At 68.6% G+C, this 57010-nt stretch carries 54 protein-coding genes (2 of these 54 only partly in view); 21 read left to right on the forward strand and 33 right to left on the reverse strand.

The window, feature by feature from the left end:
* Together ALI144C_RS40855 and ALI144C_RS40860 are read left to right on the forward strand one after the other, a co-directional pair.
* A protein-coding gene (locus ALI144C_RS40855) for a GlxA family transcriptional regulator (protein ID WP_076992562.1) crosses the window boundary here: on the forward strand, positions 1 to 914 show its 3' portion. The gene continues 61 nt to the left of window position 1, outside the view; the window shows 914 of its 975 coding nt (coding positions 62-975); its start codon lies beyond the left edge, outside the window; its stop codon occupies positions 912 to 914.
* 52 nt (positions 915 to 966) lie between these two features.
* A complete protein-coding gene (locus ALI144C_RS40860) occupies positions 967 to 1710 on the forward strand; it encodes an MBL fold metallo-hydrolase (protein WP_076992563.1) in 744 nt (247 codons plus the stop codon).
* 66 nt (positions 1711 to 1776) lie between these two features.
* Here ALI144C_RS40860 and ALI144C_RS40865 read toward each other — a convergent pair whose 3' ends face one another.
* Positions 1777 to 2358, reverse strand: a complete 582-nt coding sequence (locus ALI144C_RS40865) for a helix-turn-helix domain-containing protein (protein WP_076992564.1) — start codon at positions 2356 to 2358, stop codon at positions 1777 to 1779.
* Between the two features lie 84 nt (positions 2359 to 2442).
* Between ALI144C_RS40865 and ALI144C_RS40870 the strand changes: the two genes are divergently transcribed.
* Genes ALI144C_RS40870 through ALI144C_RS40880 form a run of 3 tightly spaced genes read left to right on the forward strand, consistent with a single transcriptional unit; the run spans position 2443 to position 4576 of the window.
* Positions 2443 to 3066 (forward strand): SAM-dependent methyltransferase, encoded by a 624-nt coding sequence (locus ALI144C_RS40870; RefSeq protein WP_076992565.1) that lies wholly within the window; start codon positions 2443 to 2445, stop codon positions 3064 to 3066.
* Positions 3067 to 3080: 14 nt separating this feature from the next.
* Positions 3081 to 3563, forward strand: a complete 483-nt coding sequence (locus ALI144C_RS40875) for a DinB family protein (protein WP_076992835.1) — start codon at positions 3081 to 3083, stop codon at positions 3561 to 3563.
* A 23-nt stretch (positions 3564 to 3586) separates the two neighbouring features.
* Positions 3587 to 4576 (forward strand): alpha/beta fold hydrolase, encoded by a 990-nt coding sequence (locus ALI144C_RS40880; protein ID WP_076992566.1) that lies wholly within the window; start codon positions 3587 to 3589, stop codon positions 4574 to 4576.
* Positions 4577 to 4587: 11 nt separating this feature from the next.
* Here ALI144C_RS40880 and ALI144C_RS40885 read toward each other — a convergent pair whose 3' ends face one another.
* Both ALI144C_RS40885 and ALI144C_RS40890 read right to left on the reverse strand, forming a co-directional pair.
* Positions 4588 to 5247 carry a response regulator transcription factor gene (locus tag ALI144C_RS40885; RefSeq protein WP_076992567.1) on the reverse strand — a complete coding sequence of 220 codons (660 nt, stop codon included), beginning with the start codon at positions 5245 to 5247 and terminating at the stop codon, positions 4588 to 4590.
* Positions 5244 to 6368: a sensor histidine kinase gene (locus ALI144C_RS40890; protein ID WP_076992568.1), complete on the reverse strand. Its 1125-nt coding sequence runs from the start codon at positions 6366 to 6368 to the stop codon at positions 5244 to 5246. The genes ALI144C_RS40885 and ALI144C_RS40890 overlap by 4 nt, the downstream gene beginning before the upstream one ends.
* 323 nt (positions 6369 to 6691) lie before the next feature.
* Between ALI144C_RS40890 and ALI144C_RS40895 the strand changes: the two genes are divergently transcribed.
* The 3 genes from ALI144C_RS40895 to ALI144C_RS40905 are packed head-to-tail and all read left to right on the forward strand — an operon-like array spanning position 6692 to position 8746.
* Complete coding sequence (locus ALI144C_RS40895; RefSeq protein ID WP_143231159.1) at positions 6692 to 7114, forward strand: hypothetical protein; 423 nt, start codon at positions 6692 to 6694, stop codon at positions 7112 to 7114.
* Positions 7111 to 7923, forward strand: a complete 813-nt coding sequence (locus tag ALI144C_RS40900) for a heavy metal-binding domain-containing protein (protein ID WP_076992570.1) — start codon at positions 7111 to 7113, stop codon at positions 7921 to 7923. The genes ALI144C_RS40895 and ALI144C_RS40900 overlap by 4 nt, the downstream gene beginning before the upstream one ends.
* A 13-nt stretch (positions 7924 to 7936) precedes the next feature.
* A complete protein-coding gene (locus tag ALI144C_RS40905; RefSeq protein ID WP_237774552.1) occupies positions 7937 to 8746 on the forward strand; it encodes a heavy metal-binding domain-containing protein in 810 nt (269 codons plus the stop codon).
* A gap of 22 nt (positions 8747 to 8768) precedes the next feature.
* On the opposite strand, the gene ALI144C_RS40910 is transcribed toward ALI144C_RS40905, so the two are convergent.
* Positions 8769 to 9068 (reverse strand): DUF1905 domain-containing protein, encoded by a 300-nt coding sequence (locus tag ALI144C_RS40910; protein ID WP_076992837.1) that lies wholly within the window; start codon positions 9066 to 9068, stop codon positions 8769 to 8771.
* 32 nt (positions 9069 to 9100) lie between these two features.
* The gene (locus ALI144C_RS40915) at positions 9101 to 10012 is read right to left on the reverse strand and encodes a GlxA family transcriptional regulator (RefSeq protein WP_076992571.1); all 912 of its coding nucleotides are present in this window, start codon (positions 10010 to 10012) and stop codon (positions 9101 to 9103) included.
* A gap of 82 nt (positions 10013 to 10094) precedes the next feature.
* Between ALI144C_RS40915 and ALI144C_RS40920 the strand changes: the two genes are divergently transcribed.
* On the forward strand, positions 10095 to 10517 hold the full coding sequence (locus tag ALI144C_RS40920) for a RidA family protein (RefSeq protein WP_076992572.1): 423 nt from the start codon (positions 10095 to 10097) through the stop codon (positions 10515 to 10517).
* 46 nt (positions 10518 to 10563) lie between these two features.
* Here ALI144C_RS40920 and ALI144C_RS40925 read toward each other — a convergent pair whose 3' ends face one another.
* Positions 10564 to 12756, reverse strand: a complete 2193-nt coding sequence (locus tag ALI144C_RS40925; RefSeq protein ID WP_202819171.1) for an esterase-like activity of phytase family protein — start codon at positions 12754 to 12756, stop codon at positions 10564 to 10566.
* A 282-nt stretch (positions 12757 to 13038) separates the two neighbouring features.
* Here ALI144C_RS40925 and ALI144C_RS40930 point away from each other — a divergent pair, with 282 nt between their 5' ends.
* Positions 13039 to 14634 carry an NAD(P)/FAD-dependent oxidoreductase gene (locus ALI144C_RS40930; protein ID WP_076992574.1) on the forward strand — a complete coding sequence of 532 codons (1596 nt, stop codon included), beginning with the start codon at positions 13039 to 13041 and terminating at the stop codon, positions 14632 to 14634.
* On the opposite strand, the gene ALI144C_RS40935 is transcribed toward ALI144C_RS40930, so the two are convergent.
* Positions 14595 to 15668, reverse strand: a complete 1074-nt coding sequence (locus ALI144C_RS40935; protein ID WP_076992575.1) for a hypothetical protein — start codon at positions 15666 to 15668, stop codon at positions 14595 to 14597. The two genes, ALI144C_RS40930 and ALI144C_RS40935, sit on opposite strands and share 40 nt — an antisense overlap.
* A 202-nt stretch (positions 15669 to 15870) precedes the next feature.
* Here ALI144C_RS40935 and ALI144C_RS40940 point away from each other — a divergent pair, with 202 nt between their 5' ends.
* Positions 15871 to 17136: an aminotransferase class I/II-fold pyridoxal phosphate-dependent enzyme gene (locus tag ALI144C_RS40940; RefSeq protein WP_076992576.1), complete on the forward strand. Its 1266-nt coding sequence runs from the start codon at positions 15871 to 15873 to the stop codon at positions 17134 to 17136.
* A 9-nt stretch (positions 17137 to 17145) separates the two neighbouring features.
* Here ALI144C_RS40940 and dnaE read toward each other — a convergent pair whose 3' ends face one another.
* The gene (gene dnaE, locus ALI144C_RS40945) at positions 17146 to 20670 is read right to left on the reverse strand and encodes a DNA polymerase III subunit alpha (RefSeq protein WP_076992577.1); all 3525 of its coding nucleotides are present in this window, start codon (positions 20668 to 20670) and stop codon (positions 17146 to 17148) included.
* A gap of 101 nt (positions 20671 to 20771) precedes the next feature.
* On the opposite strand from dnaE, the gene ALI144C_RS40950 reads away from it, so the two are divergent.
* From ALI144C_RS40950 to ALI144C_RS40960, 3 genes are read left to right on the forward strand one after another with little or no spacing between them, the layout of a single operon-like run.
* On the forward strand, positions 20772 to 21707 hold the full coding sequence (locus tag ALI144C_RS40950) for a LysR family transcriptional regulator (protein WP_076992578.1): 936 nt from the start codon (positions 20772 to 20774) through the stop codon (positions 21705 to 21707).
* Between the two features lie 29 nt (positions 21708 to 21736).
* On the forward strand, positions 21737 to 22339 hold the full coding sequence (locus ALI144C_RS40955; protein WP_076992579.1) for an RNA polymerase sigma factor: 603 nt from the start codon (positions 21737 to 21739) through the stop codon (positions 22337 to 22339).
* Complete coding sequence (locus ALI144C_RS40960; RefSeq protein WP_076992580.1) at positions 22336 to 23373, forward strand: CU044_5270 family protein; 1038 nt, start codon at positions 22336 to 22338, stop codon at positions 23371 to 23373. Before ALI144C_RS40955 ends, ALI144C_RS40960 begins: the two co-directional genes overlap by 4 nt.
* Here the strand turns inward: ALI144C_RS40960 and asnB are convergent.
* From asnB to ALI144C_RS40975, 3 genes are all read right to left on the reverse strand, one after another.
* Complete coding sequence (gene asnB, locus ALI144C_RS40965) at positions 23368 to 25257, reverse strand: asparagine synthase (glutamine-hydrolyzing) (RefSeq protein WP_076992581.1); 1890 nt, start codon at positions 25255 to 25257, stop codon at positions 23368 to 23370. The two genes, ALI144C_RS40960 and asnB, sit on opposite strands and share 6 nt — an antisense overlap.
* A gap of 19 nt (positions 25258 to 25276) precedes the next feature.
* Complete coding sequence (locus ALI144C_RS40970) at positions 25277 to 26107, reverse strand: phytanoyl-CoA dioxygenase family protein (protein WP_202819172.1); 831 nt, start codon at positions 26105 to 26107, stop codon at positions 25277 to 25279.
* Between the two features lie 168 nt (positions 26108 to 26275).
* Positions 26276 to 27529: an FAD-binding oxidoreductase gene (locus tag ALI144C_RS40975; RefSeq protein WP_076992583.1), complete on the reverse strand. Its 1254-nt coding sequence runs from the start codon at positions 27527 to 27529 to the stop codon at positions 26276 to 26278.
* A gap of 217 nt (positions 27530 to 27746) precedes the next feature.
* On the opposite strand from ALI144C_RS40975, the gene ALI144C_RS40980 reads away from it, so the two are divergent.
* Positions 27747 to 28868 (forward strand): GAF domain-containing sensor histidine kinase, encoded by a 1122-nt coding sequence (locus ALI144C_RS40980; protein WP_076992584.1) that lies wholly within the window; start codon positions 27747 to 27749, stop codon positions 28866 to 28868.
* Between the two features lie 268 nt (positions 28869 to 29136).
* On the opposite strand, the gene ALI144C_RS40985 is transcribed toward ALI144C_RS40980, so the two are convergent.
* Genes ALI144C_RS40985 through ALI144C_RS40995 form a run of 3 tightly spaced genes read right to left on the reverse strand, consistent with a single transcriptional unit; the run spans position 29137 to position 32122 of the window.
* On the reverse strand, positions 29137 to 30348 hold the full coding sequence (locus ALI144C_RS40985; protein WP_076992585.1) for a serpin family protein: 1212 nt from the start codon (positions 30346 to 30348) through the stop codon (positions 29137 to 29139).
* Positions 30349 to 30399: 51 nt separating this feature from the next.
* A complete protein-coding gene (locus ALI144C_RS58085) occupies positions 30400 to 31233 on the reverse strand; it encodes a peptidylprolyl isomerase (RefSeq protein WP_076992586.1) in 834 nt (277 codons plus the stop codon).
* A 55-nt stretch (positions 31234 to 31288) separates the two neighbouring features.
* A complete protein-coding gene (locus tag ALI144C_RS40995) occupies positions 31289 to 32122 on the reverse strand; it encodes an alpha/beta fold hydrolase (protein WP_076992587.1) in 834 nt (277 codons plus the stop codon).
* Between the two features lie 63 nt (positions 32123 to 32185).
* On the opposite strand from ALI144C_RS40995, the gene ALI144C_RS41000 reads away from it, so the two are divergent.
* Entirely contained in the window at positions 32186 to 32728 is a 543-nt protein-coding gene (locus tag ALI144C_RS41000; RefSeq protein WP_076992588.1) for a CGNR zinc finger domain-containing protein, read from the forward strand.
* Between the two features lie 16 nt (positions 32729 to 32744).
* Here the strand turns inward: ALI144C_RS41000 and ALI144C_RS41005 are convergent, their stop codons facing one another.
* Both ALI144C_RS41005 and ALI144C_RS41010 read right to left on the reverse strand, forming a co-directional pair.
* The gene (locus ALI144C_RS41005) at positions 32745 to 33605 is read right to left on the reverse strand and encodes a S1 family peptidase (protein ID WP_237774554.1); all 861 of its coding nucleotides are present in this window, start codon (positions 33603 to 33605) and stop codon (positions 32745 to 32747) included.
* A gap of 349 nt (positions 33606 to 33954) precedes the next feature.
* Entirely contained in the window at positions 33955 to 34560 is a 606-nt protein-coding gene (locus tag ALI144C_RS41010) for a MarR family transcriptional regulator (RefSeq protein WP_076992589.1), read from the reverse strand.
* A 36-nt stretch (positions 34561 to 34596) separates the two neighbouring features.
* On the opposite strand from ALI144C_RS41010, the gene ALI144C_RS41015 reads away from it, so the two are divergent.
* Positions 34597 to 35988 carry a hypothetical protein gene (locus ALI144C_RS41015; protein ID WP_076992590.1) on the forward strand — a complete coding sequence of 464 codons (1392 nt, stop codon included), beginning with the start codon at positions 34597 to 34599 and terminating at the stop codon, positions 35986 to 35988.
* Between the two features lie 7 nt (positions 35989 to 35995).
* Here ALI144C_RS41015 and ALI144C_RS41020 read toward each other — a convergent pair whose 3' ends face one another.
* Positions 35996 to 37843: a bifunctional metallophosphatase/5'-nucleotidase gene (locus ALI144C_RS41020; RefSeq protein ID WP_237774555.1), complete on the reverse strand. Its 1848-nt coding sequence runs from the start codon at positions 37841 to 37843 to the stop codon at positions 35996 to 35998.
* A 264-nt stretch (positions 37844 to 38107) separates the two neighbouring features.
* On the opposite strand from ALI144C_RS41020, the gene ALI144C_RS41025 reads away from it, so the two are divergent.
* Positions 38108 to 40825, forward strand: coding sequence for a discoidin domain-containing protein (locus tag ALI144C_RS41025; RefSeq protein WP_076992591.1), 2718 nt, complete (start codon positions 38108 to 38110; stop codon positions 40823 to 40825).
* Positions 40826 to 40900: 75 nt separating this feature from the next.
* Here ALI144C_RS41025 and ALI144C_RS41030 read toward each other — a convergent pair whose 3' ends face one another.
* The 12 genes from ALI144C_RS41030 to ALI144C_RS41080 form a co-directional block, all read right to left on the reverse strand.
* On the reverse strand, positions 40901 to 42022 hold the full coding sequence (locus ALI144C_RS41030; RefSeq protein WP_076992592.1) for a serine hydrolase domain-containing protein: 1122 nt from the start codon (positions 42020 to 42022) through the stop codon (positions 40901 to 40903).
* Positions 42019 to 43095 carry an alpha/beta hydrolase gene (locus ALI144C_RS41035; protein WP_076992593.1) on the reverse strand — a complete coding sequence of 359 codons (1077 nt, stop codon included), beginning with the start codon at positions 43093 to 43095 and terminating at the stop codon, positions 42019 to 42021. The genes ALI144C_RS41030 and ALI144C_RS41035 overlap by 4 nt, the downstream gene beginning before the upstream one ends.
* Positions 43092 to 44486, reverse strand: a complete 1395-nt coding sequence (locus ALI144C_RS41040) for a hypothetical protein (protein WP_076992594.1) — start codon at positions 44484 to 44486, stop codon at positions 43092 to 43094. The genes ALI144C_RS41035 and ALI144C_RS41040 overlap by 4 nt, the downstream gene beginning before the upstream one ends.
* Positions 44483 to 44797 carry a type VII secretion target gene (locus ALI144C_RS41045; protein WP_076992595.1) on the reverse strand — a complete coding sequence of 105 codons (315 nt, stop codon included), beginning with the start codon at positions 44795 to 44797 and terminating at the stop codon, positions 44483 to 44485. Before ALI144C_RS41045 ends, ALI144C_RS41040 begins: the two co-directional genes overlap by 4 nt.
* Positions 44794 to 45195, reverse strand: a complete 402-nt coding sequence (locus tag ALI144C_RS41050) for a YbaB/EbfC family nucleoid-associated protein (RefSeq protein ID WP_076992596.1) — start codon at positions 45193 to 45195, stop codon at positions 44794 to 44796. The genes ALI144C_RS41045 and ALI144C_RS41050 overlap by 4 nt, the downstream gene beginning before the upstream one ends.
* On the reverse strand, positions 45155 to 46000 hold the full coding sequence (locus ALI144C_RS41055; protein ID WP_076992597.1) for an ESX secretion-associated protein EspG: 846 nt from the start codon (positions 45998 to 46000) through the stop codon (positions 45155 to 45157). The genes ALI144C_RS41050 and ALI144C_RS41055 overlap by 41 nt, the downstream gene beginning before the upstream one ends.
* Entirely contained in the window at positions 45987 to 46337 is a 351-nt protein-coding gene (locus ALI144C_RS41060; protein ID WP_237774556.1) for a hypothetical protein, read from the reverse strand. The genes ALI144C_RS41055 and ALI144C_RS41060 overlap by 14 nt, the downstream gene beginning before the upstream one ends.
* Positions 46334 to 46543 (reverse strand): hypothetical protein, encoded by a 210-nt coding sequence (locus ALI144C_RS53800; RefSeq protein WP_083753823.1) that lies wholly within the window; start codon positions 46541 to 46543, stop codon positions 46334 to 46336. The genes ALI144C_RS41060 and ALI144C_RS53800 overlap by 4 nt, the downstream gene beginning before the upstream one ends.
* Before the next feature lie 107 nt (positions 46544 to 46650).
* The gene (locus ALI144C_RS41065; protein WP_237774557.1) at positions 46651 to 47898 is read right to left on the reverse strand and encodes a WXG100 family type VII secretion target; all 1248 of its coding nucleotides are present in this window, start codon (positions 47896 to 47898) and stop codon (positions 46651 to 46653) included.
* A 73-nt stretch (positions 47899 to 47971) separates the two neighbouring features.
* Positions 47972 to 50230, reverse strand: coding sequence for a helix-turn-helix domain-containing protein (locus tag ALI144C_RS41070; protein ID WP_076992599.1), 2259 nt, complete (start codon positions 50228 to 50230; stop codon positions 47972 to 47974).
* 86 nt (positions 50231 to 50316) lie between these two features.
* Positions 50317 to 50901, reverse strand: coding sequence for a lipoprotein (locus ALI144C_RS41075; RefSeq protein WP_076992600.1), 585 nt, complete (start codon positions 50899 to 50901; stop codon positions 50317 to 50319).
* Between the two features lie 120 nt (positions 50902 to 51021).
* Positions 51022 to 51438 carry a tetratricopeptide repeat protein gene (locus ALI144C_RS41080; RefSeq protein WP_076992601.1) on the reverse strand — a complete coding sequence of 139 codons (417 nt, stop codon included), beginning with the start codon at positions 51436 to 51438 and terminating at the stop codon, positions 51022 to 51024.
* 136 nt (positions 51439 to 51574) lie between these two features.
* Here ALI144C_RS41080 and ALI144C_RS41085 point away from each other — a divergent pair, with 136 nt between their 5' ends.
* Both ALI144C_RS41085 and ALI144C_RS41090 read left to right on the forward strand, forming a co-directional pair.
* Positions 51575 to 52351, forward strand: a complete 777-nt coding sequence (locus ALI144C_RS41085) for a class I SAM-dependent methyltransferase (RefSeq protein ID WP_076992602.1) — start codon at positions 51575 to 51577, stop codon at positions 52349 to 52351.
* A gap of 192 nt (positions 52352 to 52543) precedes the next feature.
* A complete protein-coding gene (locus tag ALI144C_RS41090) occupies positions 52544 to 53521 on the forward strand; it encodes a helix-turn-helix domain-containing protein (RefSeq protein WP_076992603.1) in 978 nt (325 codons plus the stop codon).
* A 4-nt stretch (positions 53522 to 53525) separates the two neighbouring features.
* On the opposite strand, the gene ALI144C_RS55990 is transcribed toward ALI144C_RS41090, so the two are convergent.
* The 4 genes from ALI144C_RS55990 to ALI144C_RS41100 all read right to left on the reverse strand — a co-directional run bounded on the left by ALI144C_RS55990 (position 53526) and on the right by ALI144C_RS41100 (position 54732).
* Positions 53526 to 53693 carry a hypothetical protein gene (locus ALI144C_RS55990; RefSeq protein ID WP_168211481.1) on the reverse strand — a complete coding sequence of 56 codons (168 nt, stop codon included), beginning with the start codon at positions 53691 to 53693 and terminating at the stop codon, positions 53526 to 53528.
* A 92-nt stretch (positions 53694 to 53785) separates the two neighbouring features.
* Positions 53786 to 54145 (reverse strand): hypothetical protein, encoded by a 360-nt coding sequence (locus ALI144C_RS41095; protein WP_076992604.1) that lies wholly within the window; start codon positions 54143 to 54145, stop codon positions 53786 to 53788.
* Between the two features lie 43 nt (positions 54146 to 54188).
* Positions 54189 to 54326 (reverse strand): hypothetical protein, encoded by a 138-nt coding sequence (locus ALI144C_RS55995; RefSeq protein ID WP_168211454.1) that lies wholly within the window; start codon positions 54324 to 54326, stop codon positions 54189 to 54191.
* Positions 54327 to 54333: 7 nt separating this feature from the next.
* The gene (locus tag ALI144C_RS41100; RefSeq protein ID WP_143231161.1) at positions 54334 to 54732 is read right to left on the reverse strand and encodes a hypothetical protein; all 399 of its coding nucleotides are present in this window, start codon (positions 54730 to 54732) and stop codon (positions 54334 to 54336) included.
* Positions 54733 to 55041: 309 nt separating this feature from the next.
* On the opposite strand from ALI144C_RS41100, the gene ALI144C_RS41105 reads away from it, so the two are divergent.
* Positions 55042 to 57010: the 5' portion of a nitrate reductase subunit alpha gene (locus ALI144C_RS41105; protein ID WP_076992606.1), read on the forward strand. Its footprint extends 1733 nt past the window's final position; only the first 1969 of its 3702 coding nucleotides appear in the window; its start codon is at positions 55042 to 55044; its stop codon lies beyond the right edge, outside the window.

Here is a 57010-nt window from a genome sequence, read left to right on the forward strand (position 1 = left end):
CGTCGGTGCCGATCAGCGTGTACGGCGTGAACCGGTGCACGCCGGACGCGCCCCGGTTCACGCTGCTCGCGGTGGCCGCAGAACCGGGGCCGGTGAACACCACCGGCGGCATCCAGCTGTACGCGCCGCACTCGCTCGACGCGATCAAGGACGCGGGCATCGTGGTCGTGCCGTCCTGGCGTGATCCGCGTGAGCGGCCAGCGGAGCCCGTCCTCGACGCGCTGCGGGAGGCCCACGCGGGCGGCGCGTTGATCGTCGGCCTGTGCCTGGGCGCGTTCGTGCTGGCGGCAGCCGGGTTGCTCGACGGTCGGCGAGCGAGTACCCATTGGGCCTTCGCGCCCGCGCTCGCGGCGGCGTATCCGCAGGTCCAGGTGGACGCGTCCGTGCTCTACGTCGACGACGGCGACGTCGTCACCAGCGCCGGGACCACTGCGGGGATCGACGCGTGCCTGCACGTCGTGCGGCGGTTGTGGGGCCCGGCAGCCGCGACGTCGATCGCACGCACGATGGTCACGCCGCCCCAGCGCAGTGGCGGTCAGGCGCAGTACATCGACCAGCCGATCCCCGAGCGTGCCGAGGACGACGAGTTGTCCAGGGCGATGGCGTACGCCGTCGAGCACCTCGACGAGGTGATCGAAGTCGAGTCGCTCGCCGGGCACGTGCACCTCAGCCGTCGCACGTTCGACCGGAAGTTCCGCGCCACCACCGGTGTCTCGCCGCTGCAATGGCTGCTGCACCAACGGATCCTGCGGGCACAGCAGCTGCTGGAGCACACCGACCTCCCGGTCGACGCGATCGCGCGGCAGGTCGGGCTGTCTTCGGCGGTCTCACTGCGGCCGCCGTTCCGGCGCGTGGTCGGAGTCAGCCCGCAGGAGTACCGGGCGACGTTCCGGATGGCCGGAATCGATCGCTGAACGTCCTCCCGGCCACTCACGGCCCGCCGCGCCCCTGGCCCAGGATTTCGCCATGGCTGCAACCAGGATCCAGGTCATCGGTGGCCCGACCGCGCTCATCGAGTACGGCGGGCTGCGTCTGCTCACCGACCCCACTTTCGACCCGCCCGGCAACTCCGAACACGGCCTGGTCAAGACCGACCCACCCGCGGTGCCCGTCGGCGAGATCGGCCACATCGACGTCGTCCTGCTGTCGCACGACGAGCACCCGGACAACCTCGACACCTCCGGCCGCAAGCTGCTCGCCGGTGTCCCGCTCGTGCTGACCACCCCGACCGGCGCGGAACGCCTTGGCGGGACAGCGAAAGCGCTGCCGAACTGGCAGAGCACCAGGGTGGGCGACGTGACGATCATCGGTGTCCCCGCGCTGCACGGCCCGAAGGGCGCCGACGCGGTGGTCGGTGAGGTGATCGGGTTCGTGCTGACCGGTGCCGGGCTGCCGACCGTGTACGTCAGCGGCGACAACGCCTCCCTGGACGTCGTCGAGGAGGTCGCGTTCCACACTGGACCGATCGACATCGCGGTTTTGTTCGCGGGCGGGGCGCGCGTTCCCGTGATGAACGCCTACTTGACGCTCACCAGCGGTCACGCCGCACGCGCCGCCGAGATCCTTGACGCGAAAGCCGTTGTCCCCGTTCATGTCGAGGGCTGGGAGCACTTCACGCAGGGACCCGGCACGGTTCGGGACGCCTTCGCCACGCGTGGCCTCAGTGACCGGCTCGTGCTCCTCGAAGCTGGGGAGTCCGCCGAGTTCTGACCACCACCTCGTGAGTGTTTCACGGGTTCTGACCCGGCTGAACACTCACGAGGGTTTTCTGTGTCGTCAGTGCTGGTCGGCTCGTACGTGGGCGCGCATCCCTTGTGGACCGAACAGGATGAGCAGTTCGACCGGGCCGCCGTCGGCGCTGCCCAGCCAGTGTGGCAGTGATGTGTCGAACTCGGCTGCTTCTCCGGTCGGCATCACCAGGTCGCGGTCGCCGACCACCAGCCGCAGGCGGCCGTTGAGCACGTACAGCCATTCGTAGCCGTCGTGGGTTTTCAGTGCCGGTTCGAGGGGGTGCGGGGTGCTGGGGATGATCATCTTGAAGGCCTGGATCCCGCCGGGCCGCCGGGACAGCGGGATGAACGTCATCCCGAACTTGTGCATCGGTTTGAGGTGGATTCGGGGGTCTCCCGTACGGGGCGCGCCGACCAGGTCGTCCAGGGGGACGTCGTAGGTCCGCGACAGCGGCAGCAGCAGCTCCAGCGTCGCCCGGCGTTGTCCGCTCTCCAGCCGGGACAGCGTGCTCTCCGACACGCCGGTCGCTGCCGCGAGGTCGGCGAGTGTGATGCCGCGATCGCGGCGCAGCGCCCGCAGCCGGGGCCCCACTGTGTCCAGTACTTCGTCGTCGCTCTTGCTGTCCACGGGGCCAGCTTGCCATAACGGCAAGTTTCCGTGCCAGATCGATCCGTGCCTGGTCAGACTGGGTGCGTACCGACTGGAGGAGACATGATGAGCACCGACGCGGTGACGTTCTGGGACGGCGTCCACGCCGCCCGACCCGCAGCCACCGACCCACGACCGAACATGCGCCTCACCGAGACAGTCACCGGCCTGCCGCCCGGCGACGCGCTGGACCTCGGGTGCGGCAGTGGCGGCGACGCGCTGTGGCTGGTGCGCCAGGGGTGGCGTGTCACGGCAGTCGATGTCTCGGCCGTCGCGGTCGAGCGCCTGACCTCCCTCGCCCGCTCAAAGGGCCTGGATGATCTCGTCGCAGTGCGGCACGACTTGCACGAAGGAGTCCCGCAGGGCGAATTCGACCTGGTCAGCGCCCACTACCTGCACACGCCGCTGGACATGGACCGGGCGGCCGTGCTGCGCTCGGCCGCGCGAGCGCTGCGGCCAGGCGGGCGGCTGGTGGTCGTCGACCACGGGTCCACCGCGCCGTGGTCGTGGGACCAGGACCCCGATGCCCACTTCCCGAGCCCACGGGAGGTCGCCGACGGCCTCGATCTGGACGCTTCGAAGTGGACTGTCGAACGAGCCGACGCGCCACACCGGATCGCGACCGGGCCTGGCGGGCGCACCGCCGAGGTGGTCGACCACGTCCTGATCATCCGCCGCACCGCGTAACAGTGGAGAAACCCATGCCCAGCACCAAGAAGCGTCGCGGTGACACCCCACCGCCCCGGACCGGCACGAGCGAGACCGAGGTCCTGCGCGGCTTCCTCGACTACCTCAGGGACTCCATCGCCGCGAAGGTCGACGGCGCACCGCACCCACAGGCGCGGGCGGCCATGGTGCCGTCCGGCACGAACCTGCTCGGCGTGCTCAACCACCTGACCTTCGTCGAACGCGCGACCTTCCTCGGCGACAAGGTCACCAACTGGCAGGCGACCTTCCACGCCGCACCGGACGACAGCGTCGCCGATGTCGTCGCCCGCTACCGGGAAGCGGTCGAGCGCGCCAACGACGTGCTCGACGCGTGCATCGATCTGGCCGGGCCGGTCCCCGGCCGCCGGGGTACCAGTGTCCGCTGGGCGCTGACCCACATGATCGAGGAAACCGGCCGCCACGCCGGACACGCGGACATCCTCCGTGAACTGATCGACGGCTCCACCGGGCGCTGACCCCTTCACAGAAACAGGAACACATGAAGACCCGACCAAGGCGCACGGCCGCCATCGCGCTCGCCCTCGTACTCACGTTCGGAACCGCCTGCGCCACCCCGACAGACGCCGCACCGCCGTACGCCGCCGCCACCCAGAGCGACCCCGAGTTCGCCAAGGCGTTCCGGCACGAGTTCGCCGACGTCGACGGCGTCCGCATGCACTACGTGAAAGGCGGCACCGGGTCACCGGTCGTGCTGATCCACGGCTGGCCGCAGACCTGGTACGGCTGGTGGCCGGTCATGCCCGAGCTGGCCAAGAACCACACCGTCTACGCCGTCGACCTCCCCGGTCTCGGCGACAGCACCGGCACGCCGACCGGATACGACAAGGCCACGCTGGCGCGGTACGTGCACACCCTGATCACCGACCGGCTCAAGGTAGGCGACGCCGCCGTCATCGGACACGATTTCGGCGCGGCGGTCGCGTTCCAGTACGCCAGCCAGTTCCCCGCCGACACCGCCCGGCTCGGCTACCTCGACCTGCCGCTGCCGGGCCCCGCGATCGACGCGGCCATGTACCGCACGCTGAGCTGGCACATCGCCTTCCACACCCAGCGGCGCGTCCCGGAGGCGGTCGTCGGCGACGACGTGCGCGACTACCTGGCCCTGTTCTACCCCCAGGTCTCGTTCGGTGGCACGGCTTTCGGCGGCACATCCGACCGGTCACCGTTCACCGACAGCGAGATCGACGAGTTCGCCCGGACGTACAGCAGGCCTGAGGCGCTGTCCGGTGGTTTCGAGCTCTACCGCGCCCTGGACAAGGACGTCCGCGACACAGTGTCGGCGGCACCGACGAGCGTCCCGACGCTGTTGATGACCGCCCAGGGTCAACTCGACGCCATCCGGGGCACTGTGGCCCCGCGCATCACGAACATCGTGCGCGGGGCGGACGTACCGCACGCCGGGCACTGGCTCGTCGAGGAGAACCCCCAGTTCGTCGCTGCCGAGCTAGGGCGCTTCCTCGCCGGGTGACCGTTGCCGGGTCACTGATCGATGGTCAACCCGGCCCGAACAGCGAAAACAACGAGCTGAGCCCGCGAACGAGCATGCAGCTTGACCATAGCCCGGCTGATGTGCGTCCGCACAGTGGCCGGGCTCAACACCAACTCCTTGGCAATCTCCTCATTGGAGTAGCCAGTGGTGGCCCAGGCAACCATCTGACGTTCCCGGTCAGTGAGCTCGTCCACCCCGCCGACAGGAGCGGACCTAGGAGCAACCTGCCGGTTGAACAGCGAAACAACCCGGCGCGTAACCGAAGGCGACAGCAACGCCTCCCCCTGGGCGACCACCCGGATCGCCCTGACCAACTCGTCGGGAGCCGTGTCCTTCAGGACAAAACCCGCAGCCCCAGCCTGAAGCGCCTCAAAAACGTACTGGTCCACCTCGAACGTGGTGACGATGACAACCCGAGTCCGGGAAATCTCCGGATCGGCGGCGATCCTCCGAAGAGTCTCCAATCCGTCCATTCCCGGCATCCGAACATCCAGCAACAGGATGTCCGGCGGGTCCCGGCGAAGCAGGTCCAGCGCGGCCTGCCCGCTGGAAACCTCCCCGGAAACAGTCATGTCCTCTTCGCGCTCGATCAACACGCGCAAGCCCATCCGAACCAGCTCGTGGTCGTCGGCGAGGACAACCTTGATCACCGCTCGCCCCCCAACGGCAGATGAGCCACCACTTGGAACCCACCACCTGAGCGCGGCCCCGCCGCCAGCCTGCCACCGACGTCCTCGACCCGGCTGCGCATTCCCGTCAACCCCCGGCCCAGCCGCGGGGTCTGCCCCGGTGTGGCGTGCCCCCGGTCGGCCACCTGCACCACCAATTCGTCCTCCTGCCGTGCGATCCGCACGTCCGCTGTCGTCTCCCCGGCGTGCCGCAGCACGTTCGTCAACGACTCCTGCACAACCCGGTAGGCGACCACATCGACATCCTCGGCCAACCGAGCACCCACCGGCTCCACGGCCAGGTCGACCGGCAAGCCACCGGCGCGCACCTGTTCCACCAACTCGGGTAACCCGGCAAGACCCGTGACGTCGTGGTCTTCTCCGTTGTCCGGTTCTTTGGAGTGCACCGTTTCCAGCATGCCGCGCAGCGCGGTCAGCGACTTCGCACTGGTCGCCTGGATGGCTTCCAGGGACTTGCGGGCCTGTTCCGGCTGCTCGTCGAACACCAGCAGCGCCACGCCCGCCTGCATCGCCACCAGGGCGAAGCCGTGCCCGGCCACGTCATGCACGTCGGCGGCTATCTTCATCCGCTCCTCCAAAGCCACCCGGGTGACGAGTTCCTGACGAGCCCGTTGCTGAGACACTGTCACGGCTTGCACCAGCGCACCGAGCGACCACGGCAACACGACCCACGCCAACCAGGCCAACGACAGCAACAGCGGTGTTTCCACCTCGCGGGCGAATCTGGCGGCAACGGTCGAGTACGCGACGATCCCGGCCACGCCGCACGCCACCAGCGACATCCGCAGCGGAATCCGCCTGGCCACCCCGAACATGGCGATGATCATGCAGAGTTGGATCGGCCCGTACGGGTAGCCGGCGAGCAGATAGCCGCCTGTGGCCGTCATCGCCACCGCGAGCGCCACGACGGGCGCTGCGTGACGCAACGCGACAGTCGCCGTGCTCGCGATGACGACGAGCAGGATGGCCCAGACGTCCACTGGTTTGGCGCGGCCGGCCTGCAGTGCGGCGGCACCGATCGTGCCGAGGACCAGCACGACGGCCACCATTCCCGCGTACCCGAGTTCACGCGGCGACGGCATCCTCAGACCCCAGTTTGTCGCGCGAAAACCGCCCACGCCCACGAGCATACGGCCCGCGACGGTCGATCACGGGGACTGCATGTCATGCCCCGATTCTTCGCGTGCGGCAACGCGACTACAAGCCACTTGGGGCGTATCCCGTCCAGCGCTTTTGCGGCGCCGTATACGCAAGGCTGCGTACTCCGGGTGCCGCTTCCTGCCGGTCGCCACGCGCTGAACCACCGGGTCCACCGTCCACCCAGGACGAGATTTCCGCGCTGTACAGCGTGTTCACCTCCGTGGCACGCCATACAGCCGTGTTCGGGACGCATACAATCAGCGCCATGACCGCTGGGGGAATGTCCGGATGGGATCTGGCGGCACTGGCTGCCCGGCTGCGGCGCGACAGCGACGACCTTTCGTCGTACGCGGGTCTCCTGATCACCATGCTGGCCGACAGCCTGCCGCTGGAAGTGGTGCGAGTGGACCGCAAAACGCGGTTGTTCGGTGGCGCCAGGAGCGACGCGCCCGTGCTCGGCATCGCGGTCCAGCTGGGTGACCGCCGGTTCACGTTGCGCCGGAAAGCCGTCGGGCAACCTGTGACGGCGCAGGTGCGGCTGGAGTCCGGCGGTGTGGTGCTGCGAACCGAAACCGTGGGCATGGACGTGTGGTCCCATGACCTCGCGGAAGCACTCGTACGGCACGCACAGGCCCACGCTGCCACCGTGGAGTTGTTGCAACGCCTGACGTTGCCGGACCAGCCGTGACAGAGGGCGCGTACACCTCCAACATCACCGTCGCTGAACACCACGCCCTCCGCGCGGTCGGATTCGCCCCGGTCGGTCTGGTAATGGGGAACTACGTGTTCAACCTGCGGGACACGACGACGTCGGGCACCTGCGGGTACACCCAACCGGACGCCGGTGATCGGCTGTTCAGACCGGCATCTGTGGTCGCCCCGGTCGTACGTGCCGCGCCCGAGATGCGGGTGGCGGCACACGACGCCCATGAACGCGCTGTCAACCACATGCGGCAGGAATGCCGTGCGCTCGGTGGCGACGGCGTCGTCGCAGTCGAGTTGACAACCAGGCCGTTCCCCTTCGGCGGGACTGAGTTCCTCGCTGTCGGCACGGCCGTGCGCGCGACGGGCGCCGTGCGGTCACCGGAGCCTTTCCTGTCCGATCTGAGCGGGCAGGACTTCGCCAAGCTGATCGAGGCGGGCTGGGTGCCGTGCGGCCTCGTCATCGGGTTGGCAGTCGTGCTGCGGCACGACGACAGCAACCCGTTGATACCACGAAGGTGGCGGGACAACGCCGAGATTCGTGGCTACACCGAGCTGGCACAGGCCGCGCGGACAGCCGCAAGGGACCAGATCCGCCACGAAGTCGTTCGCCTCGGCGGCGCGGGCGTCGTCGCGCGTGCCGTGTCGTTGAAGCTGAGTCTGCAGCTGTGCCGAATGCCGCAGCGGGCAGGACATGACCGCTTGGCCGAGGCGATCGTGGTCGGTACGGCGATCACGCCGTTCCGACACGGTGGTCCGGGCACGCCGCCGCTGCCGGTGATGCGGCTTCGTTGAAGGAGGGGGACGGATGGACTCGAGCGGTGCGGAGCTGTCGGCCGAGGCGATGGCCAGGCTCAACGAGCTGAAGCCGGGCAAGCCGGGGGCGATCTTCACGTCGGACATGTCGGTGAACGAGTTCCTGCTGGTCCGCCACGCGGGTTTCCGGCCACTGGGGATGGTGCTGGGGACCTCGGTGTACCAGGTCGGGCTCCAACTCGGCCGATGGAGCCGCAACCAGGAGCTGGACAAGCTCTCCCAGGCGATGTACCACGCCAGGGAGCTGGCGATGGCGAGGATGCAGACCGAGGCGGACGTGCTCGGCGCCGACGGCATCGTGGCGGTCCGCCTGAAGGTCGAGCGCAAGGAGTGGGCATCGGACATCGCGGAGTTCGTCGCGATCGGCACCGCGGTCAAGGCGGAATCAGGAGGTCAGTGGCGCAACCACCGCAACCAGCCGTTCACGTCCGACCTGTCCGGCCAGGACTTCTGGACGTTGCTGCAGACCGGGTACACACCAGTGGGCATGGTGATGGGCACCTGCGTCTACCACGTGGCGCACCGGACGGTCGGCAACGTGGTGTCCTCCATCGGGCGCAACACTGAACTGACGCAATACACCCAGGCGCTCTACAACGCCAGGGAGCTCGCCATGCAGCGCATGCGGAAGGAAGCCGAGGACCTGCGCGCGGAGGGGATCGTGGGCGTGCAGCTGTCCCAGCTCAACCACACGTGGGGCAGTCACACCACGGAGTTCTTCGCGATCGGCACCGCGGTGCGTCCGATCCGCGACGACCACACCATCCCGGACCCGTACTTCGTCCTCGGTCTCGACGCGTAAGCCCGGCACGCACCCTTGTGGATCAGAAATCGACGAGCTCGATCATGACGGTCGCGGTGCCGCCGACGTCGAGCGCCTCGGCCTTGCGGACGGCGCGCTTGATCGGCAGGACGTAGCAGCCCTCGGCGCTGGGGAAGATCGACGTGCGCCAGACGGTGGCACCGACCGTGACGATGACCCGGACCGAGCCGAAGCCGCGTCTGGCTCCCTCGGTGATCTCCTGGATCTCCTCGGAGATGGCCTCCGGCACGCTGACGAACGTCCAGCTTTCGGACTTGCGCGCGTCCCACAGCCACAGGTCGGCATCGAACGTGACGATCACGCCCCGCAGCATGGCACAGGGCTCCGACAGTTCTACCGCGAGCGGTGCAGGCGGCGGTACTCGCTGGGTGACAGGCCCGTTTCCCTGCGGAACAGGACGCGGAAGTTCGCCGCGGTCCCCATCCCCGTCCGCTCGGCCACCCGGTCGACCGACCAGTCCGAGGTCTCCAGCAGCCTGCGGGCGGCCAGCACGCGCTGCGAGGTCAGCCACTGCATCGGCGGCATGCCGGTCTCGTCGCGGAACCTGCGGATGAACGTGCGCCTGGCCATCGCGCTGCGCCGCGCGAGGCCGTCGACCGTGATCGGCGCGCTCAGGTTGTCCAGTGCCCACGTCCGGGTCTCGGACAGATCTGTTCCAGGCGGTGACATCACGTCCACGTACTGCGGCTGGGGTCCCGGCCGGGTGGGCGGCGCGACGATGCTCTTGCCCGCCGCGCGTTCCACGTCGACGCCGAAGTCGTCGCGGATCAGGTGCAGGCACACGTCGATGCCCGCGCCCCCGCCCGCCGAGGTCAGCAGGGTGCCGTCTGCCACGAACAGGACGTTGTCGACGACCTCGGTGTCCGGGTACATCGCACGCAACTGGTCCGTGTGCCGCCAGTGGGTCGTGACCTGCCGCCCTGCCGTGATCCCGCTGGCCGCCAGGCCGAACGTCCCCGTGCAGATGGCCAGGATCGTCGCACCGCGGGCCTCGCTGTGGGCGATCGCTTCCAGGTAGTCGTCCGGCAGGGGCAGGTGTGGTTCCTCGTAACCAGGGACCACGACCACATCCGCCTCGCCGAGCGCGTCGAGGCCGTGCGTCGGCGCGATCGTCACTCCGTCGGCGCGGGCGGGCGCGGTGCCGCACACTATCAGCGGGTAGCGCTCGCCGAGGACGTTGGCGGCGATGCTGTAGTCGACCAGGTAGAGCTGGGGTACCGCCAGGATCGCGACCGTACGTGACACGTCTCCATGGTGGCACGATCCTTGCTGTGAACGGCACCGTTGCCCCTCGTTCGTGCGCGCCCACGCTTCTACCGTCGACGGCATGACACAGACCGAAAGCTTCGGTGTTCCCTGGGAAGCGGGCTACGGCTATGTGCAGGCCGTCCGGCACGGTGACACGATTCACCTGTCCGGCCAGGTCTCGCACGACGGCGCGGACCTCGTCGCCCCGGCTCCACTCGACGAGGACGGGAAGATCACCGACTTCGGAAACATGCGCGCCCAAATGCGACAGTCCTATATGAACGCGGAGACGATGCTGCGCCGGTTCGGCGCGTCGCTGGACAACGTCGTCGACGAGGTCATCTTCGTGGTGGACATGGCGGCCGCGTTCGAGGTCGTCGGCGAGGTCCGCAAGGCCGCGTACGGCAGGCAGGACCCCCAGGTCGCCAGCACGATCGTGGGCACGACCAGGCTGGCGTTCCCCGAGTTGCTCGTGGAGATCAGGATGACCGCCAAGGTGTGACGGGCGCCGGTGGCCGGGCGTTCCGGCCACCGGCGGGTGGTGTTTGTCAGAGCCAGCCGAGGCGCAGGAAGACCGACTCGCCCGGAGCGTCGTCGAGGCCGTCGTTGTCCACGACGCCGACCAGCTTGCGCAACGGGCCGATGTTGATCACGGCGAGGCCCTCCGGCTTGTCGTGCGTGGCGGCGCCGCCCGCGGTCAGAGCCGGCAGCAGGTCCCGGACCGGGGTCTTCGCGACCAGCGGCTTGTCACCCCCGGCGGGCACCGGCTTGAGCCCGCCGATGTCGACGCGGTAGACCTTCTTGACCTTGGCCGCGTCGCCGCGCTGGTTGTCGCGTTCCAGGATCAGCAGCGTGCGGTCGTTGACCGCGGTCACATCGGACAGGCCGATCCACGCCCCGGCCGGTGCCGCGTCGAGCGGGTAGGCCGCGAACGCCCACTCCCCCGTCGCCGGCGTGTACCGGGCCAGCGTGGCCTGGCCGGGCTTGTCGGCCTTCCACTCCCGCTGCACGGCCAGCCAGACCTGCTCGTCCTTGCCGCCACCGGTCACGGTCACGCCTTCGAACCCGTTGTTCGTCGCCGTCTGCGCGACGGCGTCGGGCAGCGGGATCTCCCGTGTGACAGCGCCGTCCGGCGCCACCTCGACCAGGAGGTTCGGTGACTTCTTGGCGTCGCCTTCGACCGCGATCCAGTACCCGCCGTGACGACGGGCCGCGATGCCTTCGCCGTCGTAGCCGACCGGCTTGCCGTCCTTGGTCAGCGTCAGTTCCCTGCGCACTCGCGCGGGCGCGGCGAGCGTGTCGATCGTGAGCACACGAGTGGGGTTGTAGGCCGCGTCCGTCACCGACACCACGTCACGGAAGTTGCCGGGAATCCCGGAAAGCCCCGACAGCGCGCCGAACCCGATGCCGTCGGAGACGATCGACGGCGTGCCCTCGTTGTGCTGCAACGACAACGCCAACGGCTTGCTGGTCAGCCGGTAGGCGCTGAGCGACGACCGGATGCCGTCCGAAGCGGAATCCTCCTCGGCGGACACGACGAGCGACCTCGTCGCCGGGATCGGCAGCACGCCCTCCGGACCGACTCCGGTCGGCAACGCCTGCAGGAACCGGGGCTTACGCGGGTTGCGCACGTCGTACACCGCGACCAGGTTCGCTCGTTCCATGCCGACGAACGCGTACCGGTCGCGTCCGAACGTCGCCACCGCCAGGCCCTCGGGCTCGACACCCTTCTTGCCGGACCGGCCGTCCGGGTACTGGCCCTGGTTGACGGCGATCTGCTGGAGTTCGTTGCCCGACGAGTAGACGACCGCGCCGGTGTCCGCGTCGAAGACGGTCCACGTGCGGGAGCCGCCGAGGTAGTCGCCTTCGTCGGCGGTGCCGAGCGTGTGGTCGTCCAGCCAGGCCACCGCGTCCGGCTCGCGGGCGGCGGTGATCGTGCCCGTCGGCGAGATCTTCCCGTCGTCGGCGGTGTCCACGCCGTGCACGGTGGCCGTCCCCCCGGAGAAGTGCTTGGTGATCTTGCCGGTGCGCAGGTCCACGATCGCGATGTGGTTGTTCTCCTGCAGCGTGACGGCCACCTGGTCGCGGCTGTTGATGCTGACGTACTCGGGTTCGGGGTCGTCCGGGGCGACCTGCGCGATCCCGGTCAGCTCGACCTTGCGGGTCCGCCAGTCGGCCGGGCCGCCGCCGACCAGGTCGACGATGGCCAGGTAGCCGGCGGGCGACTGCGGGATCCTGCCGCCGTTGACCTTCTCGTCCCGCTCGTTCTCGATCGCGATGGCGGCGTAGCGGCCGTCGGCGGAGATGTCGATCGAGTCGGGCTGGCCGCCCAGGTCGTGCCTGGCCACGATCGACCGCTTGGTCAGGTCGACGACCACGAGCACACCGGACGGCTCGGTGTAGGACTTCGACGTGTTCACCGCGACCAGCGCGAGGCGGCCGACGATGTCGACCGATGTCGGCTCGCCCGGCATGGCCAGCACGCCGTCCGGCCTGAGCTCCTTGCCCACCTTGGCGAACCCGATCCGGCGCGCGGGCGAGTCGGTGTACACGACGAGCCTGCCGTCCGCCGTGGCCGCGGCGATCTCAGCCGCGGTGTGTTCGGCGGCCGAACTGTTGGCGAACACCGACATCGTGTCGAATCGCTCGAAACGTTCGGCGACGCTCGCTGTCGCCGGGGTCACGGTCAAAATCAATCCGCAGACCACCAGGCCCGCACCCAACCGAACCGGTCTTGCCACTGGTTCTCCTACCTCGAACGACGGATGGCGCATTGTGGCCGGTCCAAACGACCAGAGGATGAACACGAGGCGGCGGAACTCCTTGCTGTTCCCCGGGTAGTCGAATGGACACTCGATGTGGTCGCGTCTACTCTTCCGCTGTTACACGATCGAGGTGGGGGCATGTCCGGTCCTGGATGGCAACAACAGCTGACACGCCCCAGGCACCACAGGGACGCATCCGTCCTGCGTACGCCGCGCACCACGTACCATTCGGGGTGAGAGCGAGCGAAGGCAGAACCGGTGCGCATCCTGCTGATTCACCCGTCCACTGGGACGGTGGACGAGCCGACGGTGATCCACCGGCCCGATCTCGTCACCGCGAGTGACGAGGTCGTCGCGCAAGCGATCGAGGACCTGGCGCCGGACGCGGTCGTCCGGCCCGACGGCGACGTGAACGCCGCACTGGCCGCCGCTGAACGGGATTTCGCCGACCGCATACCCGTCCCGTCCGCGGCCGCGGGCCGTGCCGTGGTGATGGTCGGCGCCGGAATCGTGAACCTGGTGTCCGCCTTGGCTTTGGCGCGTTCCGGCTACCGGGTCGACGTGTACGAACGCTCGCCCGATCCCCGCGCGGACGCCGACTGGACGGCGTACGGCTGCACCCGCGGTGGCGGGGACGGCCGGATGTTCACGCTCACCGAGGCCGACAGCTACAACAGCCGGTCGTGGCCGTCGAAGGACCTGCTCACCCGGTCCATCACCGACCACGGCTGGCTGGTGGCCAAGCCGGGCGGGCTGTCGGCCGGGGAACTGGACTGGGCCGACGAGTTCCACCGGATCCCCGCGTGGCTCGCCGACAGCTACACAGAGGACATCTTCGCCGCCAACCGGACCGCGGGCGAGGGCTGGGACCGGCTGATGGCGTCGGACCCCGGCCTGTTCAACGGACACCGAGACGGCATCCTGCGGCTGTACACCGACGAGGACTACTACCGCTGGCACGTCGAGCGCAACGACCGACTCGGTGCGACCCGGAAAGTCCTTACGCCCGAACAGGTCCGTGTGGACTACCCGGCGCTCGCGGACGCACCGGTGGCAGGCGGCATCGAGGTCGTCGGCTTCACCGTGAACATCCACGAGTTCATCGCCCGGCTGGTCGATCTGCTCACCGCCGAAGGCGTCCGGTTCCATTGGGACACACCGGTCACCGGTATCCACTGGACGGCCCCGGGCGTGCCCGGCGGTGTGCTGGCGCGGAACACGGTTGTCCGTGGCGACCACTATGTCCTGTCGCCCGGCGCGTACGGCGGGGAGTTGTTGCGCGGCACCGCGTCGCACGGCCAGATCACGGGCATGCTCGGCGTCTGGCTGACGGTGCCGAACGTGGAGCCACAGCTGGACCACTCGGTGAAGATCGCCCGCAAGGGCCACCGCGCCGAGGAAACCAACGTGACGCTGGGAACCGGCCCCGACGGCGAGCCGATCCTGATCTGCGGCGCCGGATACGGCTGGACCGGCACCGATCCGGGCAACATCGACTCGACCGAACTGGACGTGCTGTTCGACGCGCTGGCCGACACGATCCGCCACTTCTTCCCGAAGGCCTATGCGGCGGCACGGGAAGCGGGCACCCTCGCGGCCAGCCGCAGGCTGTGCGTCCGGCCGTGGACGGCATCGTGCCTCGGCGTGTTCGAGACGATGAAGACCGCGAGCGGCGGCACGCTGATCGTCACGGGCGGGCACAACACCGGCGGGTTCACCCAGTCCCCCGCCGTCGCGGACGCTGTCCTCGCCGCGCTGCGAGGACAGCGACACGAGATGCACACCCGTTTCCACCCGTCACGGCTGCGGCGGTTCTACTCGGGCGATGCCGTCACCTTGAGGATCACGTCCTGATGCGTGTCGCCGTACTTGCGGTTGAAGTGGTCGATCGCGACGGCGAGATCCGCTGACGTCTGGTCGAGCGGCGTGAGCAGGTACCGGCGTGACCGGTGCACCTCTCCTTTGGAGTTCCCGTTGACGATCCACACCGGCATGCCGTCGATCCCGCTGCGCAGGTTGCGCTCGACGATCTTGCGGCCGCTGACGTAGATCTGCTCGTCGTCGGTGACGAACCGGGTCTCGTACCGCTCGCCCTGCTCGTCCTCCAGGGTCAGCGACCAGAACTGGTCGAGCCAGCGGGTGCTGCGCGCGTCCCACAGCTCGTCGAACTTCGTGCCGACGAACTGGCCGAGCTGCGCCTGCGGGCTGGTCTGGTACTGCGCGGCGTTCCACGAGGTCATGTTGACCGGGTAGAACGACACGATGACGTGGTCGTCCACCCGGTACATCTGCACCGGCGGCAGCGCCTTGTAGGTGCGCACGTCCAGGTACTTGCGCATGTGCTCGGGCAGGTCGCGTTTGAACTCGTTGAGCACACGCAGGTTGTCCAGGATGTTGTCGACCACGTCGGTCTGCTGCAACAGGTCGTCCGCGCGCTGCTCGGCGGCGCGCGCGTCCGGGTCGAGCAGCAGGATCCGGACTTCGACCTTGCGGCTGAGCACCTCCTTGAGCGCGGCGAGGAACTCGTCCTGGTAGCCGCCCTGCAACAGGTCCGTCCAGAGCTCCATGATCTTGATCTGGTGCCGGGCGCCCGCGGCCTGCCGGATGAAGGCCCGGTGGTTGAACCGGTCGAGAACAGCCTCGTTGAGCCGATCGGCCTTGGTCAGGAACGGCGCGATCAGGAACAGCACGACGATGGTCCCGATCAGGTCGGCACCGAGGTTGAGACTGAGATTCTTGCCGTAGTCGGACAATGATCTGGCGAAGAACAACAAACCGACAGTCACCACGATCAGCGCGGCCGCGATGATGGCGTAATAGCGTCGCCGTTGAACCCATGCGACGAAGAAATTGGCAGTCTTCGCCCGTAACCTGCTGCCCTCGCCCACAAGGCCTCCCCTTCTTGTTCGGCCAGGTGCCCCGTCCGTCGATTCTACTGATGCGTTTTTGCCGTCGGCGGCGGAACTCGATGCCTGTCGCAGGCAACTGCGCGAGGTGGATGGGACAGCGAAGGCATACCGGGTCGCGGTCCACTCCGGTCGCCTTATAACGTCCTGGTGACGCCAACGGCAAGCCCCAAAGGAAGTCCCCGTGACCACTGACCTGAACAACGACGTGTCAGCCCGGCTCGAAGCGGCCAAGAAGGACTACGCCGCCCTGCTGGACAAGAACCTCAAGTTGGACCTGACCAGGGGCAAGCCGTCGGCGCGGCAACTCGACCTCGCCAACGACCTGCTCGCGCTGCCGGGTGACAACGGGTTCAAGGCGGCCGACGGCACCGACTGCCGCAACTACGGCGGCGGGCAGGGCCTGCCGGAGCTGCGGGCGATCTTCAGCGAGTTGCTGCAGGTGCCCGCCGCCCAGCTGCTCGCGCAGGGCAACTCCAGCCTCGAGTTGATGCACGACGTCGTCGTGCACTCGCTGCTCGGTGTGCTGCCGGGTGCCGAGCGCCGGTGGGCCGACGAGCAGCGGGTGGCTTTCCTGTGCCCGGTTCCCGGATATGACCGGCATTTCGATCTGTGCCAGCGGTTCGGCATCGAGATGATCCCCGTCGCGATGACCGCCGACGGCCCGGACATGGACGAGGTCGAGCGGCTCGTCGGCGAGGACGCGGGCATCAAGGGCATCTGGTGCGTGCCGAAGTACAGCAACCCGGACGGCACCACCTACAGCGACGAGACCGTGCGCCGCTTGGCCGCCATGACCACGGCGGCGCCTGATTTCCGGGTCTTCTGGGACAACGCGTACGCCGTGCACCACCTGACCGACGAGGAAATCCAGGTCGCCGACATCCTCGCCGCGTGCGAGGCGGCGGGGAACCCGGACCGCGTGTTCGTCTTCGGCTCCACCTCGAAGGTCACCCTCGCCGGCGCGGGGGTGGCGTTCTTCGGTTCGTCCGAGGCCAACGTGAAGTGGCTGCTCGGCTACAGCGCCAAGCGCTCGATCGGCCCGGACAAGATCAACCACCTGCGGCACGTGCTGTTCCTGCGCGACGCCGACGGTGTCCGCGCGCACATGCGCAAGCACCGCGAGATCATCCAGCCGAAGTTCGACGTGGTCCTGCGCGTATTCGGTGAGCAACTCGACGGCCTGGCGACCTGGTCGCGCCCCAAAGGCGGCTACTTCATCACGCTGAACGTGCCCGAGGGCTGCGCGAAGGACGTCGTGGCCAAGGCCAAGGAGGCCGGTATCGCGCTGACGCCTGCCGGTTCGACGCACCCGTACCGCGAGGACCCGACCGACAGCGTCATCCGGATCGCCCCGACCTTCCCGGACATGGCCGAGCTGGAGCAGGCCATCGACGGCGTGGCCACCTGCGTCCGGTTGGTCGGCTACGAGAAGCTCGCCTCCGCGTGAACCGCCGCCTCAGGCACCCCGCACCACTCTCACGCCTCGAACGGACCTCAGTTCACCCAGCAACGCGGAACTGACGGTCACCGGGTAGTCGTCGACCGCGAGGGTGGTGCGCCGCTGGAGATGCCGCACGACGATGCGCACCGGCGTGGTCCCGCTGTGCGCACGCAACGTCGAGCGCAGTTCGGCGACCGCGTCGCGGTCCACGTCTGCCGCGTGCATCTCCAGCGTCAGCGGCGGTTCCTCGGTGACGCTGACGTCCAGCGCGGACACGTCGGATCCGAAGACGGCCATCTTGTCCTCCCGCCAGTTCACCCTGCCCTTGACCAGCACCACCGCGTCCTCGGCCAGGTCAGCGGCCAGCACGCTGTAGCTCTTGGGGAAGAAGAGCACCTCGACCGCTGCGTCGAGGTCCTCGAGCACCGCGATCGCCCAGCTCTCGCCCTTCTTGTTCACCCGGCGTTCCAGCGACGAGATCATCCCGGCGACGACCACCTCGCCCTCACGCGGCGGGTTGGCCAGCAAGGCCGCGATCGGTTTCGGCGCGTGCCTGCGCAGGACGTGCCCCGCACCGTCGAGCGGGTGCGCCGAGACGTACAGGCCGAGCATCTCCCGCTCCAGCCCGAGCAACTGTTTGCGCGGCCATTCGTCGCCGTCGAACCGCAGGTGCGCCAACGGCGACGAGTCGCTTTCGTCCTGTGTGGACCCGAACAGGTCGAACTGGCCCATCGCCTCGCGCCGCTTGAGCCCGACGACCGCGTCGACAGCTTCCTCGTGCACGTCGAACAGCGCCTTGCGGGGCTGCTCGAACGAGTCGAACGCCCCGGCCTTGATCAGCGACTCCAGCACGCGCTTGTTGCAGCACACCAGCTCCGACTTCTCCACAAAATCGCTGAACGAGATGTACTTCCCCTTGGCCGCACGGGTTGCGGTGATCGAGTCGACGACGTTGGCGCCGACGTTGCGGACCGCGCCGAGGCCGAAGCGGATGTCGTCGCCGACCGCGGCGAACCGGTGCGCGGACTCGTTGACGTCCGGCGGCATGACCTTGATCCCCAACTGGCGGCACTCGGACAGGTAGATCGCCGATTTGTCCTTGTTGTCCGACACCGAGGTCAGCAGCGCCGCCATGTACTCGGCCGGGTAGTTGGCCTTCAGGTACGCCGTCCAGTAGCCGACCAGCGCGTACCCGGCGGCGTGCGACTTGTTGAACGCGTACCCGGCGAACGGCAGGATGGTGTCCCACAGCGCCTGCACGGCCTGGTCGGAAAAACCGTTGGCGCGCATGCCTTCCCGGAAGCCCTCGAACTCCTTCTCGAGCACCTCTTTCTTCTTCTTGCCCATCGCGCGGCGCAGCACGTCCGCACGGCCCATCGAGAACCCGGCGACGCGCTGGGCGATCTGCATGATCTGCTCCTGGTACACCACCAGGCCGTGGGTCTCGGCGAGGATGTCGCGCAGCGGCTCGGCCAGCTCGGCGTGGATCGGCTCGATCGCCTGCCTGGCGTTCTTGCGGTCGGCGTAGTTGTTGTGCGTGTTCATCGCCATCGGACCGGGCCGGTACAACGCGTTGACAGCGACGATGTCCCCGAAACCGGTCGGTCGCATCCGTCGCAGCAGGTCACGCATGGCGGCGCCGTCGAGTTGGAACACGCCGAGGCTGTCACCACGCGAGAGCAGTTCGTAGGTCTTCTCGTCGTCGGTCGTGAGGGCGTCCAGGTCGACGGTCTCGCCGCGGTTGGCTTCGATGTTGTCGATCGCGTCGCCGATCACCGTGAGGTTGCGCAGGCCGAGGAAGTCCATCTTGAGCAGCCCGATGGCCTCGCAGGACGGGTAGTCCCAGCTGGTGATCATGGCGCCGTCGTCCCTGCGCCACAGCGGGATGACGTCGATCAGCGGCTCGGACGACATGATCACCGCACAGGCGTGCACTCCCGCGTTGCGGATCAGCCCTTCCAGGCCACGCGCGGTCTCGAAGATCGTGGCCACGTCGGCGTCGCTCTCGATCAGCGCACGGACCTCGGCTGCCTCCGGGTAGCGCTCGTGCTTCGGGTCGGTGATGCCCGACAGCGGGATGTCCTTGGCCGCGACCGGGGGCGGCAGCGCCTTGGAGATCCGGTCGGCGACGGCGTACCCGGCCTGTCCGAAGTGGACGCGGGCGGCGTCCTTGATCGCCGCCTTGGTCTTGATCTTGCCGAACGTGATCACCTGCGCGATCCGGTCGGTGCCGTACTTCTCGGTCGCGTACCGCACCATCTCGCCGCGGCGGCGGTCGTCGAAGTCCATGTCGATGTCGGGCATGGACACGCGTTCCGGGTTGAGGAACCGCTCGAACAGCAGGCCGTGCTCGATCGGGTCCAGGTTCGTGATGCCCATCGCGTACGCCACGAGCGACCCCGCCGCCGAGCCACGCCCGGGACCGACCCGGATCCCGACCTCCCGCGCGTGGTTCATCAGGTCGGCGGTGATCAGGAAGTACGCCGGGAATCCCTTCTGCACGATGACGTCGATCTCGAACTCGGCCCGCCGGGTGTACTCGTCGGGCACTCCACCCGGCAGCCGCCGTTCGAGCCCGCGCATCACCTCCGCGCGGAACCACGACTGCACGTCGTGCCCGTCCGGCGGCTCGTAGAGCGGCATCCGGTCGCGGTGTTGCCAGACCTCGGCGTACGGCTCGATCCGTTCGGCGATCACCAGGGTGGTGTCCGCGGCACCGGGGACCTCGGTGTCCCAGTAGGCACGCATCTCCTCGGCGGACCGCAGGTAGTAGCCGTCTCCGTCGAACTTGAACCGGGTCGGGTCGTTGAGGGTCTTGCCCACCTGGACGCACAGCAGCGCGGCGTGCGCCTCGGCCTGGTCCTTGGTGACGTAGTGCGAGTCGTTGGTGGCCACCGGCCGCAGGCCGAGCTTCGCCGCGATCTCCAGCAGGCCGTCGCGGACCACTTTCTCGATGGTCAGGCCGTGGTCCATCAGTTCGACGAAGAAGTTGTCCTGGCCGAAGATGTCCCGGTAGTCGGCCGCCGCGCGCAGCGCCTCGTCTCGTTGCCCGAGCCGCAGCCGGGTCTGGACCTCGCCGGACGGGCAACCGGTGGTCGCGATGATCCCCTCGGCGTGCTCGGTGATCAGGTCGCGGTCCATCCGCGGCTTGCGGTAGTAGCCCTCCACGCTGGCCAGCGAGGACAACTTGAACAGGTTGCGCAGGCCGGTGGCGTCCCGGGCCAGCATCGTCATGTGCGTGTACGCGCCACCACCGGAGACGTCGCCCCCGACGACATCACCGCCCTGGCCCCAGAACACCGGCTTCTTGTGCAGCCTGCTGGCGGGCGCGAGGTACGCCTCGACGCCGATGATCGGCTTGATCCCGGTCCTGGTGGCGACCTGGAAGAACTCGTCGGCACCGGACATGGTGCCGTGGTCGGTCATGCCCACCGCGGTCATCCCCAGCCGGGCGGCCTCGTCGAAAAGCGGTCCGATCTTCGCGGCGCCGTCCAGCATCGAGTATTCGGTGTGCACGTGCAGATGAGCAAAGGAAGACACGGGCGGTATTCGAGCCGAGACGGCGATGTGCGGGCAAACAAACAACACGCTCACCACGACAACCAACAATTGTCCCGCCAGGGCAGGCTAATGTTGCGCCTGTGAGCGATCTGGACCTGGCCGCCGTGCGGGCGTTCGTGGCCGTCGCGGACTTCGGGCACTTCGGCGAGGCCGCGGCGGAACTGGGCATCACCCAGCAGGCGGTGTCACGTCGGATCGCCAAGCTCGAAGCCCGGTACGGCACGGTCCTGTTGTCCAGGCTGCGCTCCGGCACGACGCTGTCCAAGGAGGGCGCGGCGTTCCTGCCGCACGCGCGCAACCTGCTGGCCGTGGCCGACCAGACGGTGGACATGTTGCGTGGCAAGCGTTTGCCGTTACGGGTCGACGTGCTCGACACACGCGTCACGTCCACCGAACTCGTCCGCCGGTTCCACGCCACGACGAACATCGGCTTGGAGATCGTCACCTCCCGTGGCCTCAGGGATGCCAGGGAGTCGCTCAAGGCGGGCACGGTGGACGCGGCCTTCGCGCGCGTGATCGGGTCGCTCGACCAGGACGGGATCGCCGCCATCCCCGCGTACCTCGAAGCCTCCCAGGTGCTCGTCAACGTCGAACACCCCTTGGCGAAACGATCGAGCGTGGCGATGCGGGAATTGTCCGGCACCCGGATCTGGATGCCGGGAAACGAGCCGGGCAGCGAATGGGCCGAATTCTACGACCGGGTCGCCGATGAATTCGGACTGCACATCGACACCAGCGGTCCCGATTTCGGCTGGGAGTATTTCGTCGGCCGGTTCGCCGAACTCCCGGACACGGTCGGACTGGTCGGCGCGCTGGTGGCGCTGCCGCGGCATTCCCGCGTGGTCCGCGTCCCGATCGACCCGCCGGTCCCGTCCTACCTGTGCTCGCTGCTGTGGCACAGGCGCAAGCCGCATTCGGCGTTGCCGGAGCTGATCGAGTACGTCCGCCGGGGTTACCAGCCACCGCGCGCCGCGGCGGTGTGGCTCCCGGAAGCTGACCGGCGGCTCGCAATGTGACCTGGGCCTCACTCGCTCGGACGAAGGTGATGCGGGCGGGACTCGCGACAACTCATATCGTGATCCATATCGGCGAGCGAGCTGAGCGGCCCGACCTGGTCACGCGAGATCCGAAGGAGGTCTTCGCGTGGCTGTTCGACGAGCACGCCAGGCCGATCCGGAGCTACCTCGCCGGCCGGGTCGGCGCCGACGTGGCCGACGACCTGGTCGCGGAGACGTTCCTCATCGCGCTGCGAAGACGCTCGACGTACGACCCGGAACAGGCCACCGTCCGCAGCTGGCTGTACGGCATCGCCACGAACCTCCTGCGCAACCACGTCCGACGGGAGGAGCGCGGGTTCAGGCTGACCGCGAAGGCGGGCGCGGCCGAGCCGACCGTGGAGAACCACGACACGCTCGTGGCCGACCGGGTCGACGCCGCCGCGCGGATGCGCACCCTCTCGGCCGCCATGGCCAAACTCACCGAACAGGACAGGGACGTGTTGCTGCTGACCTCGTGGGCCGGTCTCGAACCGGCCGAGGTGGCCGAGGCACTGGGCATCCCGGCGAGCACGGTCCGGTCCCGCCTGCACCGCCTGCGCACCCGTCTGCAAACCCTGCTCATGAACTCCGCGAAGGACGCCGCCCGATGAAGGAACTCGACGAGGCCTTCGCGATGTTGCACCGCGATGCCCGTGCCGCCCCCGCCGACCTCGCCGACGCGCGGCAGCGGCTGATGGACGAGATCGACGGTGTCACGCCGCGGCGAACCAGGCACCGGTGGGTGATCCCGGTGGCGGCGGCGGTCGGCGCCATCGCGCTGGCCGCGACGATCGTTGTCGTCCGGACAGCGCCGTCCCCTGATCAGGAACTCCCGCTGGCCTCCGCCCCCGAAGTGCTCAACAAGGCCGCGGACATCACGGACGTCGGCGCGGTGGACAAACCGATCAAGCCGGGCCAGTACCGTTACATCGCCGAACACAGGTGGACCACCTACAACAACGTGATCGGCCCGGAGAAGAAGGAACGCTATCCCTACCTCCAGGAAGAACTGCTCGAACGCTGGATCCCCGCGGACCCCGGCGGGATCCGGCAGGTCCGCCGGACGAGACTCGGTGAACCGAAGTACCTGGTGGACGTGCCTGCCGACGTGGCCGCACGGCTGCGCAACAACCAGGTACCCGACAGCGACCGACGCGGGAAGTGCCAGAAGGCAGGCGCCCCCGTGAACTCGGGCGACTTCGACTGCGACCAACTGGACAGAGCCGACTTCTACGCCGCGCTGCCACAGGATCCCCGGATGCTGTACAAGCAACTGGACGCGCTGGCCGCGCAGTACGGTGCACAGAAGGCGCCGGGGTTGTTCAAGATCGGAATCGACGCCCTCACCCGCGGTCTGATGCCCGCGCGGGTCCGTGCCCAGTGGTACCGCGCGCTCGCCCTGATCCCCGGTGTCAGGGTGATCGAACGGCGGACCACAGTGGACGGCCGCAGCGGCATCGCGCTCGGCCTCGACGACGACCGCGAGCACCAGGAACTGGTGATCGACCTGGTGACCGGCGAGTCCATCGGCACGCGGACGACCGCCGGGCCGCAGCCGTCCAACCCTCTGGTCAAACCCGGCACCGAGATCGGTGCGAGCACGATCACCACGTCGGTGGTCAGCAGCATCGGCGCCAAGTCATGACGGCCGCGGATCCAGGTTGCCGGACACGAAGATCTCGTACCACAGGCAGAACACCAGCACGGTCCAGATCTTGCGGCTGTGGTCGGCGTTGCCCTTCCTGTGGTCGGCCAGCAGGCGGCGGACGTAGTCGACGTCGATCAGGTGCCCGGCTTTGGACGAGTCCAGGATGTGCTGCGCCCATTCGTACATCTCGGCGCGCAGCCACACCCTGATCGGCGTCGGGAAGCCCAGTTTCACCCGGTTGACGATCTGCGGCGGCACAACGCCTGCCAACGCCCGCCGCAGCGCGTACTTGGTCTCCGCCGACCGGGGCGGCAACTTGAGCTCCGCCGGGATCGTCGACGCCACGTCGAACACCGCGTAGTCCAGGAACGGCACCCGGACCTCCAGCGAGTTCGCCATGGACATCCGATCGGCCTTGACCAGGATGTCGCCGCGCAACCACGTGTACAGGTCCACGTACTGCATCTTCTCGACATCGCCGAGGTGCGCGGCCTCGGCGTAGACCGGGCCGGTCACGTCGGTGTAGCTGACGGTGGGGTCGTACTGCTTGAGCAGCAAGGACTTCTCCTGCTCGGTGTACATCCGCGCGTTGCCGTAGTAGCGCTGCTCGATCGGTGTCGTGCCGCGTTCCAGGAAGCTCTTGCCTTTCACGCCTTGTGGAATCGCCTTGGACACGGCACGCAGGCCGCGCTGCACACCTGTCGGCAGCGTGGTGACCGGCTTGAGCGACAACGGCTCCCGGTAGACGCGATAACCTGCGAAGAACTCGTCCGACCCCTCGCCGGACAACGCCACGGTCACGTACTCCCGCGCTTTGCGTGCCACGTAGTACAACGGCACAAGCGCGGGGTCGGCCACCGGTTCGTCCAGGTACCAGATGATCCTGGGCAACGCGTCCATCATCATCTGCGCGTCGACGAGCACCGGGTGCATCGTCACGCCGAGGTGGCGCGCGCTCTCCTCGGCGACCGGCAGTTCGGAGTACCCGTCGACCTCCAGTGACGCGGTGAACGTCAGGATGTCCGGGTTGACCTCACGGGCCAGCGCCACCACGGCGGTCGAGTCGATCCCGCTGGACAGGAACGCGCCGACCGGGACGTCGGATCGCATGTGGATCCGGACGCTTTCCCTCAGCGCCTCGCGGATCCGCCCGTACAACGCCTCCGGGTCGTCCTGCGGCACCGGCCGGAACTCCGGGCGCCAGTAGCGGCGGGTGGCCATGCCGCGGTCCGGTCCGTTCGGCCGGTAGGTGAAGCGCTCCCCCGACCCGATCCGGCCGATCTGGCGGTGCAGCGTCGCCGGTTCCGGAACGTACTGGAGCGTCAGGTAGTGCGACAGGCTCTCGTGGTTGAGCGTGTCGTCGCCCCACGCGCAGAACGGCAGCAGCGCCTTCTTCTCGCTGGCGAAGAACACGCCGTGCTCGGTCACCAGATGGAACAACGGCTTGATGCCGAACGGGTCACGCGCGCCGAACGCGACCCGCTCCATCCGGTCCCAGATCACGAACGCGAACATGCCGCGCAGCCGTCGCACCGCGTCGGCTCCCCAATGGTGGTACGCGGCGACGATCACCTCGGTGTCGCCCTTGGTGCGGAAGGCGGCGCCCTGGGCGATCAACTCCTCGCGCAGCTCCACGTAGTTGTAGATCTCGCCGTTGAACGTGATGACGTACCGGCCGTCGGCGTGTTCCAACGGCTGGTCGCTGTTCTCGACGTCGATGATGGACAGTCGTTTGAAGCCCATCACGACGTCGTGGCCGACGACGTTCATACCGGTCGCGTCCGGCCCGCGGTGGTGCAGCGTCGCCAACGCGTCGGAAATCCCGTCCACCAAGGAGTTCGCCGATGCGGTGGCGCTGATGTAAGTGAGCAGTCCGCACATGGCGCGGGTTCACCTCTCGTCAGGGGATCAGTGCGGGAATGCTCGAGTCCAGCAGCCCACGACCGGCCAGCTCGCCGTAGAGCGGTGTGGTGTCGGGGAAATGGCCCCACGCGTGGTCGCCCGTGCCGTCACCCGCGTGCCCGAGCAGCTGCCGCTGCACGGGGCTGACGTCGCGCCACCACGGTTGCGCGGGCAGGTCGGCGACCTCGTCACGGATGGTGATCCAGCGGTAGGTGTAGCCGATGAACGCGACCTTGCGCGTGATGTCGGAGTGGTTGTCCGACCGGGCGTGCCAGATCCTGCGGTCGAAGAACAGCACGTCGCCGGGATTCACCGTCACCTCGACAGCCCCGGCCGGGCGCGGCCATTCGACGTCGCGGCGCGGTGGCCCTGGCAGCCAGTTCGTCTTGTGGCTGCCGGGAACGATCGTCAGGTTGCCGCGGCCCGGCTCGGCCAGGTCGGAGAACCAGTACGCGAGTTTCACCGACAGCATGGGCCGCGGATCCGTTTCGATCTCGCGGTTCTGCCTGCCGCCGTCCTGGTGCCAGTGCCACCAGAACGGCCTGCGCTCGTCGACACGCGGGTGCACGTCGACGTGCGAGTGGTAGACGTGCGCGTTCCAGCCGAGCGTCGACCACACGTACCCGAAGACCGCGGGGTGGTCGAGCAGCCCGACCAGGTCAGGGCAGTTGCGGACCGCGCTGAGCAGGTGCATCGCCTGTCCCGGCACGTGGTTCGCGTACACCCGCTCGATGGCCGAGCGGTAGAAGTCCACTTCCTCCGGTGAAAGCGCGCCACGGATGATCAGGAAACCGTCCTCGTCGAACTGGTCGCGCTCGTCGGCGGTCATCGCCCGCCAGGCAAGGTTCATTGCCGGTGCGTTCAGAGCCATACCCACATTTGCCGGTTGCACGGCCCGCATGACACCCCGGCTGGCGTTTGTGGCATCCATCCCAGCTGGATGGGAACGCTAAACCCGGGTGCCGCGTGAAGCGTTCGCGCGGTAGGAGCCGGGCGATCAGGCAGGGGAGATGTTCATGTTGCGGCTGAACACGTTCGAGGGGTCGTACACGGCCTTGACCTCACGCAGGCGCTGGTAGTCGGCCGCGGTGTAGGCCGTTTCCACTGCGGTGGCGTCGTGCAGGAAGTTCAGGAACGACCCGCCGGTGGCGTACGGCCAAAGCCGCTCGGCGGTGTCCTGCGGCCCGTCCACCGCGATCGAGAACGGCACACGCCGGTGCCCGGCGGGAGTCGTGCCGCCGGTGATCGCGCCTGCCCAGTACCGGACCTCGATCGCATTGGCGTCACCGGCGATGTCGACGACTGTCCGCACCACGTCGTCGGACAGCGACCGGAACAGGTCGAAGTGGCGTGGTGCGGTACCGGGCACACTCGCCTGGGGGACGGGGACTTCCACGAAGGTGCTCGACGTGGGCTCGCCAGCGACCTGCCACAGTGGCCGCAACGCCCTTTCAGCAGCCACGGCATCGCCCGCGTAGGTCGCACGGATCGCGACGTGCTCACCCGTCAAAGCGATCGTGCACGTCAGTTCCTCCGGCATGACCGGCGCGTACTCGCCGTACCGGGCGAGCACCTCGGCGGCCCGGTCGATCGGGAACAGGGCGTGCCCGGCGTAGACCTCGTCGACCGGGTGCAGCCGGATCTCCATCGACGTGGCCACACCGAAGTTGCCGCCACCACCGCGTACCGCCCAGAACAGGTCCGGGTTGCGCTCGGCGGTCGCGGTGACGAGTTCGCCATCAGCGGTGACGACGTCAACGCGCACGAGGTTGTCGGCGCCGAGACCGTACTTGCGGGACAACGGCCCCAAGCCGCCGCCCATGGTGAACCCGGCGACGCCCACAGTCGGCGAGGAACCGGACACGGGAGCCAGTCCGAACGGCGCTGCCGCGGCGATCACGTCACCCCACACCGCTCCGGCACCCACCCTGGCGATCCGCCGCTCCGGATCGACGAGCACGCCCGCCATCGAGGTCGTCTTGACCAACACACCACCGTCGGACGGCACATAGGTACCGTGCCCTGTGGACTGCACGGCGAACGGCAGGCCCTGATCACGTGCCCAGACCACGGCGGTCTGGATGTCGGCCGCGCAGGTCGCCTCGGCGATGACCAGCGGCTTCGCGTCGAACGCCGGGTTGAGGCTGGCGCGCAGCGCGTCGTATGCCTGGTCGCCCGCACGGTGCACCTGGCCACGGATGTGCAGGTCAGTCGCGATGCGGGGGCGGTGGGCGAGCAGCTGCTGAGTCATCGGGGTGCCTCCTCGTCGGTGTGCGTGCACCCCTGCGTCGATCCGGGGACGACCGGATCGACACGTCCACGGAAACTACTTTCCGTTCCCCCTTGGTCACTCGTCGCTGTGTCCTGGACCGCTTGGCCGGTCGGGTCAGGGCCGAGTGCCATCACCCGGCAGGGTCTTAAGACCTCGCTGTCCGCGTTCCGGGCTCCCGGCACGGCATGATGGTGGGATGAAGCTCGGGCCGCTCGAGGACTCCCACCGCCGGGAGGCATGGCTGCGGGCGTCCAACGAGATCACCGCGGCCCTGCTGAGCGGCACGTCGGGCAACGAGCTGTCCCTCATCGCCCAGCACGCCCGCGAAGTGGCCGGTGCGCCGATGGCGGCGATCGCGTTGCCCGACGACGACCGCGAGAACCTGATCTTCGAAGTGGTCCAGGGCGCCAAGGTCCTGACGGGAACGACGGTGGCCATCGCCGACACCGCGTCGGGGCAGGTGTTCCGAACCGGCGAGGCGATGCTGGTCGACCACTACGGCGACGCCCCGGACTGGAGAACCGGCCCGGTGCCCAAGGGACACCTGGGATCGGCGGCGATCGTGCCGCTCCCGGCGAGTGACGAACCACTGGGAGTCCTGCTGCTGGTGCGGCTGCGCGACGAACCCCGGTTCAAGCAGGCGGACGTGGAGCTGCTGCGGAACTTCGCCGCCCACGTGGCCATGGCGGTGCGGTACTCCCAGGTCCGCGCGGACCAGGAACGCCTGATGGTGTTCGAGGACAGGGAAAGGATCGCCCGCGACCTGCACGACCTGGTGATCCAACGGGTGTTCGCGACCGGGATGGCACTGGAAGCCGCGGCCTCGGTGATCGGCGTCGACCCGGACGACGCCGCGACCAGGGTCCGCAACGCGGTGAACGACCTGGACGTCACGATCCAGGAAATCAGAACAACCGTGTTCGCCCTCCAGCAAGGAGCCACGGAGAGCCTGCGATCAGAAGTGCTGTCCACAGTGGAACAAGCAAGGAAGGGCCTCGGCTTCGCCCCATCCGTGCGCTTCCGGGGGCCGGTGGACACAGCGGTACCCCGCGAGGTCAACGACCAACTGCTGCCGGTCCTGCGCGAGGCACTGTCCAACATGGCCAGACACGCACACGCGACAGCGGCGTCGATCGAAGTCGCCCTCGACGAAGACCTGCTGTTGCGTGTCACGGACAACGGCGTAGGAATCCCGCCATCAGGCCGACGAAGCGGATTGACACTGATGGCATCCAGGGCAGAGCGACTGGACGGCACGTTCACGATCAACCGCCTGAGCCCAGGCACAGAACTGCAATGGCGCGTACCCCTCAGCTAGAACCAAGCACAGCAACAAAACCCAGCACAGCACCCCAAAAGCACGACAAAACCCGAAAACCCGAGAGCGGCGCCGATTTTACACGGGGTGGGGGTGGCCGTAAGCTTTCCGGCGCGGAGAGCCCCGTCAGTTTGGCAAGGTCTGCGCTTTGCCTCCAGAGAGGGGCTCCGCCTTTACGCTCGAAGAGGCCACCCCCGGGGTTCCCATGTCAAATCGGCGCCGCCCCAACCCACCATGAGCCTACAAAACTCAGGCACGGCCGAAAAGCTCAACCGGCAGAAGGATCACCAACCCGACCAAGGAACAACGGTGCCCCAGTGCCAGTATCCGTGATGACGAACAAGAAAGGGCGGTCAACAGTCACCTTGTAAGCCATCGGAGCCGACGTGGCAGCAACACCCACACCAGTGGCGGCGGCAGCCTCAGTCCCCTCCTCGTCAACCTGAACAAAAGTCTTGTGCTGCACCGTACTGATCACCAACCGGGTATCATCGGTGATCCCGCTGAAGTCCGCCCCCGGACTGAAGGCGGCAGGCATCCCGGCCCGAGACAAGGTCTCCGTCAACTCCATCGACGAGCGAGCGGTGAACCGAGGCATCGCCAACTCGACGGTCGCCGGGCGCACCTCCCCGAGCAGCGCGCCCATCCCCTTGCCACGCAGAACATCGACCGAAGCGGGCACGATCACCGAGAACGCCAGCTTCCCACCCTTGTAAGGCAGCGTGACCACCTGGTACCCAGGCCCTTCGGCGTACCCCACCTTCGCTTCCGGGTCCTTGTACGGGTCGTTGTGCATCATCGGCACAGTCACCGTCGACCCGTCCGCGCGGGTGAACTGCGCGTCGGCGGTCTTCGAACGCGGGAACTCCCGCGCCCAGGCGGCTTTCAGGTACAGCGCGTTGGTCAGGACGAGCCGGGTGTCCCTGTCGATCGCGTCAACCGGGAACAGGTCCGTGATCTTCCCCGCGGTCTGGTCGGTGACCGTCTTGTTGATCCGGTCACGCGCCTGGCCCGGATCAGCGAGGAAGTCCGCGTCGTTCATGGTCGTGCCGAACTGGTCCCGCAACGTGTCGCGGTACGCGGGCTTGAGGTTGAGGCCGCGCTGCGCCCACACGGTGTTGGACACCTTCAGATCCGTCTGGTCGAAGGCAGGCAGTCTCGGCCGCGCACCGTCCGGCAGGTGCAGCACCTTGTTCATCTGCGCCGCTGTCTCCCCCACCGCGCCCGCGGCGACCATCTGCAACGCGAGCGACACGCTTACCGGTGACAGCACCAGGTTGGGCCGGTCGGCGAGCGTGGGCGCGGCGAGCAGGTCCAGGCCGAACGCGTCCGTGGCCTTGATCAGCGCCGACACGTCACCCTGCACCTGTTGCGCGACCGGCAGCGGCGGCGGGAGCGGTTCCTGGGGAGCCGGTTGCGTGCCACACGCCGTCACCACCAGGACCGCGCCGATCGCCAGTAGCCGCGCCGAGATCGTCATGCCCGTTGGACGAGACTCGGCACGGCCATGGTTGCACGCGATTTCAGCGGCTCAGCCAGTGGGACTGACCTGCGCGATCGTGATCGGGACCTTGGGTCCGCCGTCCGGCCCACCGTCGGCGACTCCGCCTGCCGCGACCTTGTCGAGCACCTCTTTGCCCGAGGCGTCGAAGGTGCCGAGCACCGGGTAGTCCGGGGGGATCGTCGACGCCCCGTAGACGAGGAAGAACTGGCTCCCGTTCGTGTCCGGTCCGGCGTTCGCCACCGCCACGGTGCCTGCCGGGTAGGTCACCGCGCCCTGACTCGTCGGCGTGAGGTCCTTCGGGTTCTCGCTGGCGTACTCGTACCCCGGTCCACCCGATCCGGTTCCCGACGGGTCGCCGCACTGCAGGACCTTCAGCGAGTCGCTCGTCGTCAACCGGTGGCACTTCGTCCCGTCGTAGAACTTCATCTCCGCCAGGAACAGGAAGCTGTTCACCGCGCACGGTGCCTTCTCCCTGCCCAAGGTCATCGGGATGTCGCCCTCGCTGGTCTTCAGCGTGACCCGCACCGCTCCCGTCACCGCGACCTTGTCCGCGTCACGCGGGGTGCCCACGTTCTTCGACTGGCCACCGGACGCGGGCTTGTACTCGCACGCCTTGGTGGCACCCGAGCCCGCCGGTGCGCCCGACGACGTGGTCGGCTTCCTGCTGGTCGTCGCCCGTTTGGTGGTGGACGGTTCGCTCGACCCGGCCGAAGCGACGCCTTCCACGTCGCCCCGACCGGGCACGAGGAGCGCGATGAGGACCGTGGCCACGACGACCACCACGATGGCCAGGACGCCGACGATGACCGGTGCCTTGGATTTCCCCGCGCCTGGTGGTTGCCCTGGCTGTGGATACGTCACGGGCCGTCCCTTCCGGATTTGTCCGTCGCTGCCGGACAGGGTACGGCCGCGCCGTTCAGGCCAGGAACCGGATCAGGTGACCGGCCACAGTAGAGGGTTGCTCCTCGGCGAGGAAGTGGCCGCACTCGGCGATCGCGTACCCGGTCACGTCCTCGGCGTACTCCCGCCAGATGTCCGCCGTCGGCAGTTTGCCGAGCAGCCCGGTCTCGCCCCACATGGCCAGCACCGGCATCGCGAGCCTGCGCCCGGCGTCGGCTTCGTCGTGTTCGTCGTCGGCTGGGAAGGAGGCGCGGTAGTCGTCGAAACCCGCGCGCAGCGCGCCCGGTGCGGAGAACGCGCGGATGTACTCGTCCGCCGCGTCGAGGCCTTGCCGCTGGTACGTCCACCGCTCGAAGAAGTAGCCCAGGTACGCCGCGATGTTCTGGCCGACGAGCAGTTCCGGCAGGTCCGGCTGCAGGTGGAACAGCCAGTGCCAGTAGCCACGGCCGACCTCGGCGTTCATCCGCTGCCACATGGCCCGCGTGGGAATGATGTCCAGGACCGCCAGCCGGGTGACCTGGTCGGGCCGGTCCAGTGCCCAGCGGTGCGCGACGCGGCCACCCCGGTCGTGCCCGACCACGCTGACCTGGTCGAACCCCAGTGTGCGCACCAGTTCCGACACGTCCGCGGCCATGGTGCGCTTGTCGTAGCCGTCCCTGGGCTTGTCGGTACGACCGTAGCCGCGCAGGTCAGGGGCGATGACGGTGTGCTCCTCCGCCAAGGCTCCGAAGATCTTGTGCCAGCAGTGTGACGTCTGCGGCCAGCCGTGCAGCAGCACGACAGGCGGGCCGTCGCCACCGCGCAGGTAGTGCGTCCTGATTCCGTTGACTGTGGCCATCGCTGATTCCATGGCGCCATTTCTAACCCGCCAAGAGGGTTAGAATCAACCCCATGAGGGGGTTAGAATGACGGAGTGGACTGGACCTTCGACGGTGGACGGCCGTGCATCGACCTCGTCAACACGCTCCGCAACCGCCACCTGGACGGCTACGAACTCCTCACCGACCCGACCAAGCTGGCCGAATGGCTGGCGCTGGCCGGTCACCTGGAGCAGGGGCACCGCGTGACAGCGGAAGACCTCGCGCTGGCGATCCGGCTGCGGGAGGCCGTCGACCGGCTGACCAGGGGCACGGTGACGGCCGCCGACGTGAAGCTGGTCAACCAGGTCGCGGCCCAGATCCCGGTCCCCCAGCTGCGGATCGACGCCGGCGCGCCGCGCCGGGTCCTGCGGTCGTCAGCCGGGCCGGTACGAGCCGCGCTCGCCGAGCTGGCCGCCGACGCGATCGACGTCGTGACGACCGGTTCGCGGATCCGCGTCTGCGCGTTCGACAACTGCGGCCTGCGGTTCCTGGACTCCTCGCCCCAACACAACCGGCAGTGGTGCTCGATGGCCCGCTGCGGCAACCGAGCCAAGGCCCGCGCGCACTACGCCCGGCGCAAGTCGGCCAAAGCCTGACCACACGGGGCAACGATCAGGCGCCGATCTGCTGGGTGATCCAGTCCGCGACGACGTCGATGCGCGCGACGGTCTCCCGGCCGGGCTGCGGACACGTCGGGCCGTTGTTCACGATCGCGACGAGCGTCCCGGTGCGGTCGTCGTCGGAGGTGAAGAACGGGCCGCCGGAGTCCTGCTTGCACGGGCTGTTCTCGACGGTCTTCGGCACAACCGACTGGACCTCCAGCGTCGCCGAGTTGATCTTCGCCACGGTGAACTCGCCGCGTTTGAGGTGGTCGGACGGCTTGATCACGGTCGGTGAGAGCGAGCCCCACCCGGCGAACCGCAGTTTCTGGCCCGCCTTCGGCTTGACCTCGGACAGCCGCAGCGGCGTGACGTCCGTGACGGGAACGCTCAGCTTGACCACCGCCAGGTCGTTGACCCGCGACTGCCGGACGTCGACGACCTCGGCGGTGTGCCCACCGGGGTCGCTGTCCTTGAGCTTCCCGACCACCACCTTCATGGTGTACGGCGGCTTGCCGCTGACCGGGCGGTCCCGCACGTCGTGGAAGCAGTGCCCGGCCGTGACCACCCACTGCGGGGCGACCAACGAGCCGCTGCACGCGCCGCCGCGTACCCCACCGTCCGGCGTGGGGATGTCGTCCGAGGTCAGTTTGGCGTTGAACGGCAGCACCTGGTTCGCAGGCGGCGGAGCGGACTGCGGCGGCGGCGAGGGTGTCGTGGTCGTCGTGGCAGGCGCCGACCCAGCCGCCCCCTCCGGGCTCGAGTACATGTCACTGCCGCGTGCGGCCGATTGATCACCTGGAGTTCTCATTTCCCGGGCCAGTGCGTAGACGAAGGCGGTCCCAGCGCCGACAAGGACGGCCGCAGCGATCACCCAGAGACGTAACAGCGGCCGCCTTCGAGAACTCTTGCTCACACAGTGATGTACGAACAAACCCGACCGTCGGTTGCGTGAATGGCGAGAATCCGCATGGATCTTGTGGCCCAGACCACGGATGCCCCGGCCCCCGCGCCTACTCGGCCAGTTCCGCGTCGTCGAGCCCGGCACCTTTCGTGCCGCCGACCATGGGAATCAGCCTACCGGGGCGGTGTACAGGACAAGTGTGCGCCGCTGAACCACTACACCATTTGGGTAAACCGGTTGTAACTGGATTATGGAATATGGAGATGATTGGTCACTCGGCGTGATTCCTGGAGCGGGTAGATCCATGAGCGGCAGGTCATCAGTATGGCGCGCGGTCGGCAAGCCGTTGGGCGATGGCGGCACCGCGCGGCGTGGCATGCCATCCCTTCGACCGGCCGTGCCGGTTCTTGACAAGCAGACCGCGTTCGACGAGCGATTTCCCGCTGCGGCTGATCTGCGCCTCGTGCGTGCGGAGTTCGCTGACGATGTCCGCGCTGGTGATGTGCGGCCGCGCACAGACAAGCACCAGCATCCGCGCCGCCCACGAGTTCGGGTCGAGCGTGTCGGCGAGGTGGCTCTGCCGCGCCCGGTCCAGGCCGGCACGCGCGACCTCGGCCAGCGTGAGGAGCGCCATCTCCAGCTGGGCCGTCGGCCCGCCGGGTCGCAGGCGCACCGCCGCCGCACGCATGATCTCGAGCGCCTGGTGCAGGTTGGCGGCGTCCGCCAGCAGCGTGGCGTCGACGAGCCAGCGGCTCACCGCCGCCGCCCACCGGGCGACCGTCGTGTGCTCGCCGAGGACCTTGCCGTCGCCGGACTCCTGCCTGAGCAGGTCAGCCCAGACCTCGAGGCCCTGCTCCAGGCCTGTCGACGACTGCGTGGCCGTGTCCGGACCCGCTGGAGACGTGCCCGTCCTGCTGGCGACCATTCGCGACCACCGCCCATCGTCAAGGAAGTGTTAAGTATGGATCCGGCTGACGCTTATGTCAAGCTCTACGACTTGCTTCGAGCCGTCGACGCGAGCGTGTTGAGCGACTGGTCGGACAGCGAGCACGTCGGCGAGATCGCGGATCAGGTCCGGCTCTGCGTCGAACGCGACGGCAACCTTTCGGAACAACTGCTGCCGGACCCGCTGATCGAAAGCCCAGGGGTGTTCGGCGTCCTGCTGGGGCTCGACCTGGCGCTGCTGCACGCCAGCAAGGAAATGGACAGCCTGGCCTTCAACCCGCTGGACCGGTTGCGCACCAGGCTGACGTTGACCGGCAGGCTGAACGACCAGACCAGCGGTTTCCTGATGTTCAAACGGGCTTCGTCGCTGCGCCCGAACGAGGACCCCGAACACCTGGACGACTTCCTGAACCTGATCCGCGTACCCGGATACGAAAGCGCGGATCTGAACGTGCACTTCGTCCCCGAGCTGTACGACCTGCCGGACATGGAAGCGATCGTGGACGCCGGGGAACTCGGCTCACCGCCCCCGCTGACCGTGGCGCAACTGCCCTTCCTCGCCGAGCCCGAAGACGTGGAGTGGAAGACGATCAACGCCCGGAGCGCCTTCTACACGACCGCACCGGTGAGCGAGCGCCTGCTTCCGCATCTGAGCCAGGCGTTGAGGGCGCTCGACGAGAGTGGCGCGGTACTGGGCGTTCTGCCCGAGGCGAGCCTGGACGACGCCCTGCTCGACAAGTGGTGCGAGCTGCTCGAAGCGACGCCCCGGCCGGACGGCGGGCTGTTGACGTGGATCCTGCTCGGCAGCGGACCCGTGCGGAGCGTCGGGCCGTCGCTGCAAAGCAGTCGTCCGCCCAACCGCGCGGTCCTGGTGCACCGCTCGGGACGGTCGCGCCTGCTGCTGACCCAGGACAAGCAGTTCGGGTTCGCGTTCACAGTGGACAAGCAGCACGAGTACCGGGTGGGTCTCGGTGACGTCAAACGAGACGAGTTCATTCCCCACGTCCACCAGCTGAACCTGCTCGAGTCCCGGCTCGGCCGGTTCGGCGTGCAGATCTGCGAGGACCTGGGACGACCGGAACGGCACCACTCGGTGACCACCGCGGGCGTGACCCACCTGGTCGTGCCGGTGCTGGCGGCCTCGATGTGGAACCAGGGCTGGCAGGCCAGGGCAGGCGAGACGCTGGGAGTTCGCTGCGGGATGAAGGTCGTGGTCAGCAACAGCCTGGCCATTCACCGGTTCTTCAACGAGATGCCCGCACCGACGTTGCTCGTCGTGTCCGGTCCCCTCGGGACGCAGGACCACTACCTGCGTTCCGAGGAGATGGTCAGGGTCTACGCCAACGTCAACGGCAAAACCATGGACGCACGGGAAGACGCCCTCCGCCCCCGCACAGCCGAGTGGTGACATGCCGTCAGGCCAGTTTGGTGATCCTGTTGCGCGGGCCGGGTGCCACCGGTGCGCCCGCGCCGAGGTAGGCGACCAACGCGTCCACGTCAAAGCCTGGCGCTGTCACCCGTGCCGTGCCCGCGGCCAGTTTGGTGAAGCCGTCGCCGCCGTTGGCCAGGAAGTCGTTGCTGGTCACCCGGTAACTCGCGGCCGGGTCGATCGGCGTGCCGTTGAGTGCCATCGCGGACACCCGCTCACCGGCCGGTTTCGTGCTGTCGTACGAATACGTGAAGCCCGCCGAGACCTGCAGGATCCGCTGCGCGGTCTGGCCGCCGAAGCCGACGAACTGCTGCTCGAGGACTTCCTTCAGCTGGGCGCCGGTCAGGGTCTGGGTCACCACGAGGTTGTTGAACGGCTGCACTGTGAACGCCTCGCCGTACGTGATGTCTCCCGGCGCCTCTCCGCCCGGTGACGCCGCGTGGCTGAGGTCCGCGCGGATTCCGCCGGGGTTCATCAGGGCTATCTGGGCGCTTGCCGGTGCCGCGGTGTAGGCGAGCTGGGCGTCCGCGATGACGTCGCCGAGCGCGCTCTCCCCCGCGGGTGTGGTGGTACGGCCGATGTCCGCGGTGATCTTTCCGACCAGGCGGTTGGCGATCGGCGCCACCGCCGTCCGGTACTTGTCGACGGTTCGCTTCGCGTCCTTGTCCACCAGGTCCGGGTTGCGCAGGAAGGCACCGGACGCGTCCGTCGCCCAGGTCCCGTCCGGTTTGCGCACGCCGTTCTCGACGATCACGTTCTTGGCCGACACCGTGGCGAAGCGCTTGCTCGTCCGGTTGAGGGTGAAGTCGATGTCCGTCACCAGGGTTCCGTTCGACCCGGCGCTGGTGACCACCGTGTTCGCGCCCGACGAGTTGGGCAGGGCGCAGCTGTAGAACCTGTGGGTGTGACCGGAGACGACCACGCCGTACTCCGGGCGCAGGCCCTTGACGATGTCGGTGATCGGGCCGGCGAAGTTCGCGCAGCTCGACGGGTCCTGCACGGGCGGTGGCGGGTTCTGTTGGCCGCCCTCGTGCACCAGGAGCACCAGCGACTTCACGCCGATCAGGCGCAGCAGGTCCGCGTAGAGGTTCGCCGTGCGCACCTCGTCGACGAACTCCACGTCCTTGATCCCCGCCGGGTTGACGATGCTGGGCGTGCCTTTCAGCGTCATCCCGACGAAACCGACCGGGACGCCTTTGACGAACTTGATGTCGACCGGTGCGAGGATCGGCAGCCGGGTCTTCTTGTCGACGACGTTCGCCGCCAGGTAGCGGTACGCGGCACCGTCGAAGCCGTCGCCGTCCTGGCAGCCGTCCGTCGGGTGGCAGCCGCCGCGCTGCAGGCGCTTGAGCTCCGTGACGCCCTCGTCGAACTCGTGGTTGCCGACCGAGCTGACGTCCAGGCCGAGGGTGGACAGCACTTCCACGCTCGGCTCGTCGTGGAACGCCGCGCTGATCAACGGTGTCGCGCCGACCAGGTCGCCCGCACCGACGGTGATCACCTGCCTGCCTGCCGCCGCACCGGCCGCGCGCAGGCGTTTGACGTGCGTCGCCAGGTACTCCGCGCCACCGGCCGGTGTCCCGTTGACCAGGCCCCCGCTGCCGGACGGCGCTTCGAGCGCGCCGTGGAAGTCGTTGAACCCCAGCAGTTTGCCCTGCACGGCCGACCGGCCCGACACCCCGAGTTCGGTGTCGTGACTGACCGCGACCGGCGTCAACGGCGTCCACTGATCATCCCGTTGAGCCGGGGACTGCGCCCACGGTGTGACCGCGACGAACGCCGCCACCACACCGAGGGCGAGGCTGGCCCGGAATACCGACCCGACACGTGACACACAGGCCTCCAACAACATCGGCACGCGAACCCATGCATCCTGCCCCGCCACGCCGCTCTTTTGGGTGAACGACGAATAACGGATCCCTCATCGGACGCCATCTCCGGCGAGGGACCCGGTTGTGAAACTCAACCACCCCGAGATGGGAACAACGGCAACAACCGACTCTTGATTGCGCATACCTGCGCGTCGCATGCTAGAAACGTGCAGCTTCGATCACACGCCTGCACTACCCTGCTTCAACCTCACCGCCGAGGAGAAGGCATGCGCTTGCCGACCGCGCTTGTGCTGATCGGGGTGGTCCTCATACCGCCACCCACCGCCGCCGCAGAGACCGCCGGCAACGTCACCGGGTTCACCGGGTCAGGCAACTCCTACACGATCACCGCCGGTTCGGCGAAAGTGCGCGTGAGCTTCGCCCGGTCGGACATTTTCCGACTGTGGCTCGCGCCGACGGGCAGCTTCACCGACCCGGCCGGCACCAAGCTGGCGATCCGCACGGACTTCGGCCAGGTCGCCACGACCGCCACCGACGAGGGCACCTATCACCGGATCTCCACCAATGCGCTCGCCCTGCGGGTCTACAAGCAACCGATGCGCTTCGAACTGTACAAAGCGGACAACGCCACACCGGTGTGGCGGGAGTCCTCAGGTCTGACGTGGGCCAACAACCAGACCACCCAGCGCCTGACCAGGGGCGCCGACGAGCAGTTCTACGGCACGGGCCTGCGCCTGGGCGAATGGGCACTGCGTGACAAGAGCGTCCCGATCGCCGTCGACAACAAGTGGCGGGAGAACAACAACGCGAGCCCGGCACCGTTCTACCTGTCCACGTCCGGGTACGGCGTCATGCGCAACACCTGGGCCAAGGGCCAGTACGACTTCGCGTCCACTGTGGCCACGCGGCACGACGAGAACCGGTTCGACGCCTACTACTTCGTCGGCGGTTCGCTCAAGGACGTCCTCGGCGACTACACCGACGTCACCGGCAAGCCGTTCCTGGCGCCGATCTGGGGCCTGGAGATGGGCAACGCGGACTGCTGGAACGCATCCAACCCGGATTACACCGGCGACCACAACCGGGTCCGTCACCAGAACACCCCGGACGTCGTCGGGTACGCCAACGACGCGCGCACCGCGGACATGCCGTCCGGCTGGTTCCTGCCCAACGACGGGTACGGCTGCTCCTACAAGGACCTGCCGAAGACCGTGGCCGATCTGAAGGCGAAGGGGTTCCAGACCGGCCTGTGGACGCAGCGCAGCCTGTCCGACATCGACTGGGAGGTCGGGACCGCGGGCACCCGCGCGGTGAAGACGGATGTCGCCTGGGTCGGCGGCGGCTACCAGGGCGCGTTCGACGGCGTCCAGTCCGCCGTCGACGGCATCGAACGCAACGCCGACGCCCGGCGGTTCGTGTGGACGGTCGACGGCTGGGCCGGTACCCAGCGCAACGCGGTCGTCTGGACCGGTGACACCTACGGCACGTGGGACGACATGCGCTGGCACGTCCCGGCGATCGCCGGAGCGGGGTTCTCCGGGTTCAACTACGCCGCGGGTGACGTGGACGGCATCTATTCCGGCTCGCCCAAGACGTTCGTGCGTGACCTGCAGTGGAAGGCGTTCACCCCGGCGCTGATGACCATGTCCGGGTGGGGCGCGACGAACCCGCAGTCGGGCTACAACGACAAGCAGCCGTGGCGGTTCGCCGACCCGTATCTGTCGATCAACCGCAAGTACCTCAAGCTGAAGATGCGCCTGACGCCGTACTTCTACACGCTCGCCCGCGCCGCCGCCGACTCGGGCGTGCCGACTGTGCGCGCGATGGCACTGGAGTTCGAGAACGACCCGACCGCCCGCGGCAACGCCACGTCCGGGCAGTTCATGGCGGGCAACGCCTTCCTGGTCGCCCCGGTCGTGTCCGACACGACCACCCGTGACCGGATCTACCTGCCCGCCGGGACGTGGACCGACTACTGGACCGGCAAGGTGTGGACCGGGCCGGGCTGGCTGGACGGGTACGACGCGCCGCTGGACACGTTGCCGCTGTTCGTCCGGGGCGGGTCGATCGTGCCGATGTGGCCGCAGATGAACCACTCCGGCGAGAAGCCCGCGACACCGATCACCTACGACGTCTACCCGAACGGCACGTCGTCGTACGACCTGTACGAGGACGACGGCCTGACCAGGGCGTACAAGAACGGCGCCGCCGCACGCCAGAAGGTCGACGTCACCGCGCCGACCGCTGGGTCCGGCGACGTCCGCGTCGCCGTGGGCGCGTTGAACGGCTCCTACACCGGGAAGCTCGCCAACCGCGGCTACGAGTTCGACCTGCACGTGGCCAACGCGCCGGGCTCGGTCACGCTAGAAGGCACGGCGTTGGCGAAATACACCACACGGGCGGACTACGACGCCGCCGCGTCCGGTTGGTTCTACGACGGCGTGCTGCACACCAAGACCGCCTCGCGGCCGACCTCGTCCGGGTTCACGCTCGTCGCGACGGGCGTCGGGATCCACACCGGGACGCCGGTCGCCGGGTCGCCGTCGATCCCGAAGTCCGCGTGGAAGGCGACCGCCGACAGCGAGGAGACCTCCGGCGAGAACGGCGCGGCCGCCAACGCGATCGACGACAAGCCGGCAACCATGTGGCACACCAAGTGGTCCGGCACCGCGGCACCGTTGCCGCACGAGCTCACCATCGACATGGGCGCCTCCTACAGTGTGGACAGCGTGTCCTACCTGCCACGCCAGGACAGCGGGACGAACGGCCGGATCGGCCGGTACGAGATCTACGTCTCCGCCGACAAGGCCAGTTGGGGAACGGCGGTCGCGTCCGGCGAATGGGCCGACACGTCCGGGCTGAAACGCGCCTCGTTCGCGGCCAAGACCGGGCGGTACGTGAAGCTGCGGGCGTTGTCGGAGGCCGGGGACAGCGGCCCGTGGACGTCGGCGGCCGAGATCAGCGCGACGGGCACGGCCCGATGATTCCGTTGGGCTGGTAACGGGTTCGGCCGTCACGGCACTGTTGCGCCAGTGCCGTGACGGTCGGACCAGCTTGGCCTACAGGGCGCAGTACGCGTCCAAAGCCGCCTTGGTGATGTCCTGCTGCCCACGCGTTCCACCCATCATGTGGAACTCGTTGGCCGCGACCACAACTTGCTTGTTGCCGTCCTCACTGGTGAGCCACAGGCTGTAGTAGCCGAGCACAGCGCCGTTGTGGTTCCAGACCGGGCCGCACGGCGTGGGCGCGGACCCCACACCCAGCCCGTATCCGGCGCCGCCGCCCACTGGCACGGTCGTCTTCAGCTCGGTCATCTGCGCGGGTGGCAACAGCTTCCCGGAGAACAGCGCCCGCTCGAACGCGGCGAGGTCGGTCAACGTGGACACCATCGCGCCCGCCGGGCCGAAGGTCTGCACGTTCGAGGTCGTCACGTCCCTGATCAGGAAGTTGCCGACCCAGAAGTGCCCGCCGAGCGAGTTGGCGGGCATCGCCGGGTCCGCCGTCGGGTACGTGGTGTCCTTCAGACCGAGCGGCTCGATGATGCGCCGCTGGATCTCCGCGACGGGCTCGTTGCCGGTGACCGCCTTGATCGCCATCCCCGCCAGCACGTAGTTCGTGTTGGCGTAGAAGAACTTCTCCCCCGGCGCGCCGACTGGTGCCGCCGACAGCGCGATGTCGACCAGGCTCTGCGGCGACCACGGCTGACGCGGGTCGGTGTTCGCGATGTAGGGCACGGACACTCGGGCGTCACCCGCGTAGTCCGGCAGGCCGGACGTCTGGTTGAGCAGCTGCCGGATGCTGATCTTGGTCCCGTCGTGGCCGTTGGTCCTCACCGCGTCGGGCAGCCACCTGGCCACGGTGTCGTCGAGCGAGAGCTTGCCCTCGCTCGCCAGCTGCAGCAGCACGGTCGACACGAAAGCCTTGGTGTTGCTGCCGATCCGGAACTTCATCGACGGATCCGCCGGGACACCGGTGAACCTGTTGCTCTGCCCTGCCTTCACGACCTGGGCGCCGCTGCCGGTGCCGACCAGCCCGATCACGCCGGGATACCCGTCGCGGACACCGAGTTCGGCACCCGCCTGCAGGATCTGCGCGGGTGTCGCCGCGCTCGCCGGGGGTGCGAGAACCACACCCGTCAGGGTCAGGACGGCGCCGATCACCGTGAGGCGCATGGACTTCATGAAATGGGTCCTCCGAGACGTTTCATGACCAACGGGACGAAGTGGTTCAGATTCGCCTGCAGGCACGCGTTGTCGTTGTGCTTGCCGGTGCAGCCGGGGGCCCAGGCGCTGCCGTCGCCGTAGTCGAGGAAGTCGAACGGGATGCCTTCCTTCTTCAGGAAGTCCGCTGTCACCAGAGCTGTCTGTCGCGCCCTGTTCTCGAACACCGCCTGGATCGGGTTGACGGTGAGATCGCCGCCGTTGCCCACGTACATCGCCACACCCATGCCGCGCAACGTTTTGACGTGTTGCGCGGGGCTTTGGGCGTTCCAGACCCCGTCGAGCGGCCACACCGGCGGGCCGAAGATCGCGTCGATCGACGCGGTCGGCTTGCCGTAGGACTCCAGTGACTGGCTGCCGAGAACCGCGCCGCGCATCTCCTGGTTGAGCAGGTCGAGCCCGCCGGAGAAGCTGCCGACGTAGCTGAACAGCTCCGGCCGGTGCTCGGCGTAGTGGAACGCGCCGAAGCCACCCATCGAGTGCCCGGCGATCGCCCGGCCCGACCGGGCCGCGATCGTCCTCATGTTCGCGTCGACCAGCGGGATCACCTGGTCGAGATGGAAGTTCTCCCAGTTCTGCCTGCCGAGCGCACCCGGGTTCACCCAGTTCGAGTACCAGCCGCGGCCGCTGCCGTTGGGCATCACGGTGATCAGCGGGACGCCTTCGGTCGACCGTTCGGTAACTGTCCTGTTGCGACCGGAGTTCGGGTGGTCCGCGGCACCGTGCAGCGAGTACAGCACCGGGTAGCGGGTGGTCGCCGCGTTGTCGTACCCGGTCGGCACGGTGACGCTGATGACGTGCTCACCGGAGACCTGGTTCGCCAGCACGGCGTAGGCCGGGACCTGGTCGGACCGCACGGTGAAGGTGAAGGTCCGCTCCTTGTCGTCGACCCAGGCGGGCTGGCTGACGACGGTGAGACCGAACCCGTCGGCGAACCGCGGCAGCGTGCTCGCCGCCTGCGCCGACGGCACAGCGAACCCCGCCACGGCGAGGACGGTGGCCAATGCGAAAAGCAGACCGCGTCGTACCCTCATGCCTCACCGATCACGTTGGGGGCGATCACGACCGACTCGTCCAACTCGCCGAACAGGTCGTCGTCGTGCTCGGTCAGCGAGTACTTGCGCTGGTGCTCCTTGTCCTGCTCACCGGCGGCACCCATACCTGCGGGCGAACCGAACATCCCGCCCGCGGTCGTGCCGGCGGCAGTGGGCGCACGACCCGCCGTCATGTCTTTGCCCGGAGCACCGGTCACCGGGCCGACGCCGAGCTTGCGGCGCTCACCGGTCGTGCCGGAACCGCCTGTGACACCGGCGGGCCCAGCCGCACCGGGAACCACACCGAAGCCGCCACCGCCGCCGAACCCCGTCGGCGCTGAACTGGTTCCCGTGAAGCCGGTCGGCACGGTCCTGGTGTTCGCGGGCGCGACCGCGTCGACGTACGAACCCGGTCGGGGCATCGAGTTCAGACCGGTCGACTGGTTGGCGGCCCGGGAGGACGAACCGGGCGAGTAGCTGGCCGGTGTGCTGCCTGACGTGGGCACGGCGCTGCCCGCCGACCCCGTACCACTGCTCTGGCTCTGCGTCTGCTCGCCGGTCGCCTTCTGCTGCTGGGTGTCGCTCGCGGCCTGGGTGGACGTGTTCTTCGCCTTGCCGTCCGTGGTCTGCTGGGTGCCCTGGCTGCTCTGGCTGCCGATCTGCGAGAGCACCTGCTTGACCACCTTGACGACCGCGAGCGCGCCCTGGACGAGCTTGAGCAGGTTCTGCCCGCTGGTCAGCAGGGCGGCCAGCTTGGCGAGGATCTTCTGGCCGCAGTCGACGGCGATCTGCACGCACTGCGGGATCGCCGCGACGATGCTCTGGCCGAACGTCGACGGCGCCGCGGCGACGGCCTGCGTCATGATCGGGACGATCTTCCCGATCGCCTCGGTCGCCAGCGCGGTGATCGCCTCGACCGCCTGCCCGACCACCTCGCCCGCCGCCGCGATCGCGCCTGCCACGGTCGAACCGGCCTCGCCGAGCGCGGAGATCCCGTCGGCGGCCTGGGACCCGGTGTCGCGGTAGGACGACGCCGCCGACCCCGTCCACGTCCCGGTCTGCGAACCGGTGGCGTCGCGGTAGGACGAAGCGAGCGAGGAAACGCTCTGCCCGGCGTCCTGGAACTCCTGCGCCCCTGAGGAAACCGAGCCCGGGTTGCCCCGCAGCTGGTTGAACGGCTCCTCCAGGAAGGACACGTAAGGCGTGAACCACCCGAGGCCCGCGCCGGACAACGAAGACAGCGGGCTGGTCGACGACCCCAGCAGGCCGACGGCCGCGCTCGACCGGCCGAGACCGGCGGCCAGCCAGCTGTTTCCGCGTACGGCGGCAGCCGCCGAGGTCAGCTCGGCGAGCAGTTGCGCGGTGTCCTGGTGTTGGGTGGGGGCGGTCATCCGGGGTACTCCTGGGTCAGCGAGGTCGCGTTGTGGGTTTCGATGTTCTGGTAGCTCTCGGCGGTGCGGGTGAGGCCGGTGCTCATCTCGTCCACTGAGGACGCCGCGTGCCGCGTCGCCGCCGCGACCTCGCCCATCGCGCCCTGCAGGCCGCTGGTGATGAACGCCGCGAACGAGCCGAGCGCGTCGTCGCCGATCCCGGACGGCATCCGCGTGGCCACGGCGGCCAGTTCGTCCGCGACGGCAGCGACGCTGTTCGCGTGCCCGCGGATCTCGTCGGGCACGATCTGGTACTGCTCCGGTGTGGTCATGTGGTGATCTCCGGTGGGTTGGCGAAGTAGTCGTCGTCGTCGCGGCGGGCGGCCGGGGCGGGCTGGTGCTCACGCATCACGGCGAGCGCGGGGCCTTCGCCGAAGTACTCGCTGGTGATGGCGTTGACCTGCTCGCCGACCGACATCCGGGCCTGCCGCGAGGTGTCCAGGATCAGGCGGGCCAGTTCGTCGGCCTCCAGCGAACGGGTGGCAGGCGTCAGGCTCAACTGGTCGAGCGCGCCGCTGGCGTTGACCGTGACCGTGACGTCACGGCGCGGTGACGTCGCGGTCCCGGTGACCTTCTCCAGCAGCGCACCGGCTTCCTTCGCCCTGGCCGCGGCGCTGGTCAGGCGTTCGTCATAGCGAGCGAGCCACTGCGCTGGATCCGGTGTGTTCATGGTTTTCCTTTCGGGCGATCAAGGCCAGTTCGTTGACCGCGAATCGCAGGTCGGTGTGGCGCAGCGGGTTCACGTTCAACCAGCCGTCATCGGTGCGGCCGACCCGCACCCTGCCGCGTGGTCCGTCCAACCAGGACAGTTCGGTGCCCGCGCGGGCCGCGGGGGACGACCCGGTTCGCCGGGTCGCGCCGAGTTGTCCCCTGCCGGTCAGCGCCGCGACCAAGCCGGTCAGCCGCTCCAGCACACCGGGGTCACCACCGCGGTCGCTGACCAGGTCACGCAGGCGCTGCTCGGTCGTCGACGCGTCAGCCCCGTCACCGACGATCCGCAACGCGCTCCGGACGACTCCCGGGGGCAGGACGATCGGCATGGACACCGCCGGGGGACGGTCGGGCACCATGCCGATCAGCTCTTCGGCCAGCGCGGTCTGGGCGACCCGCCGGATCTCCACGGTCTCGGTGAGCTCGTCGGTCAGTCGCTGACGACAGACCAGCGCCCAAGACCGGTAAACCACCGCCACGGCCCCCACCGGACCATCCGGCCCGAACACGACGAGGTCGACGGTGCCACGGTGCTCGCGCAGCGCCGTGACCAGCTCGGCCGCGGTGGCGACCGGGCCGTGGTCGTCGGCGAGGCCACGTGCCCGCAATGTCAGCGCGGCGGCGGCGAGCAGGACGTCCCGCTCGCCCGCGATCCGCCCGAACGACGGCACACGCAGCGGATACGGCATCGGCACGCCGGCGTGCGCGGCGAGCAGGTCCAGTTCGACGAGTCCGAACGGGACCCAGTCCTCATCGCTTGTCATCCACGCCCTCGCCGCTCCTGGTGACCGTCAGGGCCGCGTCCTTGTCGCCTTCCTGGTACCGGCTGACAGTCGCCTGGAGGGCGCGGTGGAAGCTGTCCAGCTCGGTGTCGGCCGCGGTGACCTCCCCGGTCAGGCCGGTCTGCCCGGCAGCGTCCTTCAACCGGGTGGCCAGGTGCATCGCGGGTGGCGAGGTGCCGAGCTTCGGCTGGCGCTCGGCCAGCGCGCGGGCGGACGAGACCAGCTCGCCGATCCGCTCGACGGTCTTGGCCAGCGAGCCGACCTGCGCGACGAGCTCGTCGGCGACGACGTCGATCACCCCGTTGACCGGCCCGGTCACCAGCCCGGTGACCGCCCCGACGACGGACCCTGTGCCGGGCCCCGTGCCGGACCCTGTGACTCGTCCCGGGTCTCCCGCCGGGCTTTGCGATGTGCCCTGCGCTGGGTCTCGTTCGGCGACTCGCGCCGGATCCCGCGCTGGGTCTTGGCCTGGGTCTTGCACTCCGCCTTCTCCTCGATCTTGCGCCGCGTCTTGGTCCGGGTCACGGTGTGCGACTTGCTCCCGTGACCCGGCCACCTGGCGCGTGGGGAACTTCTGGGGCGTCTGATGCCGGTGAGGTGGCCTTCACGGCACACCGTGGTCCGGGCCGGGGTCAGAGGCCGATGACCGGAGCGCAGGCCCGCTCCTCGACCGTGAAGAGCTGCTGGTCCACCGTGGGCAGGGTGCTGCGGCGTTCCTCGTCCTCGGCGCCTTCCGGGCGTGCGGCGGCGGGCATGAACCCGTTCGTTCCCGCCGCTGCTCGGGTGGCCGCTGCCGCCTCGGCCATGGCGGCACGTGCACCGAGGGCCGCGACCTGTCCTGGCCCGGCGCCCACCATTCGGCCGGGCGGCACCGGGTCGGTGACCATGCCGGTCCCCAGTGGGCTGTTGCCGACCAGCCGCCGCCACGACTCGCCCGTGGACACTCGGCCTGACAGCGGACCGGTCGTCCCACCCGACGACGGCGGCTCACCGGCCATGACCGCCGCCGCACTGGTCGTCGTCCCGATGTCCGCGCCGTCGGCCTGGTACGACCGGAACCCGGTGGCACCGGCCGGTCTGATCCGGCCGTCGCTGTCGGACAGGCCGGACTCGTAGCGCCGCATCACCCGCACCGCTTCGGCCTTGGCGCCCATCGACATGGCGTTGTTGTCGAACATGCTGGACTGCCCGGCCGCCAGCGAGCCGAAGGCGAGCCCCATCCCCGACCCTCCCGGTGTAGGAATCTCCATCGGGTTCTGGGGGACCGCTGGAGGAATCCCCCTCGGTGCGGACAAGGCAAAGGGGGCGGGGGCCGACGGCAGACCGATCGGAGCAGGCGCCGGGGGCAGAGCGAACCCGGCCGGAGCTGGCGCGGTGGGTGGCGGCATCGTCGCGCGGGCGAAGGCGAGGGCGTCCCCGGCCGCGTCGGTCGCCTGCTGGACCTGCTCGGCACGGACGCCGATCGCGGCGATCCGCTCCTTGAGCTCACCGAGCAGCGTCATGGCCTGCTCGGCGGCGGCACCGTGCCAACTGGACTCCAAGGCGGTCCGCTGCTCCTGCAACGCGTCCGCTTGTTCGGCCAACGCCGCGCCGTGCCGTCCCCACTCCGCCGCCACCGCGCCGACATCCCCGACGTCGGCGTTCTGCCACAGCATGGCGTAGAGCTCTTCGTGGGTGTACGCGTCCCAGTTCGTCGCGCTCGGCGGGGTCCCACCGTTGAGGAAGTCCGCCCACGCGTTGTCCACACCGTTCTGAACGGGCCCCTGCAACCCGTCCGCGGGCCCGAACGAACCCAGCGCCGAGGTGAGCGCGGCCATCAGGTTGTCCACTCCCGACGGCCCCATCGGCGTCCCCGTTGCCCCCGTCATCGCCCCAGTCATCCCCCGGTTTCCTCCATCGATGTCGTCTCCCTGACGCCGTCGATGGTGGCCGTGGAGTGGGCCATTCACCAGGTCACGGCACCGGCCGTTTATGTCCGGTGGCCGTGACCGCCAGAAAGTCCTGCAATCTGGCGTGCCGGAACTGGTAGACCGCCCCGGCTTGGCGCAACACTCCCCGCCGGCAGGCGTCATCGAGGAACGCGGCCACTTCCCACGGGAGCCGTCCGGTCAGCGGCAGCCAGATCCGGCAGAACACGACCCACTGCCCCCACGCCGTCATCCCGAGCACGTACGCCAGGCCGCCGCCGACCGCACCGACGAGACCGGCCGTCAGCCCCCACACGGGATCCCACACGAAAACCACGCCGGACCCCAGAGCCACTTCCGTTCTCTGCAGGATCCGGATGACCGCCCACGTGCCTGAACTGATGAACACGGCGAACAACGGCCCGAACACCAGCACCTGGAAGGCCACGGTCCGGCGGTTGGAGCTGAGCAGGTCGGCCGGGCTGACGGCCGAGCTGATGTCCAGCGGCGTCTCGAACATCGCGACGAGCGCGAACACGAGTCCCGCGCCGACACCGAACACGAGCGCGAACACGCCGGCGTCGATCAGCATGAACCAGTTGGAGCCGGGGAGGGTGATCCCGCGCAGCAGCCCGTAGGAGAACCCGAGGAGCATGCCGCCGAGCAACCCGATCCGGAACCGTCTGAGGAACTTCGTCCCGGCCCGCGTCGGCCCGCCGCGGATGCGGATCCGGACCCGCATCGGCTCGATCGCGCCGCCGGACCGGGCGAGCAGGTCGTGCGTGAACCCGACGGCCAGCCCGGACACGGACCCGACGATCAACCCGCCGAGCACCATGTGCGGTCCCTGGACGATGAAGCCCTCGGCGAACCAGTCCACCACCCCGAGCAGCAACCCGACCAGCAGGCCGACCGCGAGGATGCGCAGCGGCCTGCGCACGCTGGCGCCGATCTGCCACCACCCGAGATCACGGGTGCCGAGCCGGTCGAGGTGCCGCGCCAGGTAGCCCAGCCACTGCTGCACGCGCTCCGGCGCCCAGTCCGGCTCCTGGTGGTGGCGGTAGACCGTGGGCACGAAACTGGCCAGCAGGTGTTCCTCGATGGCGTCGGCATCGGCGAACTTCTCGCCGTCCAGCAGGTCCATCGGGTCGCCGTCGTCTCTGTCGGCGTCGTCGCTGTAGATGGCGCGCGCGAGCCCGACCATCAACGGCGTGGACAACACCGCCGTGAGGTTCGCGGCCGCCGGGGTGTCCGGTTCGGCGCGGAGCTTCGCCAGCACCGGGTCCCACACCGTCGCGTTGGTGGCCGTCTTGCGAGCTGTGCGCGGCAGGTAGTTGACCAGGTCGGTGACCACGAGCTCGGCCAACGCGACGACCGCGGCCGCGGTCAGCACGTCCGATGCCGCCACCGCCGCGTACTCGTCGGGCCGGCTGGTCAGCAGCAACGGGAGGGTCGTGGCGTTGAGCGCCTCGAACGCGGCGCGGTGCAGTCCTTCCGCGATCTCGTCGAACCCGTCCAGCACAGGCAGGACGCGGTCGGCGTCGACCAGCGCGGCGGCGAGGCTCGTACCGCCGGGCCCCGCGGCCGACAGGCCGGGGAAGTCGCGGATCAGCTGGCCGATCAGCCAGTCGCGGAACAGCGTGGTCGCCGGGTTCCACGACGCCAGGCCGACGACGACCGGCACCGCCCCGGCTGGCTGGCGGCTTTTGAGCATGTCGAGCACGAACCGCACGGCCAGGATCGTCTTGCCCGAGCCCGCCTGGCCGAGCACCACCAGCCGACCGGACGGGATCCGCTGGTAGACGGGCACGATCTCGTCCAGCCTGCCGGAGAGATCGGCGAGTTCGGCGGCCTGGCCCGGCGACGCGCGGCAGATGTTGTCCCAGTGGTCCACCAGGCTGTCCGCGGCGGGCACCCACCGGACGGGCAGCGGGAACGGGTCGTGGATCCGGCGCCGCTCCTCCTCACGCCGCCACCGGGCGGCGACGGCCTGTGCGAGGTCGTCGGCGGCCTTCGCCACCTGGGGATCCACCGGCGGGCCGAGGTCTTCCACGGTGGCCCGGCGTAACGGCTCCTCAGGCGTCTTGCCGTCGGCGGCCGCCAGCAACCGGGCACGGTCGGCCGGCTCGAGCCCGAGGTGATCCGCCAACAACCGGACGGTGCCCACCTGCGGGTTGGTGCTCTCGCCGCGCTCGAGCCTGCGGATCGTGCGCACGGCGATGCCCGACCGGGCCGCGAGCTCCTCCTGCGTCAACCCCACCTTCCGTCGCAACTGGCGCAGCAAGGTACTGAACTGGCTCGTCACCCACGCCCCTCGGTTGCCCCCGACTCACACCGGACCTTATCGCCGGGCACCGGGCTTCCAGATCCGATCCGGGTTTGTCGCCGGAGTCATCGCGCCGCGAGGCTCTCCTTGACCAGCTTGAAGCCGGGGAGCATGCTCTCGTGCTCCTCGTTGTCGAGGCCACCGACGTGGACGAGGATCGTCCTGGCACCCGGCTTGACCGCGAAGGCGGCCTCCTTCTTGCCGTCGCCGTCGATCGGGTGGCTGACGTAACTGACTTCCGAGCCATCGGCGCCGCCGATCTTGGCAGCGGAGTACTTCTCGGCGGAGTCACCCGGGCCCTCGCCCTTGTACGTCGCCACGAACGCCTTCAGCACGTCCTCACTCGGCTTGCCGGTGTCACCGACGAAAACCCGGATGAACCCCACCATGCCCGCGGGCTTGGCGTCGAGTTCGCAGGCGAGCTTGACGTCGCCGATCGCGAACGCGTCGGAGCCCTCGGTCGACACGGACTGGGCCTTCCACCCGTCCGGCAACTTGAACGTCACAGGCAACGGACACGGCGAGCCGTCAGCACCAATGGTCTCGCCACCAGCAGCGGCGCCGTCCTTGCCCGCGCTGTCGCTGCCGCTACTACAACCCGCCAGTAGCACCGCGACGAGTACACCTGCCCCCCCCCACAACCTGACCACGTGCGTTCCTTCCCCTGGTGGCCGCAGTCCTCAACAACCGCAGTGGCCATCCCCGTTCTCCGGCGAGAATGTAACCAACCACCAGGGGACCGGCAACATCGCCATCCCGCAGGTCACAACCTAGTGCCCCGCGAAGACAGCGGCCACCTTGAGCCAAGGCGCGGCTTCGTCATGACGGCCCTGGCGCTCAAGCGTCCGACCGAGCATGAGATAGGCGTAGTGCTCAACCGGATCACGCTCGATGACGACACGCAACTGCTCCTCCGCACGTCCCAACTGAGCGGAGTGGTAGTAGGCACGAGCCAACAGCAACCGCGGCGCAACCTGCTCAGGAACCTCCTCGACCACGACGGTGAGCAACTTGGCAGCCGCGACATACTCCCTGGCCTCGAAAAGCGAGACGGCACGCTCCCACCGCTCGGCAAGGGTCTCCTCGTGCACGACACCAACGCCGCCGTCGAACAGGTGCGTCGCCGTGACCCAACGGTCGGCGCTGACCCGGCCACCGAACTGGTAGTCGTTGAAGTTCTCGATCACAGGACCTCCTCGGATCGACTGGTTCAACCTTCAACCACCTACGGATGTTCCCGCCCGACCTCGTGAGTGGCTAGCCGCCGCTGTCCGCTCAAAACCGGTTGGCAAGGGTGTCTGTCCACTGCTCCACTCTCTCGTCGTGGACTGGGTTCGAGAGTTCTACTCCAAAACCGGATCCTGGTGGGCCAGGGCTGACGCGCGGGTCACCGACCGGGACCATCGGCGGGTACGCCTTCTTCGGGAGCACGGGTCCCCTTCAGGCGATGTTCTTGAGCTGGGGTCGGGTTACGGGACGACTGCCGTGGCCCTTGCTCAGGCCGGTTACTCCGTGACCGCGGTCGAGATCAGTGATCGGATTCGTCATTCCGGTGGCCTGGCCGACGGACTTGCACCCGGTTCACTCGCTGTCCACCAGGACGACTTCTACGCGATCGCCCTGGCCGGGCGGTTCGACGTCGTCTGCTACTGGAACGGGTTCGGGGTCGGGTCCGACGCCGATCAGCGCCGCCTGCTCCTCCGGGTGGCCGACGAGTGGCTTCGCCCTGGCGGGGTTGCCCTCGTCGACGTTTTCAACCCGTTCGTCTGGGCTTCGTGGGACGGTGACGACGAACACCTCACGCCCGACCCCGCCGCGGGATACGACCACGATCTGCGAGAGGTCACCCGGTTCGACCCGGTCACCTGCACCGCCACCGACACGTGGTGGGAGTCCTCGGATCCCGGACGGCCGATCACCCAGACCCTGCGTTGCTACACGCCTGCCGACCTCGCTCTGCTGCTCACCGGCACCGGGTTGACGCTGACCGCGCTCGTTGTCGGGGACCAGGTGCTTTCGCCCGTCGAGCCGCGGCCGAGATTCTCGGACCTGCTGCGGGACAACCACGAGTACCTCGCTGTGCTGCGGCTCACCGGGTGAGTCAGAGGCGACCCGCGTCCACTATCGCCTGGGCGAAGGGGTGCGGCGCCTCCTGGGGCACGTTGTGGCCGATTCCCGCGAACACACGATGGTGGTCCTTGCCGGAGAACTTGGCGCGGTGGGCTTTTCCGTCCGCAGCCGCGCCGTCGAAGCCGCTCCCGCCGCCGCGTCATCCTGCGCTAATTTCGCGTCATGCGTCCCCATCGCGTCGTGATGGCCGTCACCGACGGTATGCCGATCTTCGAGGCGGCCGTGCCGTACCAGGTCTTCGGCGTCGACCGGCCGCACCTGGCCGACCACTGGTACGAGTTCTCGGTGATGCCCGTCGGGGCTGGGCCCGTGCGGCTCACCATGGGGTTCTCCGTCGTCCCCGGGGGCGCCGGGTGGGATCTGGACGCCATCGACACGCTCGTGGTCCCGGCGTGCACGAACGTCCACGACGAGCAGCCCGCCGAACTGGTCGACGTGGTCAGGCGGGCGTACCGGCGCGGGATCCGGATCCTGTCGATCTGCTCCGGCGCGTTCGTCCTGGCCGCGGCCGGAGTGCTGGACGGGCGCCGTGCCACCACCCACTGGCTGTACGCGCGGGAACTCGGCGACCGCTACCCGGCCGTCCGCGTGGACCCGTCCGTGCTGTACGTCGAGGACGCGAACGTGATCACCTCGGCAGGGACAGTGGCGGGCATCGACGCGTGCCTGCACGTGGTGCGGATCGACCACGGCGCGGCGGTGGCCGCCGAACTCGCCCGCGGCCTGGTCACCCCGCCGCACCGCGATGGCGGGCAGGCGCAGTACCGCGAACTACCGTCGGCCACGGCGCGAGATGACTGGCTCGGCGCGCTGCTGGACTGGGCCGACGCACGCCTGCACCTGCCACTGTCCAATGCGGACCTCGCCGGGCAGGCCAACGTCAGCGTGCGCACACTCGAGCGCCGCTTCGCCGACGTGCTCGGCACATCGCCGTTGCGGTGGCTGCTGCGCCAGCGGGTACGCCAGGCGCAGCAGTTGCTGGAGACCAGTGACCGGCCGATCGGCTGGATCGCCGACACGTGCGGGTTCGGCGGTGCCGCCAGCCTGCGCGCCCACTTCGCCAGGATCGTCGGCGAGTCGCCTACGGCCTACCGGCGTGGCTTCCACGAACGCACAGGCACGACGCCGATCGCCAGTTGAGGGCTTACGCGACCATCGCCGCGTAAGCCAGTGACAGCACGGTGCCGGGCAGGAGCAGGACGCCGAGAGCGACCGCGCCGAGCAACGGCTTGTCCTTGACGACCATCACGCCAAGCAAGCCGACCACGGCGATGACCAGGGCAATGAGCAGCACGAGCACAACAACAGACATGCGTGAGTCCTTTTCGGATGACCGAGGGCTCGGTGGCGCGCGACAACTGGGCGCGCGAGCACGCACCGAGAGAGGTTCAGTGAAGGGTCAGCTCACGCTTGCGGTGGCGCCCGGCTCGAGCGCGACTGCGACGCCGTGTCCGCGGTCCGCGCTCCCGAGGCGTCGGCGGCGTCCGACCGTCGCAGGTGGGTGGTGTGCCCGGCGTCCGGTGCGGACACTGCCCACGAGGTGTCCGGGACCGATGTGCTCAGTGTGTGCCGGGCCACCGCCGAGAGGTGCAGCCGGGTGTGCAGGTCGTCGCGGATGGTCTGGGACCCGGACGCCGACTGGGCGTTCACCGACGCCGGGCCCGGTGCGGCGCGGCCAGGGGCCACGGCTGCGCTCAGGCCCAGCAGCACCAGCAGCAGGCCGAGCAGGAGCCCGAACCGGCTCGCTCTCGCCGCTGCCCGCACCAGCCCGCTCCCCTTCGCCCGAATCCGCCCAGGTCCGGACAGGTTACGTGAGGTAGCGCAGCCATACGCCCACCCAGGCCATCACCGTGCTCAACGCGGTCACCACGATGCCGTACCTGGTGGACTCCGGCCCGCAGCGGGCCATGACGCGTGGCGAGTCAATGACGACTTTGTCGGACATATCTCTGCTAAGCGGCCGACAATGATCCTTGTTCGCGAAATCCGATAGCGGCACCGACCAGATCACCATTCGCGGCAAGATCGGACAAAATCCCCCGACCGCTCGCCACTCGATCATTGTTGCCGTCGAGAATATTGACGTCGCAACAAGCAACTAAGACAACCGCGTCATTGCGTGTCGCAGCAATCCGCCACACATCGGGGAACTGAACTTTCAGCCGGTGGATCAGCGGAGATCGATGCGGCCACCGCACGGTCAGACCGCCTTCCGGATCGAGCTCGACGGCCCAGCCGTAGGGCCTCGGCAGCGCGATCCGATCGAGGTCGCCGACCACCGACAGGCCCATACGCAGCAAAGACGTCAGCATCACGTCCCGGATCCGCGTCCCGTTCGCGGCGAACTCCATGAGCAGGACGGCGAGCTTGTTCCCTTCGCCACCCCACACAGATGGTTGTATGCGCAATCTTGTATCAGCGCTCATCATCACATCCCTGAGAGATCACACCGAGCGTGACGGTAGACCCGAAAAACCAGGAGCGAGCACCGCCGATCAGGTGACCCAATCACCAGCACCAAGTAAGGACCATGGCAATCCAAACCGTTTTTTACTATAGTGATGCACATCACAATCTAGAGTGACAATTCGTTTACGTGCGGTTACATAGGATCATCTGCTGCGCAGAATGACCCGGGGATCTTGGGAGGACGCACAGGCATGTGCGCGACATTTCACCGCGCTCGGAACAAGTACACAACCGATGGCGTGGCGAGCGATCTTCTACTATCGGCTGGCCGCTTTCTGACCAGGGAGGAGGTATCGGACGACCTGCGCGCCACCTTCCGGTCAGGCGGCCGGGAAGCGGACGCGTTCTACCGCGACCGGTGGAGCCACGACAAGGTCGTGCCGTCCACACACGGCGTGAACTGCACCGGCTCGTGCCGGTGGAACGTCTACGTCAAGGACGGCATCATCACGTGGGAGTCGCAGGACGTCGACTACCCCACCACCGGGCCGGACCGGCCCGAGTACGAGCCGAGAGGCTGCCCGCGCGGCGCCTCCTTCTCGTGGTACTCCTACTCCCCGTTGCGCGTCCGATATCCGTACGCGCGTGGCGTCCTGGTCGAGATGTTCCGCGAGGCGCGGCGGGTGCACGGCGACCCCGTGCTCGCCTGGGCCTCCATTGTGGACGACCCGATGAAACGCCTCGCCTACCACCGCGCCAGGGGCAAGGGCGGCCTGGTCAGGGTGACGTGGGACGAGGCGGTCGAGATGGTCGCCGCGGCGCACGTGCACACGCTGAAGAACCACGGGCCCGACCGGATCGCCGGGTTCTCCCCGATCCCCGCCATGTCGATGGTCTCGCACGCCGTCGGCGCCAGGTTCATGGCGCTGATCGGCGCCCCGATGCTGTCCTTCTACGACTGGTACGCCGACCTGCCGCCCGCCTCCCCGCAGGTCTTCGGCGACCAGACCGACGTGCCCGAGTCCGCCGACTGGTGGGACGCGGCGTACCTGATGATGTGGGGCTCCAACGTCCCCGTCACCAGGACGCCGGACGCGCACTTCATGACCGAGGCCCGCTACCGCGGCCAGAAGGTCGTGGTGTGCTCCCCCGACTACTCCGACGCCACGAAGTTCGCCGACGAGTGGCTGGCACCGCACCCCGGCACGGACGCGGCCGTCGCCATGGCCATGGCGCACGTGGTGTTGCGCGAGTGCTTCGTGGACAACGAGGTGCCGTTCTTCACCGACTACGTCAAGCAGTACACCGACCTGCCCTTCCTGATCACCTTGGACGAACGTGACGGCACGCTGGTTCCGGGCAAGTTCCTCACCGAGGCAGATCTCGCGGGTCAGCTCAGCAAGGGCACCGAGTGGAAGACGGTCCTGCTGGACCAGGCCACCGGCGAACCGGTGGTGCCCAACGGGTCGCTGGGTTTCCGGTGGGCCGACGAACCGGGCCGGTGGAACCTGGACCTCGGGTCGACGTCACCGGCACTGTCGGTCTACTCCGGACCGGACGGTGACTCCGCGGCGGTCCTGCTGCCCCGGTTCGACACGCTCGACGGCACGGCAGGGGCGATCACGCGGGGTGTTCCGGTCCGCCGGATCGCCGGTCGCACGGTCACCACGGTGTACGACCTGCTGTTGGCCCAGTACGGCGTGCACCGCGCCGGGTTGCCCGGCGAGTGGCCGCGCGGCCTGGACGACCCGCACGCCCCGGCGACCCCGGCGTGGCAGGAGTCGCTGACCGGCGTCCCCGCCGCCCAGGTGACCAGGATCGCCCGCGAGTTCGCGGACACCGCGATCCGCTCGAAGGGCCGCTGCATGATCCTGATGGGCGCGGGCACCAACCACTGGTTCCACTCCGACCTGATCTACCGGTCGTTCCTGACGTTGCTGCTGCTGACCGGCTGCCAGGGCCGCAACGGCGGCGGCTGGGCGCACTACGTCGGCCAGGAGAAGGTCCGCCCGTTCACCGGCTGGTCCACTTTGGCCGGTGCACTGGACTGGGCTCGTCCGCCGCGGCAGATGATCGGCACGGCCTACTGGTACACGCACACCGACCAGTGGCGTTACGACCGGCTGACCGCGGACACGCTGTCGTGGCCCGGAGCGCCGGGCAAGCTCACCGGCCGGACGGTGTCGGACTGCCTGTCGCAGTCCGCGCGGCTGGGCTGGA

Source organism: Actinosynnema sp. ALI-1.44 (assembly GCF_001984155.1).
In the GTDB taxonomy this organism is placed as follows: Bacteria; Actinomycetota; Actinomycetes; order Mycobacteriales; family Pseudonocardiaceae; genus Kibdelosporangium.

What these genes read in the sequence shown, in the direction of transcription:
- ALI144C_RS40860 (WP_076992563.1), top strand. Translation starts at nt 967, where the DNA reads ATGGCTGCAACCAGGATCCAGGTCATCGGTGGCCCGACCGCGCTCATC.
- ALI144C_RS40870 (WP_076992565.1), top strand. Translation starts at nt 2,443, where the DNA reads ATGATGAGCACCGACGCGGTGACGTTCTGGGACGGCGTCCACGCCGCC.
- ALI144C_RS40875 (WP_076992835.1), top strand. Translation starts at nt 3,081, where the DNA reads ATGCCCAGCACCAAGAAGCGTCGCGGTGACACCCCACCGCCCCGGACC.
- ALI144C_RS40880 (WP_076992566.1), top strand. Translation starts at nt 3,587, where the DNA reads ATGAAGACCCGACCAAGGCGCACGGCCGCCATCGCGCTCGCCCTCGTA.
- ALI144C_RS40890 (WP_076992568.1), bottom strand. Translation starts at nt 6,368, where the DNA reads ATGCCGTCGCCGCGTGAACTCGGGTACGCGGGAATGGTGGCCGTCGTG.
- ALI144C_RS40895 (WP_143231159.1), top strand. Translation starts at nt 6,692, where the DNA reads ATGACCGCTGGGGGAATGTCCGGATGGGATCTGGCGGCACTGGCTGCC.
- ALI144C_RS40905 (WP_237774552.1), top strand. Translation starts at nt 7,937, where the DNA reads ATGGACTCGAGCGGTGCGGAGCTGTCGGCCGAGGCGATGGCCAGGCTC.
- ALI144C_RS40920 (WP_076992572.1), top strand. Translation starts at nt 10,095, where the DNA reads ATGACACAGACCGAAAGCTTCGGTGTTCCCTGGGAAGCGGGCTACGGC.
- ALI144C_RS40955 (WP_076992579.1), top strand. Translation starts at nt 21,737, where the DNA reads ATGCGGGCGGGACTCGCGACAACTCATATCGTGATCCATATCGGCGAG.
- ALI144C_RS40960 (WP_076992580.1), top strand. Translation starts at nt 22,336, where the DNA reads ATGAAGGAACTCGACGAGGCCTTCGCGATGTTGCACCGCGATGCCCGT.
- asnB (WP_076992581.1), bottom strand. Translation starts at nt 25,257, where the DNA reads ATGTGCGGACTGCTCACTTACATCAGCGCCACCGCATCGGCGAACTCC.
- ALI144C_RS40970 (WP_202819172.1), bottom strand. Translation starts at nt 26,107, where the DNA reads ATGACCGCCGACGAGCGCGACCAGTTCGACGAGGACGGTTTCCTGATC.
- ALI144C_RS40975 (WP_076992583.1), bottom strand. Translation starts at nt 27,529, where the DNA reads ATGACTCAGCAGCTGCTCGCCCACCGCCCCCGCATCGCGACTGACCTG.
- ALI144C_RS40980 (WP_076992584.1), top strand. Translation starts at nt 27,747, where the DNA reads ATGAAGCTCGGGCCGCTCGAGGACTCCCACCGCCGGGAGGCATGGCTG.
- ALI144C_RS40985 (WP_076992585.1), bottom strand. Translation starts at nt 30,348, where the DNA reads ATGACGATCTCGGCGCGGCTACTGGCGATCGGCGCGGTCCTGGTGGTG.
- ALI144C_RS40995 (WP_076992587.1), bottom strand. Translation starts at nt 32,122, where the DNA reads ATGGAATCAGCGATGGCCACAGTCAACGGAATCAGGACGCACTACCTG.
- ALI144C_RS41010 (WP_076992589.1), bottom strand. Translation starts at nt 34,560, where the DNA reads ATGGTCGCCAGCAGGACGGGCACGTCTCCAGCGGGTCCGGACACGGCC.
- ALI144C_RS41015 (WP_076992590.1), top strand. Translation starts at nt 34,597, where the DNA reads ATGGATCCGGCTGACGCTTATGTCAAGCTCTACGACTTGCTTCGAGCC.
- ALI144C_RS41025 (WP_076992591.1), top strand. Translation starts at nt 38,108, where the DNA reads ATGCGCTTGCCGACCGCGCTTGTGCTGATCGGGGTGGTCCTCATACCG.
- ALI144C_RS41030 (WP_076992592.1), bottom strand. Translation starts at nt 42,022, where the DNA reads ATGAAGTCCATGCGCCTCACGGTGATCGGCGCCGTCCTGACCCTGACG.
- ALI144C_RS41035 (WP_076992593.1), bottom strand. Translation starts at nt 43,095, where the DNA reads ATGAGGGTACGACGCGGTCTGCTTTTCGCATTGGCCACCGTCCTCGCC.
- ALI144C_RS41040 (WP_076992594.1), bottom strand. Translation starts at nt 44,486, where the DNA reads ATGACCGCCCCCACCCAACACCAGGACACCGCGCAACTGCTCGCCGAG.
- ALI144C_RS41045 (WP_076992595.1), bottom strand. Translation starts at nt 44,797, where the DNA reads ATGACCACACCGGAGCAGTACCAGATCGTGCCCGACGAGATCCGCGGG.
- ALI144C_RS41050 (WP_076992596.1), bottom strand. Translation starts at nt 45,195, where the DNA reads ATGAACACACCGGATCCAGCGCAGTGGCTCGCTCGCTATGACGAACGC.
- ALI144C_RS41055 (WP_076992597.1), bottom strand. Translation starts at nt 46,000, where the DNA reads ATGACAAGCGATGAGGACTGGGTCCCGTTCGGACTCGTCGAACTGGAC.
- ALI144C_RS41065 (WP_237774557.1), bottom strand. Translation starts at nt 47,898, where the DNA reads ATGACTGGGGCGATGACGGGGGCAACGGGGACGCCGATGGGGCCGTCG.
- ALI144C_RS41090 (WP_076992603.1), top strand. Translation starts at nt 52,544, where the DNA reads ATGCGTCCCCATCGCGTCGTGATGGCCGTCACCGACGGTATGCCGATC.
- ALI144C_RS55990 (WP_168211481.1), bottom strand. Translation starts at nt 53,693, where the DNA reads ATGTCTGTTGTTGTGCTCGTGCTGCTCATTGCCCTGGTCATCGCCGTG.
- ALI144C_RS55995 (WP_168211454.1), bottom strand. Translation starts at nt 54,326, where the DNA reads ATGTCCGACAAAGTCGTCATTGACTCGCCACGCGTCATGGCCCGCTGC.
- ALI144C_RS41100 (WP_143231161.1), bottom strand. Translation starts at nt 54,732, where the DNA reads ATGGAGTTCGCCGCGAACGGGACGCGGATCCGGGACGTGATGCTGACG.